Below are 57,671 nucleotides of genomic sequence, written 5' to 3'. Positions count from 1 at the left end.
GATGATGCTCGCTGCCTTTTTCTTTATGATTTCTACCGCGGGTTCGGCATTTGCCTTCGGCATCTGGGATTTTGCGGTATGGCGGTTTCTGGGCGGAATTGGTATTGGACTGGCCATGATATCCTCGCCGATTTATATCGCCGAACTGTCACCGCCCCATTTACGTGGCGTGCTGGTGAATGTCAACCAGCTGTCTAACGTGATTGGCATTAACCTCGCAGTAATTGTAGGCTACCTGTTTTCGTTTGATGGATGGGGCTGGCGATGGATGTTTGGATCACAGGTGGTTCCGGTGGTTATCTTGATGATCGGGCTATACCTTGTTCCCGAGAGCCCGAGGTGGCTGGCAGCGCGCGGCAGATTGGACGAGGCGCTGGATGTGCTGACCAAAATTAATGGTGCATCCCGCGGGAAGCTGGAGCTGCAGGAAATCAGCGACGAGCTGGGCCGGTCAAACGAAAGCAAAGTCGCCTTCGGTGAACTCTGGAAGCCCGGCATCCGCCAGGCGGTGATGATCGGGATCGTGATCATGGTGTTTTCACAGATCAACGGCGTAAACATGATTTTGCTGTATGCGCCCACGATTATGACGGAAGTAGGGATCAGTTTTGGTTCAAACGCTATTTTGAGTGCAATCCCGGTTTACCTGCTCATCCTGGTCACTACGCTACTGGCTTTTCCGCTCATCAATCGATTTTCACGGCGCGGATTACTGCTGGCCGGTGTGGCCTTCATGGTGCTTGGCCACCTTGTCATGGCCATCAACCTGTTTATGGCCTGGCCGCCTTTATTTTCGTTGATACCGATGCTGATCTCGGCAGGTGCTTTTACGGTGGGCTTGGCTCCCCTAAGCTGGATTATTGTTTCGGAAATATTTCCGAACCGTGTACGGGGAAAAGCGCTGGCCGTTGTGTGCTTCTTCTTATACGCGGCCTCGTTCGTAACGGCACAGTTCTTTCCAATGATGACCGATTGGTTTACGAAGCAATTTGATACCGCCGCTGGCGTGTATCTGTTCTTTGCTCTCGTATGTGCCGCCGGCTTCTGGTTCTGCTGGCGTTTTGTGCCCGAAACGAAGGGATTGAGTTTAGAGAAAATCAGTCAGTTTTGGGAGATCAGACGTCGCCGGTAGCGGCGGAGAACGCCAACGCCAACTCGGTCATATAACCACGTGATAACATAAATTATATCTTAAACTAGTTGAATATGAAACGATTGCTAACAATTGTCGTTGCGATGATTTTCGGTTGCACGACCTATGCTCAACCTTCGGTTACAAATCCGGGAAACAAATTGTTGGGTATCTACGTGCACCAGCATTGGTCTTACAACCACCCATATGCGGCACGCACCTGGACGCTGGAAGACTGGACAGGGTATTTGGATGGTGTGAAAAAACTGGGTTACAACAGCGTGTTAATCTGGCCGATGTTGGAGACGATCCCGGATCCGATGACTCCCAGCGACGAAGCGAACCTGGCCAAGATCAGGAAGGTGATTGACCTGGCTAAAAATGAGTATCAGCTAAATGCCTATGTGGTATTCTGCCCCAATGTTTCGCCGAAAAGTGAGGTTGGCCGCAAGTATACCTTTGAAGAGCGCCCGTTTTTCCATACCGACGACCGGGTGGATCCGGCCGACCCGGTGGCGTTCGGCAAGCTCATGGAATGGCGGGAGCGGTTGTTTAAGCCGTTGGCCAATGCCGATGGGCTTTTTATAATCGATAGCGATCCGGGTGGGTATCCTGGGTCGACCAACTTGGAGTTTGCGTATATCCTCACCGCTCACCGACGTATGCTGGATAACCTCAGACCTGGTATCGAAATCTATTATTGGGCACACTTTGGCTGGGAATCGTATAGTAGGTTTTATGAAACAGGCGAATTGATACCGGGTAAGGCGGAAGAGGTGCAGGAAGCGATGAAGCTGATCGAAAAACAGCGGATTGGGCCGTGGGGTGTGGCAAGTAGTGGCTTCGGGACAACTGTTGGTGATGCTATCGGTATGGGCGACAAGGTGCTGGCCTTCAACTATGGCGCTATCGAGGGTGAACCTTCCTTCCCGCTGACCATCTTTGGCGGAGACAGGGCATATAGCGGCGGGCAAAAGCAAGGGCAGCGCGGCGTGTTTGGCAATGTACAAAGCCATTGCCTACAGTTGCCCAATACGTTCGCACTGGCTCGCGGTGCACAGGGGTTACCGGCAGAAAAGGATGACTACATCGCCTTTGCTGACCAATTGATTACAGGACAGGGAGCTACCATCGTAGAGGCCTGGGAGGCATTGCAGGGCAGCGACAGCAAGCGGATGGATAAAGCAGCAGCCGCGCTTGCCAAACTTCGCAAAACGACGTTTCAAACAGGCACGTTGAAAGGCCTGCTTTTTGGTGATGGAACGCGATTTATCGACGACCTGGCCGCCCAGCTGCACGTTAGATCTACGCTTTACACGTTTAAACAGGCCCTGGATAAACACCCAGCCACACACCGCAATGTGAAAAAATCATTTGCAGCGTTCGTAGACCAGATTGAAGCCTGGCAGCAACGGCACGGCTATAGCAACCACTGGTATTGGCCGGAATTGATCGAAGCATTGGCCAAATTGGAATCAAAGCCACTGGACGATACCATGGCAACCCTATCGTGGTTGGGCGAGGGGGATACGCCGTTTGAGCAGGTTAAAAGCGGGTTGGCAAGGCTCGAGGACTATTCTCCCCGATTAATTAATGCCATGAGGCAGACGTTGGAAAACTGGAAATAAGAGGTCGATCCTTAATGTAAATGATATGGCAATGAAAATTTCTGATATACTCCCACCATTCCGTCATCGGCTATGGTCTATCGCCCTGCAGGGTGGTGCCACGCATGCGGTATCCCGGCTGCCATTGGGTGCCGATGGGAAAATATCTTGGGATTATATCGATTTGTTACACCTCCGCGAAAGTTTCCGGGACCATGGCCTCCAATTGGAGGTCATCGAGCCCGGACTGGATGGGCAGATGCACGACATGAAACTGGGTACGGATAAAAGAGACGCGGATATCGAGCGCTGTAAGCAGTTGATCCGCAACATGGGCACGGTCGGAATTCCGGTATTCTGCTACAATTTCATGGCGAAGTTCAACTGGGTGCGTACGTCTACCACAACACCCGCCCGCGGAGGGGCTTTGGTAACCAGCTATGACCACGCCTTGATGAAGGATGCGCCCTTAACCGATGCTGGCGTGGTAACGGCCGATAAGCTGTGGGAGAACCTCAAATATTTCCTGGAAGCGGTTGTACCGGTAGCCGAAGAATATAACGTTAAACTTGCGCTACATCCGGACGATCCGCCGGTAGAAAGCATACAGGGGATTTCAAGGATCATCACCAATGCCGAAGCCATGCAGAAAGTATTGGATTTGGTGCCCAGCGCGTATAGCGGTATCACGCTCTGCCAGGGTACCTTAGCTGCAGCTGGCGAGAACATTCCCGAAGTAATCCGTCAGTTCGGGCGACAGCGCAAAATATTCTTTGTGCACTTCCGCGATATAAAGGGTACGGCTGAACGATTTACCGAAACGTTTCACGACGAGGGCCAGACCAATATGGTTGAAGCGATTAAAACGTATAAGGAAGTGGGATTTGACGGGCCTGTACGGATAGATCATGCGCCTACGCTCGAAGGGGAGGATAATCGCGATCCGGGATATGCTGAAATGGGTAGGCTGTACGCATTGGGTTATTTGCGGGGTCTGCAAGAAAGTGCGGGTTACTAATATTAGTTGCATTATGAATCGCAGGGATTACCTCAGATCATTGGCCGTAGGATCGATTGGCCTTTCAGTATCGCCGTTTGATGTGCACATTAACAATCCGGCGGAGGGTGATATGTCCGCTGTGACGCCGGATGTGCCCAGTGGGCCGATAGCCCCTTCAGGCAATGGGAATACGACTTTCATGGTGGCCGATCGGGGGCTGATTGCGGTGTTGGCACCGCTATTGCCAGCCAGCATGGTAACTATTCCCATCGACGCCGTGGATGCGGACCGATTGGTGCAAAGCCTGGCCAATGGGGATGCGCTGGTTTGGTTGGGTGACCCCGACCATGTGCCGAAGGCGCTGTCTGTGGGGGCGCATGCACTGGCCGACGAGCCGCTCGATATGGCCTGGAAAGGCGATTGCCCACTTGTGTTGAAGGATGTGCCGCTGAAACCGGCACGCGCCATGGGGGCCTATATCGCACCACCGAAAGGGATGCCGTACCACAACGTGGACGAGGAAATTAGGGCAGACTTTTTACCGGTGCTGGAAGCAAAGGACCGTTTTGGAGAGGTGATCGGCTATCCAGCCGTGTACATGAACTATTTTGCGCCGTCGTTGGCATTGGGTAGGTTTGAAGGCTGCGAATGTTTCTTCTTCTTCGTTACCGATCCGCTGCAGCTGATGGATGCCGCTGCGTGGCAATCCGTATTGCAGGGCATCGACCAAAAGCGCAGTAGCTTCCTCCAGGTAACGGATTTCAATACGAACTATTCCGCTTTCCATCACCGCGAACGGGTGCAGCTCCGTGTGCGGTTAAGAAACCGGAACGATCGGGCTGTTTCGGCCATGCTGCGGTTTTCGGTTAAATATTCCGGAACGGATGCATTCAGGCCGCTGGGTGCATTGCGGCGGGTGCCCGAAGGAAAGAGCGCCACCGAAGCGATATTCGATTTTATCCCGGAGTTCCGATTGGGTCTTTGCGAAATCAAGCTGGAGGTGTTGCAAGATGTAGAAAAAGCGGAATTACTGGCCGTAGACGGCGACCTCAAGGTTGTCGAAACCCGCCACCTCGCCTTCCTGCTGGCTAATGACGTGTTGAAGACTCCGGTTAACCATGCAGTGAAAGGGCCTAACCTGGAGATTGACGGTGAGGGAGCGTTTTGGGTAGGGACGCATTATTACCCTTCCAGTTCTTGGTGGGAGTGGGTGTGGCGCGACTACCGGCCGCTGAAGGCAGAAGAGGATTTTGCCGCGATACGGAAGGCGGGGTATCGGATTGCCCGGGTGTGGATTAACCCGGTAATTGACGAACAAGTGCTCCGTTCCATTGACGTGGCAATTGACCAGGCCGCGCGGCATGGCATCGTGGTAATTTTGACCCTCTTCACCCAATGGGTACGGCAGATGGGCTTTCAGCGCGATTCTGGCGAACAGGTGTTGTTCGATTTCAGGCATCCACGCGATTTCAATCTGATTTCTGTGTCCTTACGGAACATAGACCTGCAGCGTGAATTCATTTCGATATTGGCCAAGCGGTGGAAGCACGCTGGCAACTTGATCTTTAACCTCTCTAACGAGGTCTATATTAAAGACCCCGATGCCTCCCAAATGGATCGGGAAGTGCAGGCATGGCCGGAAGTGGCCATGCCTGCTGGTACCCTACGCGACTCGTTGTTGTACAAGCGGTGGGCAAAGGCCATGACTGCCGTGTTGCGTGAGAACGGCGCGCAACAAAGCGTATTGCCAGGTTATCTATTCTCTACACTTGATGGTGGAGATGTATTGGTGGCCAATGAAGATGCACCAATGGTGCCCTGGCACAATTATTATCCCGCCGAGCATGCGGGGCTCAAATTGCAGTATTTCGATCCCATAGCGGCTAATAAACCCGTCTTGCTGGAGGAATTTGGTTATGGCGAATGGAACCCGACCGAGCGTTATGACGGCACGGTACATTATGCATTGGCGGCTGGGGCAACCGGAGCGGTGTCTTATGAATGGGGGCTGAGCTGGCTGGCCAGGGAATCGTGTTACTGGCCGCTTCCGCTCCGCGAAACCTTGGTAGATGATCCCGACCCGCGGTGGTTTTCGCCCTTCGCAGAGATGGCGAAATTGATGTCTGAGCGGGGGGTAGGGATGTGCCCGACTCCCAGTGGTACGGGCTACGGATCCATCTATCATGGGACGCCATTTCCGGCTTCTGCGGCAATCGCATTGGGCAGGCTGGGCTTATTCGGTAAGGGTTTGCAACGCACGAAATATGATGAAAACACCTATGTAGTGGTACCAAAGGCTCGCCTGGAGGCAATCGAAATCCTAGATGAGACGTTTCGGAAATTGTGGGCTGGCCATGTACTCTTCGGGGTATGGCAGGAAGAACAGCTCATGGATTTGCCGAAATCGGCAAAAGTGGTAATCTGCCCGATGGCCTTGGGAAAAGCCGCGACGGCACAGCTGGATCGCTTGAAGAACAACGGCGTATCGGTGTACAAGGGTGACGGTTGGCAGGGCAATGCAGTGATAAACCGCGTTGGTATCGATGCCGATAACGTAAGGCTCTTGGCCCGGCGTACGGCCAATGGGTTACTCCTGACGGCCGCGTCAGAAAAGCCCCTGAACCAGGTGACCTTGCGCTACAAGGGAAATGCCGTGGGCTTTGGATTGGGAGATTTTGGGATGGCGCACCTGACCGATCGCGGGATACCGCAGATCGAAGGGGCCGGGACAATAACCGTGGCAAACGAATTGGTTTGCAGGGTGGCAAACGGCCGGATCATGATGGCTACGGATGCGGTTGATCTGCGGGTGGCGGGTGAAATAAGGCTCATGGTTACCACACCTACCGAAGTGACGTTTGCACGAACGATAACACAGGTGCGAATAACCGACGGCCTGGGCAATCTCCGGCAAATTTCGAACAGCTTCGCAGGTAAGACACTGCTTATAGACGACCAATTGGTGCGATACATCATCGTGGTCTGTTTCCATAATCCGGATCAAGTACATTAAACTTTTTAAACATAAAGCATTCATTTATGCATACTTATAAAAAATCGTCCAAGTTGTTGGATCGGGCGAAGAAGGTTTTGGCTGGAGGGGTATCTTCAGAATTCAGAAAGTATAATCACCCTCATGCCATCTTTTATACCCACGGCCGCGGCAGCCGGATATATGACGTAGATGGGAATGAATACCTGGATTTTACGCTGAGCCAGGGACCACTGATCCTTGGACATTCGCATCCCCAGGTTCTGAAAATGGTGGCTGAATATTCCGAAAGCGGACAATTGTATGCCGGCCAGCACATCCGGGAGATCGAGCTCGCTGAAAAGATGGCCGAACTCATTCCATCCGCCGAATCGATGCGTTTCTGTTTGGATGGATCGGAAGCCGTACAGACCGCGTTCCGGATAGCTCGGGCGAAGACGGGAAGGAAAAAATTTCTGCGGTTTGAGGGGCATTACCACGGATGGCTGGATAATGTGGCTTACGGTATTTCAACGCCTGGTATTGATGCCCTCGGGGATCGGGAAAAACCGAACGTATTCCCTTGGACAGCCGGCCTACCGGACTCATCGGCTCATGACTTTATCATATTACCATGGAATGACATCGATTTGGTGGAGCGTGTACTGCATGAACGACAAGACGAAATTGCTGCTGTCATTACAGAGCCCATTATGTGCAATAATGGTTGTATTGAACCCAAAGCGGGTTTCTTGCAGGGGCTGCGCGATTGTTGCGACCGGTATGGAATCACGCTCATCTTTGATGAAGTGATTACCGGCTTCCGCATGGGACTGGGAGGAGCACAATCGCATTACGGCGTCACGCCGGACTTGTCCATTTTTGCTAAAGCAATGGGCAGCGGGTACCCGATCAGTGCCATTGTGGGTAAAAGCGACTGGATGGACCTTGTGGCGCAGGGTAAGGTGATCCATGCTGGTACGATGAATTCGAGTAACCCGACCATCGCTGCCGCCCTGGCGACCCTAACGGTACTCGAAAATGAGCTCCCGTATGAGCGCATGTTTGCCCTGGGTAGGAAGCTGATGCAGGGGTTGGAATCCGCCGCAAAGGAGACAGGCCATGACATGACTGTGCAGGGGGTGGGGCCGATGTTTGTGACGAGCTTTGGGGTAGGCGGGCAGATGACGGATTACCGCGATACGCTGTTGGCTGATAAAGCGAAGTTGGGACGTTTTGTGGCCGGCCTTCATGATGCGGGCATCCGGGTAATCGGTAGGGGGCTGTGGTATATCAGTGCAGCACATACCGAAGATGATATCGCCCTTGCGCTATCAACAGCGCGGCAAGTTTTGAAATCCATTTAACCATAGGTAATAACGGGACAAATCAGGGTAACACCATGATACCTTAAAGGTGTGTAAACGCCTAATTTTACGCAAGACACTTAATCAATTTTAACGTATGAAACGTATGATTTTTACACCAAAACTGCCGATTCGTTGCTTACTCTTTTGTTTGCTGTGGCTAATCGCCGGTGCCGCCCAGGGGCAACAAACGGTCGATGTGACCGGCACCGTTCGAGACGATGACGACCTAACGCCGCTGTCTGGTGTTTCCATTTCGGTGGTGGGCCAAACGCAGACGGCCACAACGGATAGTGAAGGGAATTTCCGGGTGACGGCGCAGGGTAACGCAACATTACGGTTTACTTATGTGGGCTACGAATCACAGGATGTAGTCTTGGATAACCGGGGCGGGCTTGAGATCAGATTGCGAAAATCGACAACTTCGCTGGACCAGGTGGTGGTGATTGGATACGGCACACAACGGAAGTCGGATCTCACAGGGTCTGTCGGTTCGGTTAGTGAAACTACGTTGAAATCCCGCCCTGCGGCTTCCCTGAACGAGATGTTGGCCGGCCGGGTGTCGGGTGTCCAGGTGAATATCAACTCGGGCAGACCTGGGGGGAAAACGAATGTGCGGGTGAGGGGATTTAGCTCGATCAATAGTGCGAACGATCCACTTTTTGTGATTGACGGGGTGATGGCGGGAAGCATGGATTTCCTGAATCCGGCAGATATTGTATCGGTCGAAGTCCTGAAGGATGCGTCATCCACCGCTATCTACGGTGCCAGGGGTGCTAATGGTGTGGTGCTAGTAACCACAAAAAGGGGGAAAGCGGGCGTACGCGAGGTGAATTACGATGTGGGCCTGACGGTACCAACGATAGGCCCCAATACGCCTGAATACCTCAATGCACGGGAGTATTTGATGGTGGAAGATATCGCATACCGGAATATCGCGAAATATGACCCCGACGGATGGGCCGACGGTAAGTATGAGTTGAGAAATCCGGCACTGAACCGGACCGATCCGCGCTTGTTTGACCAAGCCGGTAACCCGTTGTATGACACGGACTGGATGAAGGAAGCGACACAAAGCCGGGTATCGCAAAACCACCAACTGGGCTTTACGGGCAGCGACGGTGACCGGGCGTATTCGGTGTCACTTGGTCTCCGCGACGATCAGGGCCTGATCAAAACATCCTACATGAAACGGTACAATGGCCGCATAACGTTCGATGACCAGATTCTTGACTGGCTAAGGGTGGGTGGTACACTGACCTATAACTATCAAACCGAAAACCGGGTCGACCAGGATTACCTGCCGATCCGTACGATCGCTGAGGCGCTTCCATTTCTGCCCGTAAAATACCCCGACGGTTCGTGGACCGCAAACCGGGATTACCCCTATGCAGAGACGATTTTGAACCCGCTTCAGTATTTATATGAGCGGAGGTACATCCTGAACACCCAAACTGCACTGGGCAACCTATACTCGAACATCAAATTGTGGGATGGTCTCGAAATGCGGACGGAATTCGGTTCGTCCAATATTACCCAGGAGGTGAATGCTTCTTCAAGCCGTGGTCTATCGTTGATGGGCGAACAGGGAACGGCTTCCGTAAATAACGGCCGGACAAATTTCTGGTCGCTGGATAATTTCTTTACTTACAAAAAGGATTTTTCTGAACGGCATTCACTCGATGCGTTGCTGGGCATGTCTTGGCAGGAGTCTAATGCATTCGGTATAAACGTGAGTGTGCAGAATTTCCCAAGTGACTACTTTGGATTTAATAATATCGGTGCGGGCAGCAACAATCCGGTGTACGGATCTGGTGCTTCCCGGTTTTCGTTTAATTCTTACTTCGGACGGGTTAACTACAGCTTACTCCGCAAATACTTGTTTACCGTGACCGGCAGGATGGATGGATCATCCAAATTTGGCGATAACTATAAGTATGCCTTTTTTCCTTCCGCTGCGGCTGCCTGGCGCGTTTCGGAAGAAGATTTCCTGAAAGCGAGTGAGACAGTTTCTAACTTGAAACTGAGAGCAAGCTTTGGGGTTACCGGCAACTCTGAAATTCCTCCCTACACGTCGTTGTCCTTACTCAACTCGGGATATGTAGCCGTAATCGGCGATCAGCGCGTAGGCGGAACGGGCATTGGCAGGCTAGCCAACCCGGACCTCCGGTGGGAGCGTACAACGCAAAGTGATGTGGGGTTTGAGCTGGGATTGTGGAACAACAGGGTGTCATTGGAAGGGGATCTCTACTATCGGAAGACAACCGACATGCTGTTGGATGCACCGGTGCCAAGGAGCAGTGGCTATGCAACGATCCGACGTAATGTAGGCTCCATGGAAAACAAGGGGCTAGAGCTCACCTTGAATACATCGAACGTGGAAACGCCACAGTTTTCGTGGCGCACGACATTCAATATTTCGATGAACCGTAACAAGGTGCTCACGTTGGCTACACCATCTGATATTATTGGCGTGGGTGGTGTAGTATTTATTAATCCTACAAACATTATCCGCGAAGGTGAGCCTGTGGGCTCATTTTATGGCTTGGTGCGTGAGGGTATCTGGAGTGAAGCCGAACGCTCAGAAGCCGCTAAATTTGCAAGCTATCGGAATGGATTACCGATTATGCCGGGCGACATCAAATACCGGGATGTGAATGGCGACTATGCGATAACAAATGCCGATCGAATGATTCTCGGAAACGGAAGTCCGGACGGGTGGGGTGCACTGGTCAACGAATTCCGTTATAAAAACTGGGGGGTGACACTTGACCTTCAATATTCTTATGGTAACGATGTTTTTGAATTAAGTACGGGGTCTAGTGAGGATCGGGTTTCGCTGGCGAACAGTTACCGGACTGTATTGAATGCCTGGACACCGGAAAACCAGGAATCGGTCATCCCGGAATTGCGGGATACCCGGGCGGGATACGTAATCAATGAAGATACCCATTGGTTAAAAGACGGTTCGTTTATCCGGGGTCGCAATTTGGCATTGAGTTATTCGGTACCTCAAACCCTTACCAATCGCTGGGGAATCAGCCAATTGCGTATCTACTCATCGGTACAGAATTTCTTTCTCGTGGTGAGCGACGAAGTAAACGGTGACCCCGAAACCGTGGGTACAGGATTCGGGGCTGGCGCGTTTTCCCAGGGGTTGACGTACCATGCGTACCCCAAGCCCACTACTTATTTACTTGGAATTAACATCAGTCTCTAAGGAGGCGTTGAATAGTCGTACATGTTTAATGATCGTATTATGAAACCGTACCCAAAAAAATACATAACATCCATTCCGCTGTTTGTTGTATTATGCTTTTCGTTTGTGGGGTGTTCTAGTTTCCTTGAGGAACAGGATCCCACCAACCTGTCTCCGAATAGTTTCTTTTCCATCCCGGAACATGCCGAGTCTGCTATTGCTGCGGTCTATGCCGAAACCCGATTTCTCGGTAATAATGCCGGGTCTTTTTCGGCAAATTGGCAGCTGCTCGAAGCCCTAACCGGAACATCAACAACCGAAAGTGCGGAGAATGCGAGTTTAAATAACTTGTATTCGCTGGTCCATGATGGAAATAATAGACATATCATCAACTGGTGGGACGGACTTTATCGGGTGATCGCACAGGCGAACCTGGTTATAGCCAATGTTCCGAATATCAATCCAATGGACGAAGACGCCCGGGCGAACGTATTGGCCGAGGCGTATTTTCTCCGCGCCTGGGCTTATTTTTATGCCGTTCGGTTGTGGGGTGATATTCCGCTGATCACGCTGCCGCAGAACGCGGCGTCGGAAGATTTTTTCCCGCAGCGGACGCCTGTAGCGGCAGTCTATGACTTGATCGTCAGCGACCTTACTAAGGCAGAAGCAGCTGGACTACCCTGGATGGTTGGCTCCGGAAGGGTCTCACTTGCAGCCATTAAATCGCAGCTTGCTTTTGTATACCTCACCATGGCCGGTTATCCCTTGAATAAAGGGAGTGAATACTATGCGAAAGCGGCGGAAAAGGCCGGGGAAGTGATTGCATTTGCCGCTTCAAATCCGGGGACACTCAACCTATTTCCTGATTATGCGGCATTCCGGGATCCCGCGAAGAAAAACGTCGTGGAGCAGATTTTCATGATCCAGTTCCATGGAAGTGTGGTGCCGAACCTACAGGGTCTCTATACCCGGCCGAACTTCAAACCGGTAGCCGTGACCAATACCGGGGTAGGAACGACGGTTCCGACGCAAAGTTTTTACAACTCGTTTGCCGAAAATGACTTAAGACGGCAAAACCGGGTTGGCTTTTTCTATTCGGATTACTATACCAACGGTTCCGGCCCACTGTTTGACCTAGGGGGCGCGTATATTTTTAAATTCTTTAATCAGGTGGCCAATGGGCGTCCGGGAAGCCCGGGAACCGGTGTAGACGATTTGAATATCCATCAGATAAGGTTTGCTGAAGTGCTCCTGGCCTTTGCCGAGGCAACGAACGAGGTGGGCGGACCAACGGCTCCTGCGTACGATGCGCTGAAACGGGTAACGGACCGCGCTCAACTTGAATTGCCCGTGCAAAGCTCCTTTTCTAAAGAATCCTTCAGGCTGGCCGTTTGGAAAGAACGCTGGCACGAGTTGTGTTACGAAGGCATTACCTGGTTTGATATGGTTCGTCTGCGGAAAGTACTTAATGATCGTACAGGCGCTTTTGATGATTTTATAGGCCACATTAACCTGAGCTCCAATCAGCCGTTGAAGGAACAGCATTTATTGCTTCCGTTACCGACATTGGAAATGCAGGATAATCCGAACCTTACCCCACAGAATCCGGGTTACTAATGGATGCGTGGGGTTAATAAGACGACGATGGACTGGGGCGCTACGCGGCGCCCCAGTCCGTTTGTTATCGTCCTGTGTAATTTTTTAATTTCCCTGCTTTGACAGCGATCATTTTAAGCTGGGACCGGTAACCGTATCAGTTGCTTATAGTAAGCGATTCGATGCGCCGGCAGTTGTATTTTCAAAACTAAATTATTAGTTTTGATGCAATGAATCGGAATTTCTTTTTAGGCTTTGCGGGGTTTGCCATCGTATTTTCAGCTTGCCAATCGACTCGGATTAGCCGTTATTATGCGAATAACAGCTACTTGCCCTTGTATGAAAATGTGGTGTACAACGACTCGCTTTCTTTGTTTGTGCCGTCATTCGGGGACGTGACGTTTGTGCGCGATGTGAAAAAACTGCGCCGCAGGGTGCGGGATCTGCGCTTGGCACCGGGCGATAGCGTGTTGCTGTGGGGCAGTACCGAAGCACCGCCTTTTTATGCTTTTGCGATAACGGTAAACGATACCTGCAACGGCGCAGACCCTACGACCGATGACGCGATCTTTCACGACGATACCTGCGTGAATGGGCGACGGTTTCGCCTAATTGGGCTTTCGGAGGATGCGGAGATGACCTCCGCGGACAAGGATTTGGCTAGCATCTGGAGCCGTATCGGATTTGACACGTTATCGGCTGGGCAATTTATGCCGATATTTTCCGTCACCGGTGTAAACACCAATAAACATTACCACGTGCTGAACAATGTGGCGCAATACCCCACGTGGTCCGATCAGGACCGGTGGAGCAAGCTGCAGCTGGAGCTTACTTATGCATCGTTTTTGGGGGATAATGCGGCGTACCGGCAGGCATTGGCGATGCTGGAGCGCAATATGATGGGCGACTCGGTGGTTCGGCATGTGTTAGCTAGCACGCCATCGGTACACGGGAATGACGCGCTCGATACGATTGTCGCGGAAGCACGGAAACGCCAATTGGTGATGATCAATGAGAATCACTTTTATCCCAACCACCGGTTGCTGGTCTACGAGCTGCTGGATGCGTTGCATATAGCGGGCTACCGCTACCTCGCATTGGAGGCGTTGGATCCGAAGCAGGAGGAAGCCGTGAACAGGACGCGCCGCATTGACCTTGAAACAGGCTTTTATACGCGTGAACAACAGTACGGGCGGTTGTTGAACAGGGCACTCGAATTGGGTTTTGAACTCGTGGCTTACGAAAACACAGACAACACGAAAAATCGGGAGGCGGGGCAGGCCGAAAACCTGTATCAAAAAACCTTTGCGAAGGATCCATCAGCCAGGGTATTCGTTCTTGCGGGTATGGACCATATCCTGGAAACGGCTACGCCCAGTGGAAAGAAATGGATGGCGGCGCTATTCAAGGAACGATACGGCATTGACCCGTTGACCATCAACCAAAATGATTTGAAGCATTTGCGGCACCTAGCGCCGGATGGTTACCAGTTATTGAAAGCGGATGCTTTCGAAAGCGATCGACTGCGGGCCGTGGATTACCACGTGATCAACAGTCGGCCAGTGGCGTTCGTGGGTAATTCGGACGGGATGGTGTATCGCAATCCGCGCAAAGACAGCGTACAGGTACTGTTGTTCCATACCGAAAAGCCGGCTGGCGTTGCTATGGCGACCGAGGTGCCGTATTTTACCACCGTGGTGCCCGGTAAATCAAAAACGCGCATTCCCTGTGTTTCGGGAAAACCGACTCTGGTGGTGGCGTATGATCGCTACGGTAAGGTTGTTGGGGTTAAATGAGGGAACGATTAGGATTGATAAAAAAAAGAAGTAGTTTTACCGTTGCACAAAACAATGAATCATGAAAAATCTAAAAACAGCCTTATTCGGATTGGCAGTTGCATTGGTATTGGTTTCCTGCAAGAAGGATGATGGTACACCCGATCCGGCAGCGGACGCTGAACAATATAAAGTTGTGGTCGTCAATGAAGGGGCAATCCACGATTTTACGCAGGAGATGTACATCAATGTAGCGGGAAAAGAGGTGTTAAGCGCGGAGATTAACGGAACAGTGTGGGATGACATCGCTGTACTCGAAGGCGATGAATCCAGGATGACGACGAGGTACTTCTCCAAAGAATCGGATGTACCCAGCGCCGCCACCTATAAGACCACTAACGAATTATATTACATGAGGTATGGAGCACGGATACAACCCAAAGACGGGACCGAGTCGACCATGCAGACCAAGATAATACTTTACCGTGCTGGCGAACGTATTGGGGAAAAGAACTATGTGATCAGTGGGAAGGGGGGGGAATTCGTGGTCGACTACCACGATAACTATAACTTGTTTGACTGGGATAGTTACCAACCGTTTTAGGCCGCTTAGGAAGCGACGATGAGGTGTTGGTTAATGCCATTGGATTGATGAACGTTAAGCAAGGGCTTCTGAAACGGCATGGCTGTCTTCCAGCAACCGGTACCTGACGATAAAACCGTTTTCGATAGTCATTTCAATAGTAAACAACGATTCGACCTGCTTTCCCGTCGATCGCATTTCCGTAACGAATTCGCCGGTAACCGCTGCCCGGTTTCCATCGATGAAAATATGGTGAACATCAGCAGAAATCGGGTTGGTGTTTGCCCAAAGCAGTTCGAAGAAGGCAATGATCTCCGCTCGGCTACTGCGTTTTCCCAACCAGGGGGCACGGGTTTCATCTCCTGGGATATACCAGTCTATTTCAGGGCCAAATAGCGCGACGATCTCTTCCAGATTTCGTTGCGCAAGGTGTTGGAGGTAGGTGTGTACAATCGATGTGGTGCTTGCCATGATAAAAAGTACTTCGGTGTGTTAGATGCAGCTTATACCAAAAAGTTTCAACGGAAATTAAAATCGCAGCGCGTATAGGGGTGGTTTAAGTTTAGTTGCATGTTAAGCCGATGTTTTTTATCTTGCAAAACAAAGCTAATCAGTACCATCAGTAAAAGCCCACCGACGAAACCATGAGAAGAGTCACTTTCTTTTTGCTACTGCTCGCTGCTACAGTAGCTGCGGCCTGCCAATCCATGGCCCAAAAACCTGACTATAATTTCGATTTTGAACAAGTAGCTGCCGATAGCGCGATAGGGTGGGTGGGCAGCAGCAACAAAGACTACCGGCGATCGCTTGACTCGACCATAGCCAAGAGCGGAAACTATTCGGCGGTGCTCGAATTCATCGGGGAGCAACCGAGCTTCGGCACATGGACTTTCGTCCTTCCGGAGAATTATCCTGGTAAGAAAATCACGCTTTCCGGATACATCAAGACAGAAAACGTGGAAGGGTATGCGGGTTTGTGGATGCGGATCGATCCGCAAATTGCGTTCAATAATATGCAGCAGGAAGGGATTTCGGGTACCACCGATTGGAAACGCTATGAGTTTACGCTAACGATGGCTCCCGAGCGAACGGAGCGGATCATGTTGGGTGCGTTGCTGGCTGGCAAGGGTAAACTATGGGTGGATGGGCTGAAGGTGACCATCGATGGCAAGGATATCGCAACGGTAGTACCGCTGGAAAAACCAGCAGCAAAGCGAGATACGGCATTTGACACGGGGTCTGCGATCACCCTGCCCGATTTGAACATGAAGCAGGTGGAAGACCTGAAGGTGCTGGGCTTGGTATGGGGTTTTGTGAAATACCACCACCCCACGATAGCTAAGGGAGATGTAAACTGGGACTACGAGCTGTTCCGCGTGATGCCAGCCGTGCTGGCTGCCCGCAACGACGCGGAAAGGGACGAAGCACTGGTGGAATGGATACAAAAACTGGGCCCGGTAGAAAAGGGCGGTGACAAGCCGTCCGTGAATGCGAAGCTGCAACCGGACCTGGATTGGATTACAACTTCCGGTTTTTCGGAGGCGCTGACTACCCTGCTAACGGATATCCGGCAGGCCAAACGTACCGATAGCCATTATTACATCGGTTTGATGCCGAATGTTCGGAATCCGGAATTCAAGAATGAGACGGCCTATGAGCGGATGGAACCGGCCGACGACGGTCTGAGGCTGCTGGCCTTATACCGGTATTGGAACATGATCCAATATTTTTTCCCCTATAAAAATCTCATCGAAGAAGATTGGAAGGATGTGCTGGGTGAGTTTGTGCCCAAATTTGCGGACGTCAGCGATATGGAGGGTTATATGTTGGCATTGCTCGAACTGATCGGCCGGGTACACGATACGCACGCGACGATACGGGGCAACCCGGTACTGGATAAGTTCTTCGGCGAGCGGCATGTGCCCGTAGATGTACACTTCGTAGAAGAACAGGCCGTGGTAACTGGATATCGGCATGATGTATGGGGCAAGGCCATGGGGCTGGAGGTGGGCGATGTGATCACGGCTGTTGATGGCAAACGCATCGCCGATCGTACCAAAGAGCTGATGAAGTATGCGCCGGCTTCCAACTACGCGCGGAAGCTGCGCGATATTGGCCCGATGCTACTGCGCAGCAACGACTCGGCCCTCCGCATTGATGGGGTAAGGGATGGCCGGCGGTTCTCCAAGGTGTTGAATACCTATGAACCCGGTGAGCTGAAATTCAACAACCCATTCTATGTGGAGGATATGGATTTCAAGATCATCGGCGACGATATCGCCTACATCAACAACGGTTCGTTTAACGCAAAGGACCTTCCACTGTACTGGGACCGGATGAAAAATCGGAAAGGACTGATCATCGATGCACGTAATTATCCCCGGCATTTCCCCATCCACCAATTGAGTGGGTACCTGATGCCCTATCCGATACCGTTTGTGGCGATTAGTAGGGGAAGCATACAGCAGCCGGGCTTTTTTGTAGTGGATCCGCCGACGAGTGTAGGCGCCGTAAACGGCAAACGATACGACGGCAAGGTGGTCATCTTAGTCAACGAAATGTCGTTGAGCTCGGCGGAATACCACGCCATGGCCTATCGGGTACACCCCAATGCCACCGTGATGGGCTCGGCAACGGCAGGTGCCGACGGCAATATATCGCCGATTATGCTGCCGGGCGGTATCCGGACGGTAATCAGCGGCATCGGTATCTACTATCCGGACGGCGGGGAAACGCAGCGGGTGGGTATTGTGCCGGATATCGAGGTGAAACCTACCATACGGGGGATTAAAGAAGGACGCGACGAGGTGCTTGAAAAGGCCATTAAATTGATCAAGGAAGAATGAAGTCTGAATACGATATTGCAGTTGCAGTATTTTTTATGTTATATTTGTCGGATATATTAAGATGACGTTGTTTATATGATCGACACCGGTTTAAACCCCATCAGCAGCATTACCATGACAGACCAAGCTGAAGAGCAGCTACGGGATTATTTCGTAAATCGAGGGTTCAAGATTGGTGATACGTTACCCAAAGAAGCCGAGTTGGCAGAGGCATTGGGGGTAAGCCGAAGTGTACTCAGAGAGGCATTAAGTAGGCTGCGGATGCTGGGAATGATTGATGTGCGCAAGCGGCGGGGTACGATCCTGACCGAGCCGGATGTACTGAGTGGCATGTCACGCATATTAGAACCGAAGCTGTTAAGCAAGCAAACGCTGAAACGCTTGTTCGAAGTAAGGCTGATGCTGGAGATGGGGCTGGGCGAGTTCCTCTATAGCCGGATAACCGAAAGACATTTCCATAAACTGGAAGACATTTTGGAGGAAGAGGCGCATGCGGGCAGTAAAGCCGAGTTGGTGGAACTGGATATCAAGTTCCATTCCACGCTGTATGAAATTACCGGAAACCCGGTGATCATCCGGTTCCAACGCATGCTGCAACCGATCTTCCAATATGGATTGGACTACCGCGCGGAGATACATAAACCCGGTAAACCACCAAAAGTGACGCATCGCGATCTCGTCAATATCCTGAAGAATGGCGATGCCGCCGCGTTCAGGGAAGCAATGCGCCAGCATTTTGAGCTTCATTTCCAGTTACTTAGTTGATAAGTAAAATAAAAACATAAAAAATTTTGGAAAATTCGTATCGCTGTTTCTATATTTGTTGCGACCTAATATATCAGACATATATGTTTTATATGATAACTAAGTAGGTCTTTATCTAGTCCGTCATCTATATGTAGGACATGAGGATAATAACAAGTGTATAACCAATTTATTAAATCATGAGAGATCGATTACTGTTTAATGTTATGCTATTAGGAATGTTGCCTTTAATGATGGTTATGGCGAGCGCTTGCCATACAACGGTACAAACGAGTGCGACGGACTCGTTGGTTACCATTGACCTATCGGCAGATACGGCGCGGCAGGTTATTGTAGCGCAGGGTACGCCTGAAGTTTATCAGGGGCATCCGACAACCGTTTTATTGCCCGATGGAAAAACAATGTATTGTGTGTGGACTTACAATCACGGTGGGGTATGCGGCCCAATGAAACGCAGTGATGATGGTGGGCTTACCTGGAGTGAACTGCTGGAGGTGCCCGAAAATTGGGCAACCGTTTATAACTGCCCCACCATATACCGGCTACCCGACCCCACAGGTAATGAGCGCTTATTCGTTTTTGCCGGAGAGGGACCGAATGGGAGCATGTACCAATCGTATTCGGACGATGATGGCGAAACATGGTCGCCGATGGTACCTAATGCCACAGGCGCTAGCGTGATGCCCTTTTGTACCATTATGCCGATTGAGGGTGGAAAGCGCCTGATCGGCTTATCCAATATCCGCCGACCAGGCGAGCAGGAGGAGGAACGCTCCAACGTGCTCTCACGCAGTTATTCAGACGACGGCGGCGCTACCTGGACACCTTGGGAAGTGATTCTCGATTTGCCGGGCTTGAAGCCGTGTGAGCCTGAATTGGTACGGTCGCCGGATGGCAAACAACTGCTCTGCCTGATCCGGGAGAATGTAAAGCGTGTGGCATTGTACATGACCAGCGACGACGAGGGCGCTACGTGGTCGGAGCCTAAACCGTTGCCGGCCCCGTTGCATGGCGATCGGCACAAAGCGAAGTATGCAGCGGATGGGCGCCTCGTTGTGGTATTCCGCGATACGGGCCACGACAGCCCAACTAAAACACATTTCGTTGGCTGGGTAGGTACGTATGACGATATCCTGGCTGGAAACGAGGGCCAATATCGCGTAAAGTTATTGCACAGCTACAAGGGGTGGGATTGCGGCTACCCGGGTTTGGAAGTGCTTGGGGATGACACCTTTGTAGCTACCACCTATATCAAATATAAAGATGGGCCCGAGCAAAACTCGGTAGTGAGCACACGCTTTACGCTCGCTGAGCTTGATGCCCAATAATAGCTGTACAACCAATTAATAGTGATTATGATGAAAACAATGATGTACCTCTGGTGCCTGGCAGGACTATGTTTAGCTCCTTATGCGCAGGCCCAACAACCCTCCACGGTTGTAACCGGCCGGGTAACCGATGCGGTTACCGGCGAGCCGCTCGCCGGCGCCACTGTGGCAGTAAAGGGATCGGCCGGCAGCACGCAAACCGATGCAAACGGTGCGTTTCAATTGAGCCAGATAGCGGAAAATGCAATCCTGCTAGCCTCTTTCGTCGGCTACGACCCGGAAGAGGTACCGGTTGCTGGCCGTGCCGAGGTGCCCATCGCCCTCGAGCCGCAGAGCGTCCTTGACGAGGTGGTGGTAGTGGGCTACGGTACGCAGCAACGGAAAGATCTCACCGGCGCGGTTACTTCGGTATCGGCGTCGCAACTGGAAAAGCAACCGGTGGCTAGCATGGACATGCTGTTGCAAGGAAAGGCCGCAGGTGTGCAGATCAGCCAGTCGAGTGGCGCTCCCGGTGGGCGCACAAGCATACGCGTACGGGGGGCCAGCTCCGTGAATGCGGGTAATGAGCCGTTGTTGGTCATCGACGGTATTCCGATGTACAACAGCAGCAAAGACCCCGGGGGCACATCGTACGGCACATTCAGTGCGACCAATGCGCTGGCATCCATCAACCCAAATGATATCCAATCGGTTGAAGTGCTTAAAGATGCTTCAGCTACCGCGATTTACGGGTCGCGTGGATCTAATGGTGTGCTCATCATTACGACCAAGCGTGGCAAAACCGGAAACGCTCAAGTGAATTACAACGGATATTACGGTTGGCAGCAGCCACACAGCAGGTTGGATTTGATGAATGGGCAGGAACATGCAGATTTCCTTAATGACTGGGCGGAAGCGAGCGACTTGCCGAAACCGTTTGACAATCCGCAGTCCATCGGACAGGGTACGGATTGGCAAGATCTGATTTTCCGCCAGGCGGGGATGACGGATCATCAGGTTTCGGTCTCTGGCGGCACGGAAAATACGCGGTACTTTATTTCGGGCAACTATTTCAACCAGGATGGTATCGTAATCAACTCCGGAATGGAGCGCTACGCGCTACGGCTCAATGTGGATCAGCAGATCAATAAACGCTTGAAGTTTATCCAGTCGCTTACCTTCAACCGGACCATCAACCGGTCGGTGCCCATTGCGAATGCAGGGGCAGATAACGTGCGATCGGCGGGTGAGCGGGCTTATACGGCGTCGCCTACCGCGCCGCTTTTTGATGAGAACGGCGACTACACCGTAAACTGGTATGGCATCAGCAAACCGGAAAGCCCGGTGAACTCGTTGCTTACTACCCGCAACCGGCTGGAAGGTGATAATTTGCTGGGTAACCTCGGCTTGGAATACACGATTGCGGAGGGGCTGACGGCGAAATCGACCGTGGGTGTAAACCTGATGAACCGGGCCAATGAGGAGTTCTATCCGGCGGCGACCACCTATATAGGGGGGCTGTTTGATGGCTTGGGGATTTTGGCCAGCCGCCGCATTACCAATGTACTCAATGAAAACGTGGTGACCTACCGGACCGAACTGGCAGACCGGCATCGATTGGAGGCGACGGGCGGATTCACCTGGCAAACGGAAACCAGCCGCAGCTCCTCTACACAGCCCACCGGCTTTCCGAATGACCTGCTTGGCAACAATGCGATCGGCGGTACCACGGGTACGCCGGCTATTGCATCAGATTTGACGGATTGGTCGATTGCGTCGTTCTTGGCACGGGTGAATTACCAGTTTAACGACCGCTTGCTGGCAACTGCCACCATACGCGCCGATGGTTCTTCTAAATTTGCGAAAGGCAACCAATGGGGTTATTTCCCGTCCATGGCCTTGGGCTATCGCCTCTCTGAAGAGGAGTTTATCAAGAATACGGGAATTTGGGACGACTTGAAAATCCGGGGTAGCTATGGCGTAACCGGAAACCAGGAAATAGGGAATTACCAATCACTGGCGCGCCTGGTGACCAATTTGCTGTATATTTTCGATAATCAGCTCGTAAACGGCGCCCGCCAGTCGAGCCTGGCGAATCAAGCCCTTACCTGGGAAAAGTCAGATCAATGGGACGTGGGTGTTGATATGGGGTTCTGGAATAACCGGTTACGTTTCGTATTTGACTATTATAAGAAAAACACGAACGACCTCTTGTTTACCATCAACCTGCCGGCCTATTCGGGCTACAGCACAGCGCTTTATAATACTGGCCAACTCGAGAACCGGGGTGTCGAAGTAGAGTTGAATGCAGACCTTTTCGAAAATGACTTTACGTGGTCGGTGCAGGGAAACTATGCCTATAACCGGGCCAAAATGGTATCACTTGGCCGCTCGGCATCAACGTCGCTCTTCGTGGGGCATGCGCCCGGTGTGAGCCTCAACTATGTATATGATGGTATATTCCGCAACGATGCGGAGATTGCCGCCCAAAGCCATCAGACCGGCGTGAAACCCGGCGATATGAGGTACCGGGACGTAAATGGCGACGGCGTTTTCAATGCAGATGATCGGGAGATTGTGGGCAGTCCGCAACCGAAGCACATCTTCGGACTTAATAACCAATTGGGTTACAAAGGCTGGTCACTGGGCATTTTTCTGCAAGGGGAGTTGGGGCGCGAAGGCAACCGCATTTCGCGCTTGTTCGACCCCTCCGAAGTGGCCAGCAACAAGGCCCACGAATTGATTAACCGGTGGTCGCCGAGTAACCCTGATGGTACCCTGCCGCGTGCAGGTGTAGCTAATTGGCTCGGCTCAACCTACCTGTTGCAGGATATGTCTTACGTGAAGCTTCGCAACGTGCAATTGGCCTATCAGGTGCCGGGGCGCATCGCCGGTGTAAGCAGCTTGCAGGTCTACCTATCCGGTCAGAATCTGGTGACGTTTACCCGCGACGGTTTCTTTGGATATGACCCCGATGGTGGCAACGGTTATCCAACCGCAAGCACGGTGTTATTGGGACTGAATATTGGCTTTTAATCGCATGGTTATGAAAAAGACACGCAATAATATATTAAAAGGACTTGCTTCGTTGGTTTTGGTCCTTGTACTGGCGTCTTGCGAGAAATTCCTCGAAGAGACACCGCATAGCTTTCTAGCGCCTGAGAATTACTACCAGAATGCAGACGATGCGTTCTCGGCCTTGGTGGGGGCCTACGTGGGTTTGGGTGATGGCGCCAATACATTTCTTGCAAGGCGGGTGCATTACCTCACATGGTTTCCATCCGATGAAGCTTACACGCCTACGCTCGCTGCGCAGCGCCAGCTGGATAATTTTTCGTTCAATGCGGACCATGAAGATATCCGCAACGTATGGACGCATATGTACGACGCGATTAACCGCGCCAATATCGTTGTTGGCCGCGTGGCCACCATCAACATGGACGAAGACCTCAAACAGCGTTACATCGCCGAAGCGCGCTTTATCCGGGGGTTGTGTTATTTCTATGGCGTAAGGTTATATGGGGGGATTCCGCTGATTACCGCCGAGGTGACTGCTGTAGATGATGTAGCCGATATCACGCGGGCGACTGCGGCTGAGGTATATGCCCAGGTTGTTGATGACCTCACTTTTGCCAGCGGGGTGCTGCCACCCACGAACCAGCAAGGGCGGGCAACTCAAGGGGCAGCCAAAGGGCTGTTGGCGAAGGTTTTCCTCACCCGCGCCAGCAGCGATGCCGCTGAAAGCAACGACTACCAACGTTGTGCAGACTTAGCGGCCGAGGTCATCGCCATGCCGGAACACCGGCTCATGCCGAATTACCAGGATGCCATTGGTGCTGCTAATAAATTCAATGCCGAATCGCTTTTTGAATGGCAGGCAGACCGTATCCTGACGCCGGTGGGCAAACAAAGCGTGTTTGGCCAGTTTACGCTACCGCGTGACATCGTCGGCCTGGTGCCTGAAGCGGGCCAGACCGGTGAAAGCCAGATCGTCAGTGAAATCGCCTTTTTTAACCGGTACGACGACCGCGACTACCGAAAGGAGTCCACGTTTATCACCGCGGGTACCAACCGCCAGGGGGAGGAGGTCGGCTGGCAGCAGTTTACGTTCCCTTTTCCGGCACCGGCATGGAAGTATGTAGACCGTACGGCCACTACCCGGAATGCGTATGCATTTAATGCCAACTATGTGGTGTTGCGCCTGGCCGATGTGTACCTGATGCGCGCTGAGGCCCTCAATGAAATCGGCGGCCCAACGGAAGCGGCTTACAACATGATCAATGCCATCCGCGAACGGGCGCGGAACCGCGATGGGAATAACCAGAATGGCTATCCCGAAATCCTGTCGGGTTTGACGAAGGAGGGATTCCGTGACGCGGTGCTCGAGGAACGGGCGATCGAGCTGGGTTTTGAGGGCCATCGGTGGTTTGACCTCGTGCGTACCAAACGGCTGGTGGAGACCATCAAAGCCGCACATCCGGATTACCAGGTGGCGGAAAAGCATTACCTCTTCCCGATACCGGCCGATGAATTGATTATTAACCCCAATCTGGAGCAGAACCCGGGATGGAAAGCAAATGAGAATTAGATTTTAATAGAATAGAATGATGGATTACCGATTGGACAAGTTCCAACCCCTGAAGCGTATACTGTGCTTCGATGACTTCGACAATGGCTTATGCGGATGGACAAACCTGATGCCCAACTACACGCTCGATAATTTCGGTGTGCGTGATAGTATCGTGGAAAAAACGCAATGGGGGCCGATCATGCTGAGTTCGGCGACGTTCCGCTTTCCGGGTACGCATGGATCCATGGATGGGATATATTCGCTGAAGTTGGCCACTCGGCCTGTTGCAAATCCATACCAGGGGCCGCCGGCGCCGGGAAGCATCAGCCACGCCATCAAGCGGATGACCATGCACCGCAAACCGAGCCGTATCCAATTCGAAATGTGGTATGCGTATACAACGGAACAAGACCGGTCTGGCCTGAGCGAAAATGATATCCGGGCCTTCGGTGTAAGTTTTGACATGCAAGATGCAAAAGCCCGTAATTTCGTGGGGGTGCGTTACGTCAATTCGGTTAACGGCGAGTTGAAGAAGGAATGGCAAGTGATGCAGGCGAACGACGTATCGGACAAGGATTGGGCCTATGATACCGATGGCGACTGGTGTAAGCGCGGTGTGGACCCCATGTGGTATGGGCGCCGCCATCCGGATGGCCGGGCTGATGGCTACCAATTCGTGCCGGACAGTAGGCAGGAACTTTGTTACAACGAAAGTGACGATAAAATCAATTGGCTGTATCTGCGGCTCACGTACGACCTGGCTGAGCGGCGCTATGTGGAACTGCAGTCGCGCGATCGGGTGTTTGATCTCAGCCAGTTCCAACCCACCGATGTGCCGCCCTACGCGCGCATCGAGGGGTTGCTCAATCCCGTGATATGGATTGAGAATGATAGCGACCGACGGGTATTTTTATTTGTGGATTCCGTAGTGATTTCAGCGGATTAACGAAAATGACTATGAGACAATTTCAAACCAGTACGCTCGAACAGCGCCACGTATTTGATGCCGATTTCGAAACCCATCCGCTTGAGGTGGCTTGGGCTTCCGAAGCGATTTTCTTCGTCGATGCGGAACAGCTCGAAGGGGTAGGGAGCCTGCTGCTGAAGGTACAAATCAGCGTAGATGGGGTAAACTGGCTGGACGAAGGCACGGCCTTCGATCCCATCAGTGGCACCACCCGGGCTTTTCGCCGGGTGAGCCACTTCGGAGGATGGCTGCGTTTGCAGGGGATTTTTGCGGGAGCTGCTTGTGCATATAAATTGACCATTCATTTGGTAATCAAAGAATAATATGCACCTCGTTGATATCATATTGGTGGTGACCTACTTTGCGGCGGTGGTTTTAGTGGCCAGCAGGTTCAGCGGGTCCCAGAAATCGCTCAAGGACTTCTTGATGGGTGGTGGTGAAATCCCATGGTGGGCGGCGGCCATGGCGGGTATCGCCACAGTGACCAGTGCGATTTCGTATATCGGAGCGGTGGGGTTGGGGTTCTCTACCAACTTCTCCTTTCTGCAATACCGGCTGGCGGTTCCCATCGCCGTGGCCATCATCTGCATTGTGGTGATGCCGTTTTTCTTCAGGCTGCGCTTGTATTCGATTTATGAATACCTCGAGAAACGGTTTAATGCCTTGCTGCGCCTGCTGGCTAGTGGCCTGTTCATCGCGTTCAAGTGTGCCTTTCTGGCCGTGGGCATCTACGCTCCAGCGCTTGTGCTGAGCGTGCTCACCGGCGTGGACCCGTTGCTTATTGTGTTGGTAACGGGCGTGGTGACTACCCTGTATACCTTGATGGGTGGATTGAAAGCGGTGATTTGGACGGACGTACCGCAGCTGCTGATCATGTTGGGCGGTATCTTTGTCGTCATTTTTTTTGCTGCGTCAAAGGTGGATGGCGGCTTCGTACAGGTGTTTGACGTGGCCCAGCAGCATGGCAAGTTTGACTATTTCAACTTTTCCACGGATCCGACAGACACCTATACGATATGGGGCGGCATCATCGGGGGTACCTTCCTGATTATTTCCCAGTTTGGTACCGATCAATCTGAAATGCAGCGTTTCTTATCCGTCAATTCCTTGCGGAAAGCCAATTACGCGGTCATCACGGCCTTGCTGGTGGCATCGGTGATCGGATTTCTTATCTTCTTTGAAGGGGCAGTGCTCTTTGCGTTCTACGATCAGGAGAATAATGTGGATATTCCAACGAATGAAGTATTCATCCATTTTGTGATCCACGAATTACCCATTGGCCTCAAGGGGCTCATCGTCTCGGCGCTTTTCGCGGCATCGATGTCTACGATCAGCTCGGTGCTCAATTCGATGACCACGGTTTTTATGGCGGATTTTTACCGGCGCTTCAAAAAAGCAGACGGTTCCGTAAAGGTGGCGCGCGTGGTGACGCTGGTGTTTGGGCTTGCCGCCACGGCATTGGCGTCGATGGGCGGGTTGCTGGGTAACCTGCTGGAGGCTTCTACATCCATCATCAACTTCTTCGGTGGGGCGCTTGTGGGCGTATTTTTATTGGGAATGCTGAGCAAACGGGCGGAAAGCTTCGGCGCTGCCTTTGGGTTCCTTGCTGGTTTCGTGGCGGTGCTGGTCACTGCCCTGGCCACCGAAATATCGTTCATGTGGTATAGTGCCATTGGCGGCGTCATGACCTTGATTGTGGGCGAGCTGGTGAGCCGCATCTCCGGACGAAGACCGGATGATAGCCAACGAAAGCTGGTATTCAGCCGGAAGCGGAAAACCGAAGCGCAAAACTTACCGGGATGATGATGATGTTGGCGATGCTTCTGGCAGGTAGCTGTTCGGCTGCTCCGCAGACCGAGGTGATGCAATATCCTGATTTTCCGGATAGCCTAGGCGTAGCCGGAGCGTTTATGGGAGTGAGCAACGGAGTGGTCATTGTGGCCGGGGGCTCCCACTTCGATAAGCCACAGTGGGCCGGTGGGACCAAGGGACTGCGCAACGACATTTGGATACTCCGTAAGGAGCCGAAAGGGCATGGGGAGTGGGCACATGGTGGGGAGTTGCCTTTCCGTGTATCAAACGGCGCTTCGGTAACCACTCCGCAGGGGGTGGTGTGCATCGGTGGCACTAAGGAAACAGGCGAGACGGATAAGGTATTCCAACTGCAGTGGAACGTGGATAAGCAACAGGTCGAACTAACCCACTTGCCTGCATTGCCACAGGCTTGTGCCTATATGAGCGCTACGATTTTTGAAAACCGGATTCTGGTGGCCGGCGGCAAGCACGCCGATAGCCCCGATGGGATGGATAATGGCTGGGAACTGGATATGCAGCAGCATCCTTTGGTGGGCTGGCAATCACTAGGTGAATTGCCCACACCGCGTTTCGGTGCCGTTTTCGCTGCCCTGGAAGACAACGGAAAACCGTATTTGCTATTGGCGTCGGGCAAGTACGGGATGGATTACCTGACTGATGGTTATCGCCGCGCATTGGACGAGCCGGGCTGTGATTGGGAGCCGCTGGGCGCGATGCCCCGTGCGGCATTGGTGGCACCTACGGTAATCGCGGGGGGTGTTAAGCTGCTGGTCTTCGGGGGCTCAGACGGTGTAAATATAGCAAACCGACTGGCCCTGCGCGATAATTATCACCTGAACGATACGATTCTCTGTTACGACATGCGCACACAGGTATGGACGGCTATTGGCCGGATGCCGGTGGGCGTAGTCGCCACGCAAGCACTCCCTTGGGAAGGCGGTGTGTTGCTGGTGGGAGGTGAGCTGGGGAATGCCATGCGCAGCCGGAAGTCGTGGTGGTACAACGCACTGAACGACTAGGGGTAGCGCGCACGACTGCGACGAACAGCAGATTAAATGGATTACGCATTCAAAATTTTAACTAAATGAATAAAATACAGGGATTAATCGCAGCTACATTTTCTACCTTCCATGAAGACGGTTCTTTGAATCTAGCACAAATACCTGCCATTGTCGACCGATTGGTCGAAGATGGGTTGAAAGGCATTTTCATCTGTGGTACGAATGGCGAGGGCCCGAACCTCACGGTTGCGGAACGGATGGCGGTTGCTGAGGCATACATGGCATCGGCCAAAGGAAGACTATTGGTATTTGTACATGTTGGGCACACGTCCATTGCTGAATGCCGAGCATTGGCGGCGCATGCCGAGCAGATCGGCGCAGATGCCGTATCCGCTGTGGCGGCGTTCTATTTCAAACCGGCCAACGTGGCCAACCTGGTAGCGAGTATGGCACAGATCGCCGCTGCTGCGCCAAACACGCCGTTTTACTACTACCACATTCCCGCCCTGACCGGCGTAGGCATGGATATGCTGGAATTCTTGCAGCTGGGGGAGCAACAGATACCGAGTTTAGCGGGGATCAAATACACAGCGGCGACGATACATGAGTACCAAGCGTGCCTGAACTACAAAGGTGGTAAGTTTGATGTGCTGTATGGCTATGATGAATTGCTGCTTCCGGCGCTGGCCGTGGGTGCACGGGGCGCAGTGGGTAGCACGTATAATTTCGCCGCGCCGATGTACCTGCGGGTGATGGCGCTTTTCGGCAGCGGGCAGTTGGATGAAGCGCGGCAATTGCAATTGCTGTTGGTGAACATGATCCGCGAAATGGTGAAGTTTTCCCCGATTCCGGCCCAGAAGGCCATCATGGAGATGCTGGGTTTCGACCTTGGGCCGACTCGCTTGCCTTTGGTGCCGCTAACCGCGCAAGACAAGGTACAATTGCGGCAGCAGTTGGAGGTAATTGGCTTTTTTGAAGCGCTGAAAGGCATCAGGTTCGCGGGCTCGTTTCCATCCGTTTCCGGATGAGTTGGCTATCTAATGGATTCTGGGCAAGGGATAGGGCTTCCTCGTAAGCAGTATGGGCCTGCGCGGTGTATCCGGCACGCTGGTAAACATGCCCTTTCGTGGCGGCAAGAAGGAATGCGGCACCGGGGCTTCCGTTGACGGTGAAGGTGGCCAGCTCGGTGATGACCGGCAGTGGCCCCAAGGCATAGCTTTTGGCGATGAGCCGGTTTAGCCGGATAAGTGTGGAGGCGGGTTCGATGTTTTCCAACAGTTGGTATAAGTCATGGATGGTCTTCCAATCGGTCGCTGTGAAATGGGATGCGGCACAATGGTGGGACGCAATCAGCGCTTCCAGGTAATACCGGCCTGCATAGCCACTGCGCTGTGCCTGGTCGAGGTAATGAAATCCTTCGGTGATCAATGACGTATTCCACAGCGACCGGTCTTGTTCTTCCAAGGGAATCCAATCACCATAGGCAGCCAAGCGGGCAGGGAAGCGGGCGACACCGAAGAACATCAAGGCGAGCAACGCATCTACTTCGGCTTCGGGAGTCGCCACGGGGCGCAGCAGCTTCGTAAGGCGCAGGGCTTCATAGCAGAGGTCGAAGTCGATGCCCCTGCTGTTGCGGGTGGCTTTGTACCCTTCGTTGAAGAGGAGGTAAAGGATGGTACAAACGGTGGGCAATTGCGGGGCGACGGCTGCAATAGCATGCTGGCCCAGTTTGAGCGACTTCTGCCGGAGGATGGCCTTGCTCCGCTGCAAAGCCTTCTTTACCGCCTCCCGGTTTAGTTGAAGGGCATTGGCCAGCTCGGGTATCCCAAAGCCGCTAAGGATGTGCAGGGTGATGAGGATGCGATCGCGCTCGCTTAGCGCCGGATGGCAGCAGGCCACGAGCAATTGGATCTGGCCGTCTGTCGGGGCCTCGTCTGCCAACACGGGATCCGGGTCGGTGGTTGATAGGGCGTGTAACGGGAATTCGGCTTCGGTTGCATGACCGTGCCGCGCGTTGTGCTTCAGGGCGTTGATGAGCTTGTTGCGAGCCACTTGCGAAAGCCATGCGCGCGGATGGTCGGGCGGGCCGTGGTAACGCCAATGTATCAGCGCCGTCTCGAACGTGTCCTGTACGGCATCGAGAATGGTGTCCAAGTGTGCCATGCCATACACCCGGGTAAGGGATGCGACCATCCTGCCCGAGTGTTCACGGAAAAAGTGCGCCGCAAGTTGTCCGCTGGTGTCCATGGGTCAATCTTCCATCGGCATGATTTCGCGGACTTCCACCGCGCGGTCCCAATCCAGATCGGGGTTCCCCTTGGCGATCTCGATGGCTTCCTCCAGCGATTCAGCCAGCAGGATGTAATACCCGCTGACGCATTCCTTGCCCTCTAGGAACGGGCCGTCGGATACGATCCGCTGCTTGCCGCGGATATGGGCACCGCCGGCTTCCAGCGGTTGCGCTTCCTTGAATTGGCCTTTTTCCCGGAGCGTTTCGACCCAACGGTAGTGCTTCTCGATACAGGCTTGCATTTCTTCCGCCGATAATTCGCCGTAATTGGCGTCTTCGCGGATCAACATCAAAAACTCTTTCATTGCTACTGAATTTTTTGTTTTAAATTTTGTTTATACCAGAGACAACCGGCACCTGCTTTTGGGGACAATTATTTTCAATCCTCCCGGCTGCCATCGTCGGCCATGCGCACCAAGCGGGGCGTGAAGGTAGCCAGTACATCTACTAAGTCGGCCTGTGCGGCCATCACGGTGTGGATGTCCTTATAGGCCATGGCGCTTCATCCAGCCCGGCACCCACCAGCGTAACGCCGTGCTGCCGGAGTGTAGCCTTCATGGCTTCGCGGCTAATGGTCTTGATGGCTTGGGTACGGCTCATCTGCCGCCCAGCGCCGTGGGAGGCGGAGTTGATGGATGCAGCCTCGCCCTTGCCGCGAACGAGGAAGCCCGGCGCGGTCATGGAGCCGGGGATAATGCCCAGCACGTCCTTGCCCGCAGGCGTAGCAAAAAGCATCGCGCAGATGCAGGCGCTGTATGACTGTCCGGCATCTTTGTGATAATTCTCGCGATTGCGATGTCTATGGGGCGTATTAATCCTTCCTGCGCTTTTCGGCCTGTTTTACCTTTTTTTCCGCGCGTTTTTCCTTCAAGTTCTTCGTTGGAGCTTTCTTGTCGTTCTCCTTTTTCGCACCTTTGTCTTTTGCCATGATCGTCGAATTAATTCCTGTTAAGGTACAACATTTTAATTGATAAATCGTATGGCCACAAAAACATTTTATTGGCTATAGTAAGATGCGTCAAGATGGCGTGCTGACATCCTTGTTAATCCATTTGAATAGTTAGCTAACTTTCCTGAATCTTTGTTAAACTATTTAATAGTTATTTGCCATTAGCTGCAGACCAATTAGCGACCACACGTTGCTGCGTTATTAAATCATCGCAACTAATATCGTGCAAAATCCATTGTATCAATAAGCAAATGAACTCGATGAATAGACATATTAATTTCACCGATGCGATTACGTGGCTCCGGCATGTGCTGTTGGGATGTGGCGTGTGGGCCCTGGCTTCATGCGGCCCGGACGTGACCACTTACTATGTGGCACCCATGGGTGCCGACTCGGCTGCTGGCACGAAAGACCGTCCATTTGGCTCGCTGGCAGCGGCCAAGCGGATGGTGACGGAAAAAAAAGCAGCAGGGAGTACCGGTCGGTTTGATGTGGTATTGCTGCCGGGCACGTATTTCGTTTCGGAACCGCTGATTTTCGGGCCAGCGGAGTCTGGAACCACCGATGCACCTTATACGATCCGGGCGGAGGCAGGTGGAGACGTGGTGTTGAGCGCTGGCGTGCCGCTGCAGGTCGACTGGCAGCAACACGACGGCCGCATATGGAAAACGCACCTAGCGGGCGTGGATTCCATCGAGGGCTTGTATGCCGGGGGGAAGGCACTGACACGCGCACGCTATCCCAATGCCGTGGAAGGGGTATATCCCTTCGGTGGTTTTGCTGCAGACGCGCTGGCGCCAGCGCGCATAGTACGCTGGACCAACCCGGTAGGGGGATACATCCACGCCATGCACAGCGGTAGGTGGGGCGGTATGCATTACCGCATCACAGGCAAAGATGCCGGGGGAATGCTGACCTATGAGGGCGGGTGGCAGAACAACCGGCCCAGTGCCATGCACGGCACACAACGCTTTGTGGAAAACATCTTTGAGGAGCTGGATGCACCGGGTGAGTGGTATTTCGACCGGATGGAGCGAATGCTGTATTACTTTCCCGAAGAAGACCAGGAGATCGAGCGCATGGATTTCATCGCGGCACAGCTGGAATCCATCATCCAGCTAAAAGGGAGCGAAGACCATCCGGTAACCGATATCTACATCGAGGGGATCACCTTCCAGCATACGGTACCAACGTTTATGAAAACACGGGAACAGCTCATGCGGAGCGACTGGAGCATCTACCGCAGCGGCGCGGTGCTGTTGGATGGTACCGAGCGATGCGGGGTACGCAATTCGACATTCAGCCTGCTGGGAGGGAACGCGGTGTTTGTGAGCAATTACAACAGGCAATCCGAAATCTCGGGTAACCTCATCGAATACATTGGAGGAAGCGCTATCGCGTTTGTGGGGAGCGCGGATGCCGTCCGCTCGCCGTCATTCCGTTATGAGGAGTTTGTTCCGGCAGGGGAGTTGGATACCATCCCTGGTCCGAAAAGCAATGCATACCCGGCAGACGGGGTGGCTGAAAATAATCTTATCCGATACATCGGTATGATTGAAAAACAGGTGGCGGGTGTGCAGATCCAGTTGGCTGCCGGAATCGGTGTACGTCATAACACGATTTATCATGTGCCCCGATCGGGAATCAATATCGGTGATGGCGCTTGGGGCGGCCATGTGATTGAATATAACGACGTCTTCCAGACGGTGCTGGAAACGGGCGACCATGGGGCGTTCAACTCGTGGGGGCGTGATCGCTTCTGGCACCCAAACAGGGCGGTAATGGACAGCTTGGCGAAGGTGCATCCTAACTGGATTTTATTGGACGCGGTGGAAACAACAATCATACGCAACAATCGTTTCCGGTGTGACCATGGATGGGACATTGATCTGGATGACGGTTCGAGCAACTACGCGATCTACAACAATGTATGCCTGGCCGGCGGACTGAAACTCCGGGAGGGTTTTTATCGGAAAGTATATAATAACATCTTGGTGAACAACGGTTTCCATCCACACGTGTGGTTTGAGAGCAGCCACGATGTCTTTACCCGCAATATCGTGATGACGGCACACCAGCAGATCCAGATAAAGCATTGGGGGGATACCGTAGATCACAACTTTTTCGTAGACAGCGCAGACTTGGAGGTGACCCGTAAGTATGGCATCGAACGCAATGGCGTGGTGGGTGATCCGCGGTTTGTGATTGCTTCTGCCGGTGATTTCACGTTACGGGAAGGGGCTGATTTTTTGAAGGATGGCTTTGTGAATATTTCAATGGATGATTTTGGCGTAGTCACCGAACGGTTGAAAGCGATGGCCGATATGCCGGAAATAACCCCATTGACGGTAGGTGGTAACTTTGCAATAGGGGATGTGGTGCAGTGGCATGGTGGTACGTTGAAAAATATGGAGACGCTGGGTGAGCAATCCGCTGCGGGTTTGAGTGAAATCCGGGGTGCATTGGTATTGGAGATTCCCGATGGGTCGCCGTTGGCGCGTGCGGGAATACGTGCGGGTGATGTGATCCTATCTTGCGATGAGACCGCTACGGATGATGTAATCGCCCTTCGGAAAGCCGAGGCATCACATAAATGGAAAGGCCGTCTGGTATTGGATGTTTGGCGGAATCAGCAACTTACTCAAATAGAGTTGAGGTTAGAGTAATTTTCTTTAACTTATGTAAAGTTTATTTGTCTTTTTGAAAAGAGTACTATACTTTTGTATAAGTATTAAAGACATATTTAAAGATGAAAATGAAGAACAACGTATTGAAGGGCGCGGTGAAAGTATTTGGTCTTGCAGCGGTGCTGATCGGGATACTAGTATTAACAAACGACGGCTCGCGCGGGTCAGAAATGCTGTTACTTGCCGGGTTGTTTATCCTTTTCATCAGTCACGAGACGAGGGAAGACGAGCGGTCCGCAACGCTGAAGGCGTCTTCTACCCAGATGGCGCTGATTATCGGTTACGCAATCTCGTTGCTAAGCACCAATCTTTACGATCACCAAGTGATCAACGTGCAACTGGTGGCCATCAACCATTTCTTGATCCTGGTATTTGCCTTGGCATTGATCATCTATAACATCCGGTTGCACATCGCATAGCAAAACGGATAGCGATGAAAAATACAATCAAGGTAGAGCGCGCCAAACTCAATATCACACAGGCTGAGTTGGCAGACCGGGTGAACGTGTCCAGACAAACCATCAATTCCATCGAAATCGGAAAATTCGTGCCATCTACGTTGCTGGCCCTGAAAATTGCCAAGATATTTGATACTACAGTAGACGAAGTATTCGTGTTGGAAGCCGAGGATTGGCGGTAGCGAACATGGCTCGTGAACAGCAGCAACAGTGGAAAGGGGGGCAAAGAGGAAGTGGATTCAGAAAAGCGTGGTTAGCACCCCAAGCGCTTTCCGTAGCTTCGTGACACAAAGATTTAGCTGGTTTTGCACGGTCTTGCGCGATATACCCAGTCGGCTGGCAATTTCTTTGGTTGTCAGATCCTCGTTAAACCGCATCAGATAGATTTCCTGTTGGGCGGGCGTGAATCGGTCGACCAACTGGTCGTGCAGCGCAAGCAGCTCCCGGTACAACACCGTATGGTCACTTTCGGTACCTGCTTCCTGGAGTGCTGTTAAGGTTTCGGCCAACGGATATTTCCGCTGCTCAGCCTTGAGCCAGTTGAGGACGCCATTCCTTACTGCAATGAAGAGGTAGCTTTGGATATTGGCGATATCCAGCGACTGCCGCTTTTCCCAAAGTCGGAGAAAAAGCCCTTGGGTGATGTCTTCCGCCAAATCCAGGTCTTTCGTACGGGCAAAGGCGAGTGCTAAGACATACTCCCAGTACTTTTCGTAAAGGCGATCAAAAGCGGTATGGCAACTTGCTGTCTGGATCAGTTGCCACAGCCGCCTGTCTTCATCGTCCGTTGATCTATTAAAAGCCATCTTTGCAAAACTGTCCATTGCGCTTATACTTGCTGTTAACAAAATGTTAAAAAACCGAACTCAGTTTCCTCTTCGTATAACGCTAAATCGGGCCAGCGTACCGCGGCGGATTACAATTGGGTATGGTACAATGATAAACGTTAATTCAATAGCATGCAAATTTTTGTTACTAGGAAAAAATTAAAAAAATCGATGGGACTTTTCTGGACGGCGTTGTCTTTAAAGAAAAAGGAGATTCCTGCATGCGCGATAATAAGCGATTCATACGCATCCTGAAGCAGTTTCTTGGCGATTACCGCTTGGATGAAGAAGCATTTCGCCATAAGCACGATGCGCGTGAAGATCAGCATGTCTTGCCGTTTTCGGATGCCAATAAGCAACAGCGGAAAAAACGGATGAAAGCGCTCATCGATAGGGGCATACGGCCAAACCCGGGTCGCCTGTATTCACTTCGCTCTTGGCACTACGTAGCGGCTTCGCTAGCGTTGGTATGCTGCTTAGCCGGCGCATGGTGGTGGGTAGATCGCGCCGGGCCGACCATGGTGACGGCTCCGGTGATGGCCGACTTGGAACCGGGCAGCGATCGGGCACAGCTGATCTTGGCCGATGGGAGGGCGATCCTGTTGGATGAACAACAGGAGGGGTTGCTGGCCACACAGGATGGGGTAACAATTCGTAAAGAGGAAGATGGCTCGGTTGTCTACTCAGGGCAACAGCCTTCTGCTGAAAGCCCTCCCAATCAACTGGTCGTGCCCCGTGGAGGTCGCTACGCACTCACACTGCCAGATGGTACGCGCGTTTGGCTCAACGCGGACTCCCGCTTGACGTATCCGGTCAGTTTTCATGGCGCCCAACGCCGAGTGGAACTCGTTGGCGAGGCTTACTTCGAGGTGGCGCATGATGCTAACCATCCATTCGTAGTGCATGTACGCGATGCTGAGGTGAATGTACTCGGTACGCGTTTCAATGTCCGCGCATATGATAACCAGCCGCTGGAAACAGCGCTGCTGGAAGGTGCGGTGGCATTCAATCATAGCGCATCCAGTCGCGTATTGAAGCCAGGCGAACAGGCCGTTGTAGGTACCGACGGATCATTCACCGTGGTGCAGGCAAACATCGAAAAGGTGATGGCTTGGCAAAACGGGTATTTTTATTTCGAAGAGACGCCCGTCCGTGATATTATGGATGAACTGGCACGATGGTACGATGCGGATATCGACTATGTGGGCGACTTCAGCGACCTTACCTTTGGCGGCATGGTCTCTAAAGCCGAGCGCATATCCACTATTTTAAATATTATGGAACGGACGGATCAATTGACGTTCCGAATCGAACAATCAGCAGAAAAAGGAAGGAGGGTCACCGTGATGAGAAAATAGTGACATACAGGGAAAGAAACCAAAAACCCGGAAGCGTTGGCGCGCCCCCGGGGCAAATGCTTGGAAGTTTCCTTAAATCGATTGCGAACAATTTATTTCACTTCAAACATCCAAAGATATGAATTTATATTCATTCGGTACGCGACGCGATACCCTACCGCTGTACCGAAAATGCTTGCTAATCATGAAAGCTACGTTGATTTTTGTTCTGATTGCCATACTGCAGGTCGCTGCCCGTACGCATGCGCAGCCCCTGACGCTGAATGAGCAGCATATTCCACTGCGCCAGCTGATCGAAAAGATACGGCAGCAATCGGGGTACGATTTTTTCTATGACGCTAAACTGATAAAGACGGTGCCACCGGTGACCATCCGCGTAAAGGATGCACCGCTACCCGAAGTACTGACTACCGTCCTTAAAGGACAACCGCTCACGTTTTCGATCGCCGACAATGCCGTCGTCATTAAAGAAGCACCCCGGGAAAGCCGGGCTGACGCCGAGCCGGTGCAACAACCCGTGAGTGGCGTAGTACGCGATGCGGAAGGGCAACCCTTGGTGGGTGCCACCGTACGCCACAAAGGAGGCGAACGCAATGTGATTACGGATGCCGACGGCCAATTTCAATTCGTGGGGTTGCCGCAGGATGCGGTGCTAGTGGTTTCTTATACGGGATACCTTTCGCAGGAAATACACATATCGGGTAAGGAAACTGTAGCTGTGATCCTGCAGCAGCAGGTCATCAGTATGGACGACGTGGTGGTGGTGGGCTATGGTACCCAGCGAAAAGCGGATGTGACCGGTGCCATCGCCTCGGTAGGGGGGACGGAGCTAGCGCGTGCGCCAGTGGCCAACGTGAGCAGCTCGCTGGCTGGCCGTGTATCCGGCGTGCTCGCCCGCAATAACTCAGGGGCACCCGGCGATGACGAAGCGACCATCCAAATAAGGGGCATAAACACGACGGGAAGCGCCGCGCCGCTGGTATTGGTAGATGGCGTGCCCATGGATTATAACCTGCTCAATGTAGACGACATCGAAACGGTGACTGTGCTCAAGGATGCGGCGGCGGTAGCGCCTTATGGCCTGGCGGGGGCAAACGGGGTGGTGCTCGTTACCACCAAACGGGGCAAGGCGGGCAATTTTTCCTTCGCCTACAACGGGTACTATGGTTATCAGACACCTACGGCGATTCCTACCTACCTCAACGCCTTCGATTATGCATCCACGCTCAACTTGGCGAACGCCAACGTAGGCAATCCGGAGCCTTTTGATGCCGAGGCACTGGAATTTTACCGGAACGGCTCGGACCCCGATCGCTTTCCGAATACCGACTGGGTAGGCCAGCTGGTACGCAAGCATACGCCGATGACGAAGCACTCACTGTCATTCACCGGGGGAAGCGAGCGCATCCGGTTTTTTGGTAGCGGCGGCTATCTGGAGCAGGAAGGGGTGGTCAACACCATTGATTATAAGCGTTATAATGTAACGGCCAATGTAGATGCCGATGTGACCAAAACAACGAAATTTCTGATTGACGTGAACCTGGTGGCCGGCGCGAGCGATGCACCTGCCGGAGTTGAACCGGCGTCGCTCTTTTCAACGGCGAAGGAAACGCCATCCATATTTCCGATCCAATACGGCAACGGCCTTCCGGCACATGCAGTGCTTCCATCGATTTACGACAGCGGATACGACCGCGAACGCAACAACGTGACCAACCTGCGCGCGGAAATCGAACAACGAATACCTTTTGCCGATGGGCTCACCCTGCGTGGTGTCTACGCTTACCGGAAAGTATTTGACACAAACAAAACCTGGAGCTTGCCGCTTACCTTCTATGGGCTCGACGGCAACAACGATTTCGTGCCGCTACAGACCGGCCCCAACCTGCCTACACTGGAGCAGGGGGTAGACGAGCGCTACGCGCAGACCATTCAACTGTACGCCACGTATAAGAAAACCGTAGGCCGTCACAACATCGATGGGCTCGTGGTTTATGAGAACCGGAAAGGTACCGATGGCGGACTGAGCGCATCGCGTATCAACTATACGGTGCCGCTCGATGAAATTGGACAGGGCAGTAGCGACCGCGCCGATTTCGACAACGGCGGCTGGTCTGCACAATGGGCACAGGAAGGCTGGGTATACCGGCTCAACTACGCGTTTAACGACCGCTATCTGCTCGGCGTTTCAGGTCGTTACGATGGACATTACTATTTTGCTCCCGGCAAGCGCTATGCGTTTTTTCCGGCGTTTTCCGCTGGATGGCGGATATCCGAGGAAAACTTCCTGAAGGATCGGGTAGATTGGCTCAGTGAGCTGAAGCTACGGGCATCGCATGGTAAATCAGGTAATCTGGCAGGTTCCGCTTTCCAGTACCTCACGGCGTATGGCATCCGGAGTGGATACGTGTTTGGCGGTACCAACCCGACACAGGTGCAGGGTATCTTCGAACGGGCGCAGGCCAACCCCAATATCACGTGGGAAACCGCACTCAAGACCGATGTAGGATTGGATGCTCACTTTTTCCGAAATAAACTTTCGGCCACCTTTGACGTGTTCTTTGAGCGCCGCTCGGGTATGCTAATCCCGCCCGCCACCACGGTGCCGTCTGAGTATGGCATCGGTATTTCGGAAATCAACGCGGGCGAAATGGAAGGCCGTGGATTGGAATTTAGCGTAGACTACAAGCACAACACGAGCGGCGGGTTGGCATTCCAGGTGGGCGGCAACTTCTCATACGCCAGCAACGAGGTCGTCCAGACCTTTGAAAACCAGGCAACCTACGAAAATCCGAACCGCCGCCGCACCGGTAAGCCGTGGAATACCCGCTTCGGGCTGCAAGATGATGGACTGTACCAGGAGGCGGATTTCGATGGCGAAGGCAACTTGCAGGAAGGATTGCCCGTGCCTACCTACGGACGGGTATACCCCGGGGATATCAAGTATAGCGACCTGAATGGTGATGGTCGCATCGATATCCATGATGAAACAGCCATCGGTAAGCCACAGTTCCCGGAAATTGTCTACGGCATCAACACCATGCTGGCTTGGAAAGGGTTCGACCTACACGCGCTGTTCCAAGGAGCGGGCAATGCCAGCCTGTACTTGGCGGGCGACCTGGCCTATCCGTTTTTCAACGGGGCGACCATGGCACACTACCAGCTCGATTATTGGTCGCCAGAAAATACGGATGCGGCTTTTCCACGCCTTACGCCTGCGCCGGTGACTAACAACGAGCAGATATCCTCCTTCTGGATACGGAGTGGTTCATACCTGCGACTGAAAACACTGGAGCTGGGCTATTCCATCCCGCAGTCGGTACTTGCGCGGCTGGCCGTAAAACAGGCCCGCTTATCACTGTCGGGCCAGAATTTGCTGACGTTTTCGTCATTTAAACACATCGATCCGGAAATGAGCCAAAACCGCGCACGCTACTACTTCCAGCAGAAGGTATATACGCTCGGTTTATCGCTTAATTTTTAATTGGACAATGACTTTCACCATAACGAAGATGAAACCAACACATTATATATTCGCTGCTGCGCTGCTGTGCACTGGCGCTTGCAGTGAGAACGCACTCGAAATTTTGCCCAGCGACCGCCTGAGCGATGCCATTGTTTGGGAATCGCCAACCACGGCGAGCTTTGTATTGAACGATATCTACGATGCACTCAATGCTGGGCCCATCGTTGGCACGTGGCTGCACCTGCCCAGCCAGATCAGTAATGATCCGCTTGACAATTTTACGGATAATGCTGTGTCCGGCCCGGTAGCCGGTATCCCTTCGCGCCAATTGTTCGATAACAATAGCTATGGACCGGCAAATCCGATATTTGACCAGACTTGGGAGCGGATGTATGCCAACATTCGCAAATGTAACCTGTTTATCGAAAAGGTAGGGCAAGCGTCTTTTGACGAAAGTCAGAAAAAGGTACTGGTGGCCCAGGCCATTTTCCTCCGGGCACATTTCTACAAGACGCTGGTCGACCTCTATGGGGGTGTACCGCTCATCGTAGATGTGCTGGACAATACCACCCAGGGTGACGAAATTTTCCGGCCGCGGAATACGTATGAAGAATGCGTCGCCTTCTTGGTGGAGCAGATCGATCTGGCTGCGGTGGATTTGCCGGAGTCCTGGAGCGGTGCCGATGTCGGCCGCGCCACCTGGGGTGCGGCAATGACGCTGAAAGGGGCTACGCAGTTGTATGCAGGCCAATGGCAGGAAGCTGCGGAGACCAACAAGGCCATCATGGAATCGGAGTTATATCGCCTATTCCCTGACTTCGGCAGAATATTTCTACCGGAAAATGAAAACAACGAGGAAATCATTTTCGATGTACAGTACGCACCGGTAATCCGACACCTACGCACTCACCAGTTTTGGGGGGTGCTGTGGGCGGAAAAAGGATCGGGCTGGTCGGCCATGTCGCCTTCGCAAAACCTCGTGGACCAGTTTGAGTTTACAGACGGCAAAACCGAAGCTGAGGGTTCATCGGCGTTTGATTCGGAAAAGCCGTACGATAACCGCGATGAGCGGTTTTATGCCACCATTCTGCACGATGGGGTGCAATGGCAGGGCCGTACGTATTATACGCGACTGGGCATACCCAACAATTACAACGAATTCACGCCTACCGTTTCCGGAAACGGCAACCCGACAGGCTACGGGCTCCGCAAATTGCTTGACCCGACGTTGATGCCGTTGAATAACAACCTGAATGGTTCGAACGCGGTGATCTACCGGTATGCGGAGGTACTACTCAATTACGCCGAGGCGCAAAACGAGGCAAATGGGCCAGACCAAAGCATTTACGATGCCATCAATGCGCTGCGTAAACGGGGCAACCTGCCCGATTTGCCTGAAGGACTATCCCAGTCGGAAATGCGCAATCGTATCCGCCGGGAGCGTCGGGTTGAGCTGGCCTTCGAAGGCAAGTACTTCTATGATCTGCTGCGCTGGCGTACGGCAGAGGAAGTTTTCAGTCAGCCGGTAAGGGGCATGAAAATCACGGGCAGCGGTGATAACCTCACCTATGAAAAAGTCAATGTACGGACCATCACTTTCAATCCGGCCAAGAACTACCTGATGCCGATACCGCAGGATGCCATTGACCAGAACCCGAAACTGGAACAGAATAACTATTGACGCCATGCAAAAACATGATATGAACTACAGATTTGGTCCTGGCTTGCTGGCGGTGCTCCTCCTCTTGATGGGCGGAGCACTGCAGGTTGACGCGCAGCAGCCGGCTAAGCCCAATATCGTTTTTATCCTAGCGGACGACCTGGGCTATGGTAGCATCGGTGCGTTCGGACAGCAGCTCATCCAGACGCCGAACCTCGACAAGTTGGCACGCAATGGGATGATGCTGACGGATTTTTATGCCAATTCGGTTTGCGCACCGACCCGCGGCAGTTTGATGACCGGCATGCATACCGGCGATGGACTGATACGGGGTAACCTGGAACTGGGCAGTTTCGAGAACTGGGAGGAATTCGGACAACTTCCACTGCAGGCTAATACCCTGACGATGGGAACGGCGCTCCAAGCTGTAGGCTATACCACGGCGCTGATCGGCAAGTGGGGGCTGGGTGGACCAGGTTCAACCGGCGAACCCCATAACCAGGGGGTTGACTTTTTTTACGGGTACCTTGATCAAAAACAGGCGCACAACTACTATCCCGAACATCTGTGGCGTAATGGGGTACGCGAGGCACTTCCCGGTGCGGTGCCCAGTGCACACCAGCGGCTGCCGGAGGGTGCCGACCCGAACGACCCGGCAAGCTACGCGGACTACCGCGGTACGGTGTACGCTTGCGATACCATGACGGCAGAGGCATTGCGTTTTATCCGCAACCACCGCGACCGCCCGTTTTTTCTGGAGATGGCGTATACGTTGCCACACATGGCACTGCAGGTGCCGGAACGTGCACTCGTACCCTACCGGGGAAAGTTTGACGACAAGCCTTATACCGGGCCGGGATACCTGCCCAATGCGACTCCACGCGAGACCTACGCGGCGATGATTACATTGCTCGACACGTACGTGGGGCAATTGGTTCAGGCGCTGGAAGAAAATGGATTGCTTGACAAGACGTTGATTGTGTTCACGTCGGATAATGGAGCGGCTACCGGTGGTGGCGCCGATCCCGATTTCTTCGATGCGAGCGGCGGACTACGCGGCCGCAAAGGGTCGCTCCACGAGGGTGGTATCCGCGTGCCGTTTATCGCGGCCTGGCCGGGGAAAATCCCCGCCGGAAGCCGGTCTGACCACCCCCTGGCCGTCTGGGACTTGCTGCCCACATTCCTTGAAGCCGGCGGAGCCTCTACTCCTGCGGGCATCAACGGTATCTCATTCTGGCCGGTGCTGCGTGGTGACTACACCAAGCAGCAGGGACGTACATTTCTCTACTGGGAATTTATGGAGCGCCGTGGTGAACAGGCCGTCCGATTTGGGCGTTGGAAAGCCATCCGCAAGGATACACGGGCGCATAAAGGGCAAAGTCTCATTGAATTGTATGACCTCTATGCCGACAGATCCGAACAGCACAACCTCGCCATGCAACACCCCGAATTGGTGAGCCGGGCGGAGCAATACTTTGCCACGCGGAAGCGGGCGGCATGGCCAGCCTGGAATCCAGACACGCCTCAAAGTAATCCAAATCCTTGATCATGAAACGACACGATTCAATTTTTAACTATATTTTCTGGCCGATCGTAATTACGATGCTGCTGGCCGGTGCATCGCCAGGCAATGCGCAGGAACCGATGCATACCATGGACTTCCAACACCCCAATGCGCTGAAGGCCTTTCTGAGGTATCAGGCCGATCGGCCGGTACTGATCAGCGCCCACCGTGGTGGTGCGGCACCCGGTTACCCCGAAAACAGCATCCATACGTTCGCCCGGACGCTTTCGTATACCCCAGCGTTTATGGAGGTGGACCCACGCTATACCAAAGATGGGCAGGTGGTACTATTGCACGACGATACGCTGTCGCGCATGACGACCGGCCGGGGTAAGGTTATTGATTACACCCTTGCCGAACTGCGCCAGCTCTACCTGAAAGATGTAGACGGCCGGACCACCCCTTTCGCCGTAAATACCTTGGCCGAAGCACTCCAATGGGCCAAGGGAAAGACGGTATTGATACTTGACCAGAAAGGGATACCGGCGCTTGAACGGGCCAGGCTGCTCGTAATGCAAAATGCGAAGGCGCACGCGATGTTGATTGTGTATAGTGTAGAAGATGCAGCCGCGGTATACCGTTATGATCCGGAGATCATGATGGAAGTGATGGTACCTTCATTGGAGGCACTGGCGGCGTTTCAGGCAGCGGGCGTGCCGATGGAAAACATTGTGGCTTTTGTGGGGCACAAGCCGCCGAAAGATCCGGCAGTGGTTGTTGGTATCCAGGAAGTTGGCGTAACGCCTGCCCGCGGTACGTCGTTTGAGCTAGACCGGGCGTATACCAGCGGTCGGATTTCGCGGGGTGAGCTGCATGCGGGATACCTTGCTTTGGTGGCCAGTGGCGTGGCCATGCTCGAATCTGATTTGGCGACGGAGGCGGGGATGGCTGTGCAGGCCGCGTGGGATGCGGACTCGCAACGTGAACCTCCTAAGCTGACCGCTGATGAATAGGCGATTAATGGCGAAACTGCTGCTCACGGGGAGTGCCCAGCTGATGTTGGGGCGATCGCTATGGGGAGCGGTACTGGGGGTGGCCGGTTGGAATACCGGCCACCCCATTATCGGATTGCAGACCTATAGCCTGCGGGATCGCCCGTTGCGCGAGGCAGTGACCGCGATGAGCCAATTAGGCATCGCCCACTGTGAGTTGTGGGAAGGCCATGTTGAGCCTTGGGAATGCCGCTGGCAGCGCGGCCTTTCGCCCGAGCAGCAGGCCGAAAACCGAAAGGGGCTCGCGAATTGGCGTAATACCGTCGAGATGGGCGAAATGCGTGAAATCGGCGAAAGGCTTGGGCAGGCCGGTATCCGGATTATGGCGTACAACGCCACGTTCAAAGATGGGATAAGCGAACACGACCTGGAACTGGCTTTCCGAATAGCCAAGGCCTTGGGTGCGGATACGATTAACAGCTCGGCTACCGTGAAGGTGATGCCCAGGGTCGACAATTATGCCCAGCGATACGGCATCCGGGTAGGCCTGCACAACCATGCGAATGTACGTGACCCCAATGAGTTTGCAACACCGGAGAGCTTTTTTAGCGGACTATCGGAGCGCTCCGACTACATCGGTATCAACCTCGATACGGGCCATTTCACAGCGGCTGGATATGATCCGTTGGCATTCATCGCGGAGCATCATGCGCGTATTTTCAGCATTCACCTGAAGGATCGCTTGAAGGATCAGGGAGCTCGTGTGCCTTTCGGTACCGGCAATACACCGCTGGCGGCAATCCTGCAGTTGATTCAGCGCAAGCAGTGGCCGATACCTGCGTTTGTCGAATATGAGTATGAAGGTAGCGATACCTTGGCGGCGATCAGGAAGTGCTTGGATTATTGTCACAAATCCCTTGATCAACCGATCATGAAATAAACCTTGATCAGCCCCGGGGGGCACTTAGGAATCTCCGGGATTCCAAGTAAAAATGCGCGCCAACTTCGGGTTTTCTTTCAATTTGCGGACGCCTGCGGCGGTTACCTGGGTGGCATTGAGGTTGAGCGCTTCTAAATGCGGCATGTTTTTGAGATGGTCTGCAATGCCGTCTGTTATCGGATTATTTTCTAACCGGAGCTTTTCAAGATTAGGGAGCTCTTTTAAGAATGCCAGATCGTCATCAGTGAGATCATTATCGGAAAGATTTAGCCAAACAACGTGGAGGCCTACGCCCATTAATTCCTTCTGGAAGTCTGCCGCTTTCAATCCAGCGTGGTCTGGCAAGGTAACGTCTAGCACAACGGGTTGGTGGAGGTTAATGCGGACATTCAACCCCTTGTTGCGTAGCGCTTCTACCAGTGCCATATCCAAGGAAGGGGGGATGTGGTTATAGTCGCCATTGCCGGATGAAGAGGACGGTATTAATCTGCTTTCCAGACCCAGTACGCTTGCTACTTGCACGAGCAGCGTGTCGTTTGCCTGGAGTACCCCCATCGACTTACTGGTTGCTGCGCCAGCTTGCTCGATCCAATACGCGATCAGCGCGGTTTCGTCTTCGGTAAGTGGCGGTTTGCCATCAGTAGGCATGAATTCTTCATGTGCCGGGTCGAGGGTAATTCGGCGGTACAGTTCGCTTTCGGCCAGTTTGCCCGGTACAATGGCTGGTCCACTCTTGCCCCCTGCTATGAGTTCGGTATGGCTGGATAACGAGAATTCACCCTTCCTTTTTCCAGATCGGTGGCATTGCCCACATTTTTGCTGGAGTACGGGATGCACCACGTCTTCATAGAGGAGAGCTACCGATGGTGAGACGGGTTTCTCCCGCTCCTCTTCAAGCAGTGTTTGCATGCTTAGGTAATCGCTGCCATGGGTAAGGTTACCGCCTTGGTGGCCACTGTAGCTGATGAGCACCAGCATCCCAACGAGTAAGCCCGAAAACAGCCGCGGGGAAAAGCTGGTTATCTGCAAGCGAATCACGAGCAGGATGCCGGCACACACCGCCAGCGCGATACCAGAAAGTTTGTGCCGCTCTAGCAGCACAGCGTCGTAATCGCCCGACAGTGAAAGAAGGTACCCCAACAGACACGCGACAACAGCCGAGATGAAACCGACGAACAGTACAAACGGTACGGCCTGCCGTAGGTACTGGAAACGCACCTTCCACGCAGCTACGTCTAGCAAAACGGCTAATATCAAAAATCCGATCGGAAGGTGAACGACAACCGGGTGCAGTCTACCCGAAAAAATAAGGAAATCTAACATGCACTATAATAGTCAGGTAAGGATGTCTTTGAGTACATTGCCATGCGTATCCGTGAGCCTAAACCTTCGTCCCTGGAATTTGTAGGTGAGCCGCTCGTGATCCACGCCCATTAGGTGTAGCAATGTCGCTTGAAAATCGTGTACGTGTACGGCATCTTTGACAATGTTGTAACTGAAATCGTCTGTCTCTCCATAGGAAATGCCTGCTTTGACACCCGCTCCAGCCATCCACATGGTAAAGCATCGTGGATGGTGGTCGCGCCCATAATTAGTCGGGGCGAGTTGCCCCTGTGAATATACGGTACGGCCAAATTCGCCGCCCCAGATGACCAGGGTGTCTTCAAGCAATCCCCGTCGTTTGAGGTCGGTAATCAGCGCAGCGGTAGGCTGATCGGTTTGCCGGCATTGATTTTCGATGCCGGCGGGGAGCCCGCCATGATGATCCCACCCCTGATGATACAGCTGAACAAACTTCACATCTTTCTCCAATAGCTTCCGCGCTAGGAGGCAATTGGCAGCATAGGTGCCAGCGTCGCGGCTTTCGGGACCGTAAAGCTCAAACACCTCGTTGGGTTCATCAGTCACACTCATTACATCCGGCACGGAGGTCTGCATACGGTAGGCCATTTCGTATTGGGCAATCCGTGCGTCTACTTCTGGGTCGCCATAGGCACTGTTTTGTAGCTTATTGAGGCGGTTGAGGTAGTTGAGCATTTCATGCCGATCCGATCCATCGTAACCTTCGGGGTTATTGAGGTAAAGAACGGGGTCTTTGCCTGCTCTGAATTCGACACCTTGATACTCAGATGGAAGAAAACCATTGCCCCACAATCGGGTGTACAAGGGCTGGTCTTTTGGTGCATTTTTGGACACCAGCACGATGAATGCGGGCAGGTTTTGGTTATCGGTACCTAATCCATAACTAAGCCAGGAGCCGATCGACGGTCTTCCCGGAAGCTGATTTCCGGTTTGGAAAAACGTAATGGCAGGATCGTGGTTGATGTGCTCGGTATGCAATGATTTAATGACACAAAGGTCATCGACCACCTTGGCCGTATGGGGAAGCAGCTCGCTGACCCACGTGCCATTCTTGCCGTGCTGGTTGAATTTGTAGAGCGACGGAACCATTGGGAATTTGCTCTGGTTTGCGCTCATGGCGGTAAGGCGCTGTCCCTGGCGAACGGATGCGGGAAGGTCTTGGCCGTATAGATCGACGAGTGCCGGCTTGTAATCAAATGTTTCGATCTGGGAAGGCCCACCGCTCATAAACAGGTAGATGATCCGCTTTGCCTTTGGTGCAAAATGCGGTAAAGCGTTGATGACCTCATCCATGGCAGTGTTTGAAGCAGCAGCAGGTGCTGCTCCAGTGCCGGAGGCCCAGCTCTTTCCAATTAAGGATCCCAGCGCCAGCGCCCCGATCCCAAGGGACGTTTTCGTTAGGAAATTACGCCGGTCCAGCTGCTTATTCAGCTTATCAAACGCTGGCGTGTGCAAGCGGAAATTATTTTGATCGTCGTGGTGGTGTGACATAATCTCAACTGTTTTATGCGGTATTTATCGTCTGGTCAATGCTGCATCCGAATTTAAAATGGTACTGGCCACTACCGTATTTGCTGCGAGGAGCGAGGTGTCTAGCCCCTCGGCGGGCCGGTATTGACCCATGGTCAACCAGCCGCGCGATTTACTCGGATCGGCCTCAAACTTCTTACGTTCGCTTGCTTGTAGTTCTATCAATAAAGCGAGTTCTTTATGACCAGGGTATCTGCTGGTGAGGCGCCTATAGGCTTGTGTGATGGCTTGTTTGGTGTCACCAATTTTGGTCATTTGTTCGCCCATGGCGCGGGAGGCTTCTACAAATGCGGGGTCATTAAGTGTAACCAGGGCCTGAAGCGGTGTATTTGTTTTCTGCCGAAGGATGACACAGTAGCTCCGGGAAGTTGCGTCAAAGGTGCTCAATGTGGGATGCGGAACAGAACGTTTGATGATGACATATAGGCTACGCCGATAGATGGCATCTCCCGTATCGGGCTGATAGGAGGTGTTGTTGATTTCCCAAAGACCTGGCGGCTGATACGGCTTTATACTTTTGCCGCCGATGCGGTTGTTGAGCAGGCCGCTGGCCAATAGGGCGTTATCCCGTATCATTTCGGCCGGTAACCGGTAGGATGGGCCGCGTGCTAGTAAGCGGTTTTCCGGATCACGTTCCCGAAGCGCAGGCGAGGTATTGGACTGTTGCCGGTAGGTAGCCGACATGACCATCATTTTCATTAATTTTTTGACATCCCAGCCCGATTCCTGGAAGGTTACCGATAGCCAGTCTAGCAATTCCGGATGGCTCGGCATTTCACCCTGATTGCCAAAATCGGCAGACGTCTTTACCAGGCCGATGCCAAACACGTTTTGCCACATCCGGTTTACCGCTACCCTTGCCGTGAGGGGATTGTCTTTGTGAGTAAGCCATTGGGCCAGGCCATAGCGGTTTTTGGGAAGGTCTTCCGGAAGGGGCAGAATGGCAGCGGGCGTATTGGGATATACCTTTTCTGTAGGCGCATCATACACGCCACGGTCTAGCAAATAGGCCTGCTGGGGTGTCTCCATTTCCTTCATAACCATTAATTCTTGCACGGCTTCCGTAGCTGCTGCCGCTTCAGTGCGCCAATGTACAAGTTGTTCGTTGGCTGCCCGTACATTGGGATCTGTAGTGGAGAGGTAATAAGCTTGGAGCGCGCTTACGTCTGCCTTCGTAAGACTGCGCTGGTCTTTCGTTGCAATGGTTTTCCACGCTGCTTTTCCGGCCAGTATGCGCACTTCATACGGAGTTAATGCACGGTCGTATACGATAATGTTATCAGCTTGCCCCCCTTTAAAGCCGAGCCCTCTGGCCCATCCACCGATCTGCAACCCATGTTGTGGGTGACCCCCAGTGAAGATGATGTCTTTATACAGGTTGTCTATGCGTGTATCCATTTCAGCTGCCTCGCCATTGAGGAAAAAATGGAAACCTGCAGCACTCGAGGAGCCATCATACGTCATGGTCATTTGTACCCATTGGTTGCGTGGGATGGTATCGCGGCTGATTTTGATGATTGCATTACCGGGGGCGGCGTGGGCCATGTTCATTTCGATTTTGCCATTTTTGAGGTACAAATGATACCCCTTGAAATTAAAGTGCCGCTCTCCGTAGCCCTTATGCAGAATGACACCTTCTTGCATCCCGGAGGGGATGTACACCGCTATCCCCACACTAAACGGCTGCGATCTGCGGAAGACACCGACCTGGTGGAAATCCAGCCAGGCATCCCCATCAAAAGACAGTGCATGTCCCTCGCCATGTTGTACAAATACCGGCGGTTCTTTTACATCACCGGCTTCTACCTTCAACACGCCACCGCCGAGGCTTTTCTGATCGAATGTATAGTGCGCCTGGAGGCCTTCTTTGGGTATGACTTCTTCTTTCAGCTTTTTGTACTTGCCGGAAGCCAACCAGTGTTCGAAGGCGGTATCGGCATGTGCAATCACCTGCTTTACCTTCTTTTCGGATTGTGCAATCTGCTTTTCGATGGAGTGCAGTATTGCTTCCTGTTCTTTGGTAGGCAATAATAAGGTAGGTGCGGGAGGTGTGTCATCCCAAGCGATTTGCCCGGCCTCGGGGATGTTATTGAAGAAGCTGTAGAGTTCGAAATAATTTTTTTGGGTAACAGGATCGAATTTGTGGTCGTGGCAGCGTGCGCAACTGATGGTTATGCCAAGGAATGCATCGCCTAAGGTATTGGTGCGGTCCATGACGTATTCTGCCTTGAACTCTTCTTCGATAATACCGCCTTCCATGTTTTGCTGGTGATTGCGATTAAATGCGGTAGCGATGATCATGTCGTTGGTCGCGTTGGGCATCATATCGCCAGCTAGCTGCCAGTGTACAAACTGATCATAGGGTAGGTTTTGGTTAAAGGCCTTGATTACCCAATCGCGGTAAGGCGACATATCGCGGATGCGGTCAACCGTATAGCCATGTGAATCTGCAAAGCGCGCAACATCCAGCCAGTCCATAGCCATCCGCTCTCCATAATGCGAAGATCGTAATAGCCGGTCTACCTGCTTTTCGTAGGCATCTGTTGACTGATCGTTTAGAAACGTTTCGATTTCTTTAAGCGTAGGTGGTAAGCCCGTAAGATCGAGACTGAGTCGACGTAACAATACGTCTTTATCAGCTCCGCCGGAGGGCTGCAAATCCTCTTGTACCAGCCGATTGAGGATAAATTGATCGATCTCATTATAGACATTCCACCCCTTTTTGCGTACGTTGGGTGGGGTAGCCTTTTGAGGTTTCTCAAATGCCCAGTGGGGCTTGTATTTAGCCCCATCTTTAATCCATTTGATCAGCGTAGCCTTTTCTTCAGGGCTGAGGGTAAGGTGTGATTGGGGCGGTGGCATCATGTAAGTAGGGTCGTTTGCCAGAATGCGGTGAAACAACTCGCTTGCATGGAGGTCTCCGGGTTTGATGGCTACTTTGCCTGGTGTTTCGGGAAGCGGCGCATAGGCTGCATCAGCCACGTCTAACCGAAGCCCTGCCTCTTGGGTAGCCATATCGGGACCGTGACAGGAAAAGCACTTATCGGATAAGATAGGCTTGACATGCACATTGTAGTCCAGTTTGTCGGGCAATGTGTCGTAGGCTGTCGACACCTCTTCCGGAAGTGGCGTTGAACAACTGGCAACGACTACCAGTAGTACTATTGTAAAATAATAATAGGTGATTGTTTCTTTACTGATCATGGCGACATGGGATGAAAGGGTGCAGAATCAGCATAATTCGATTTTCATAACCAGCAAATTTAGTTTATAACGAATAGTGGATATAAATGTAGGGCTTTATTCTGAAAATCGGGAGTGCGGTGCACAATTTGGACGAATTGGCGAAAGCTCATACGAATTGGCAGGTGGTACCATAAACCCGTATTGTCATTGAGGTAAGTGTTGAAATTCGTGTAGGTCAGCATCACGTTAAAATAGGTGCCCCAGAGCTTTAAAACTGCCTAATGCCGGATGTTCGGTGTGGCGATGATGGGCCATGACGATTTCGGTATAAATCGGAATGTCTATCAGTGCTGTAAACGTTAAGTTTAAATAGGGGTATTGATGCTTAATGGAGGCGGGGACCAAGGCGACCCCAAGCCCACTTTCAACCAAGCTGAGTATCGAATGCATGTTATTACACTCATGCATGACCTGTGGGGTAAAACCGATGCGGTGACAACAGGCCATAAATTGCTGTTGATAGTAGGGAGCGTAGCCGCTGTTATACGAAATGAACGGCGTCCCGGCGAGGTTTGTTGCGTCCAGCGAATAAGAATTGCCCGTTCTGCAGACCAAGGCGAATGGGTCCTGCCGTAGGGACGTGATTTCCAATTGCGTGGAAGTAACCGGTGCACGAAGAATCCCGATATCCAATTTGCCTGCTTCGAGAGCCTTGACCTGCTTGGCCGTGGAAAGTTCGTATAAACGCGTTTTGAGTAAGGGATATTGATGGTTTAATTGTTGCAGAATCTTAGCTAAGGAGGTCAGCGGTGTTGAACTGATATAGCCAATTTGGAACTCGCCACTCACCGATTCATGGATCTGCCTGACCACTTGTTTGCTGCGCTCCAGCTGCTGGATGAGCGATTCGCATTCCCGCAGAAAAAAATGCCCTGCATCGGTAAGCGCGACGCGCTTGTTGTTCCGGTGAAACAGCACGGCGCCTAATTCGTTTTCCAGTTCTTTGATTTGCCGCGTTAGCGGCGGTTGGGAAATATGCAACTGCTCCGCAGCCTTACTGAAGTGTAACAATTCGGCCACGGTTTTGAAATAAATCAGGTGTCGTAGTTCCATTATACCTCAAAGGTATTAATAATTGCAAATAATGGTATTTTTAAAGTATTATATAGAAAGATAGATTTGTGGCAAACAATGATCGCAATGGAAAATTATTTAGAGAAATCTACAGTACAGGAAATAAAGGCGAGGTTTGACAAGGATGTAGACCGCTTTTCGAATCTGGAAACCGGGCAGCAGACCACCATCGATGCGGCTTTTAGTATGGAACTCATCGTTGACAGTATCATGGCGCATTCTCCCGGTTTGAAAACAGTGTTGGATGTGGGCTGCGGTGCCGGAAATTATACCCTAAAGCTGTTATCAAAAAAAGCACCACTGGATTGCACGTTGCTGGATCTCAGCCAGCCCATGCTTAGTCGGGCAAAGGACCGTATTGCTGCGGTAAACAGCGGAACCATTACCTTGGTGCAGGAGGATATCCGTAAGGCCGATTTGCCGGAGAATCATTACTGTACGATTATGGCTTCAGCGGTATTGCATCACCTGCGCGACGACAGCGATTGGGAAGCGGTGTTCGCCAAACTATACCGCTTGCTGAAGCCCGGTGGCAGTTTATGGATTGCGGATTTGGTTGTCCAGGAAACACCGGCGCTCCAACGATTGCTCTACCAAGAACGTTATGGCCGCTACTTGGCTGACCTGAAAGGCACGGCTTATCGGGACAATGTTTTTGCGTACATTGCTAAGGAGGATAGCCCGCGCTCCGTCAACTTCCAACTAAAACTGCTACAGGACGTAGGGTTCCGCAACGTCGAACTGCTTCATAAGCATCTGTGTTTTGCAGCATTTGGAGCTATTAAGTGACGAATTAAACTGCATCAGTTTTCCGCTGGGGTCTCCTTGCTTACGGTTCCTTTTTCCAATTGGTATTCAACCAAAAGCGCGTATTCGGCGGCGAACGTAAAAGCAAACATGCCTTCCACGTTGCGGTTACCGTTATCCCACCCTTGGAGCAGGTTATGCGGGAGGATGCCATTATGCCGGAAGTTGGTAAATCCGTAATCAAGATTTTGCTGGAACGTGTTGATGTACCGATCTACCTGGTTATAAATCGGATAAGTCTCAACATACGCACGCATGAGCACACCGTTAAACCAATTATTGAAGCCATTCACAGCGTATTCATAGTGGCCGGGCAATTGATCACTGATTTTGGCGAAATACTGAAAGCTGTTGTCCGAAAGTTGCTTCAGATCGTCTAGGTAGGCGGCATTTCCGGTTACCCGGTACAGATCGGCCGCCCCGGATAGCGTTGCACCGGAATTGTAGGAATAGGGTGGGCCTACGCGGTCATTGAGCGGCGTGTTGGCGCGGTAGCGCACGCCATCGATCGTTTCGTAGCGGATCTTGCAATCCCCGCAACCACCCATGAAGTCGTCGTACACACCGTCCGACCGGAGGAGATGTTCTTTCTGCCAATTGTATACCGACTCGGCAAATTGCAGGTAGTAATCGCGCTTTTTCATCACGCTGGTTTCGCGCTTGCCGCCTGGAATGATGTACCGGTGGTTAATTTCCTCGTTACTTTCCGCATAGTGCTCGTGGAGCCATACCAGTGAGCTGATGAACGGACCATTGCTGCACGTGTGTTTGGTGGTATATCCTGGCCCCCAAGGAATGCCGCCGTTTTCTTTGCCGGAGGCGTCGAGCGTGCAGTCCCATCCATCAAGCACATATTCGGCGAGGTATTCCGCTTCCGCAAGGTATCGCGGTTCGCCAGTCAGTTTGTAGGAATGCAGCAGCTCCCGAACGAGCCATTGCTGATCGTCATACACGTTCTCAATGCCAGCTACATTGGCGTTACCCTTGCTGGAGGCCCGGTGCACGCCGTAAACTGTCCACTCACGGGTCTGCGTATAGGAGGTGAGCTCAAACGTGCCTTGATAATAAGCCAAATTGTCGTAAAGCTGTGCGAGTAGATCGCGGTAGCGCTCGGAATGGGTATCGTGCAATGTGGGCTGCCCGTAGGCATCGTATGTTTTTAACGCTTGCATGATCGCGTTGACAGCCTCAATAGCCGCGGTGTACATCCATACACTGCCCTTTTCGTCCGAGCGTACGTCGGCATAGGGGTCGTAGAACCGAGCCATAGCCATGCCTTCACCTGTGAAATAGTGAGCTATTGCGTCATCGGCTAGTTCCATGGCACGTAACAGGTTTTGCTCTGCGAGCTCCGTAGCGGGTGGGGTATCGCCGTCGTGGCCCTGAGGACCCTGTCCGCCCTTGTTGCCTAGTATATTGCTGCAGGCCCCCGTGGCCAGCGTAAGTGAGAAGGATAACAGGATAAACGTCTTCATAGTCTCCGTTGAGGTTTTAAACAAAAAAACAGCGAAAAGCCGCTAATTCCGGCGCCAAACTTAGGGAAATTTTGCGGGATACAGCTTCAGAGGTGCCCAAAGCTACCAGACAATCCTATTCATCTGCCATGAATATGCTGATGGCTTCGGCATTATTACCTTCCGTCGCCTTGTCACAGCTGGTGGCGATAGCCAGCAGTTCTTTTTCTTTCGGTGTCATCGATGTGTGTTCGTTGATGTTTGCTCAACCAATTCCAGCAGCGTGATCTCGGGCGGCATCCCGAGCCTGCCGAGATAACCCAGAAAGCCAAATCCGCGGTTGACATAAAGGTATTGGTGCCCAAGCTGGTAAAGCCCGGCCCACTCTTTGTAGAAATATTGCACAGGACTCCATTTGAACCATCGCGATTCAATACCGAACTGCATACCATGCGTATGACCGCTTAATGTCAAAACAATTTGCGGATAATTGCCGACGACTTCGGCCCCCCAATGGGAGGGATCATGACTGATGAGAATGGCTTGCCGATTTGCTGGTGTATTGGAAAGAGCCTTTTGGAGGTTGCCATACCGGGAAAAATTCGCGCGGCCACTCCAGTTTTCTACTCCGATAAGGGTGAGTGCATCACCACCTTTATGGATGGTTACGGATTCATTCAGCAGCAGGCGCCATCCAGCCTGACGCTGATACTGCATTAAGGTATGAAGATTGGCTTGCTTGGCATCGGGCGATCGCCAGCGTACATAGTCGCCATAATCGTGATTGCCCAGTACGGAATAGACACCCAGCGGCGCGTCGAGCCTGGCAAAAATATCGAGATAGGGTTTAAATTCATCAGCCCTGTTGTTGACGAGGTCGCCCGTGAAGAGGATCAGATCGGGGTTGAGGCCCATTGCCATGTCGACACCTTTGCTCACAGCCTGCGGATTGTCGAAACTCCCCGAATGGATATCCGAAAGCTGGACAATACGTAGCCCGTGGAATGCTTTTGGTAATCCACTGATGGGGAGCTGTACCGATCGTACTTGGTAGCGGTAGCGTCGGAATACGCCGTAAAGTAGGCCGAGGATGAGCACACCACCTGAAAGCATGGCCAGTTGACCGACAGCTGGGTTGCGCGAAAAAGCGAAGGTGCTATGGCTGGTAGGGGTGGACCAAGCGGTTTGCAGGCCTATTGATACAGCCCGGATACCCGTAAACAGGTCGCCAACAAACATAACACCCGCCATGAGGATTTGCCCCAAAAGCACAGCAATCAACGTATGCACGCTATGTTTTACGACGGCATTGGGCCAGCCCACGGAAGACCAGCGGCTGTATAGAATAGGGCTGGCTAACGCGCCTAAGCTGACTAGCCCATAGGTGACCATCAGCAATTGCCGGGCAGGCTCATCGACATCCCGCAACCCGGTGTGCACGGCTGTGAACGCATAGTAGGCTATCCCAGCAAGCGGCAATAGGAAAAAGAACAATGTCCGCATAAGTATCGATCCGAAGGTGGTAAATATCGGAAATAGAATCGGTAACGCCTGAGCTGACTCAATTACGATGTCTAACGGAGGCGATTGAAATACTTTTAGTACGTTTGCCGTGCTATGAAAGGGCATTTCGCAATCGCACGTACTGCATTTCCGATTATTCTGGCCAACGCTACTGTGCCGTTATTGGGATTGGCAGATACGGCTGCCATTGGACATACAGGCGGCGCTCAGGACTTGGGTGCCATTGCCTTAGGGGCACTGGTGTTCAGTTTTCTTTACTGGGGTTTTGGATTTCTCCGCATGAGTACAACGGGCTTTGTGGCACAGGCGGCTGGTGCGGGCGACTACACCGAGGTACGCGACGTGGCCCTGCGTGCTGGCTTGATGGGTATTGCTATTGGTGTGATGCTGGTCGCTTTACAATACGTAATCGGTGTCGTGGCGCTGTATTTGCTCGATGCTAGTGACGCGGTGAAGCATGGTGTTAGGACGTACTTTGACGTGCGGATATGGGGGGCGCCTGCTACGCTTACGACCTTTGCTGTACTCGGTGTACTCATCGGATTGGGTAAAACTAGGCATTTGCTTTGGCTGCAATTGGTATTGAATGGACTCAATATTGCGTTAAACGTGTTTTTCGTAATCGGTTTGGACTGGGGTGTGAAGGGCATCGCAATGGGAACGGCAATTGCCGAATGGTCGTCACTCTTATTGGGCATCTGGATGGTACATCGCATCTTAAATACGCTTTGCCCGGACGGTGATAAATCGTGGCCTTGGTTTGCCGACCGCGGTAAGTTATGGCAGATGATTACCACGAATGGTAACATCATGGTTCGTACACTGGCCTTACTGGTGGGTTTCGCATGGTTTGCCAACCAAGGTGCGCGGTTTGGCGATGCAACACTTGCGGCCAACCACGTGCTGCTTCAGTTTGTTTCGTTTTCTGCATTTTTCCTAGACGGCTATGCCTACGTGGTAGAAATGATGGTGGGCAGAGCTATCGGTGCACACCGTGAGCAAACGTTTCGGAAGGTACTGAAGCAAGCAAACCAGCTTGCAG

The 57,671-nt window shown here is 52.6% G+C and carries 42 protein-coding genes (2 of these 42 cut by a window edge); 30 read left to right on the top strand and 12 right to left on the bottom strand.

The genetic code is table 11. The annotated features are described in order from the left end of the window. The 9 genes from IEV98_RS12570 to IEV98_RS12530 form a co-directional block, all read left to right on the top strand. Positions 1 to 1,132, top strand: the 3' portion of a protein-coding gene (locus IEV98_RS12570; protein ID WP_188506356.1) for a sugar porter family MFS transporter. Its footprint begins 248 nt before the window's first position; 1,132 of the gene's 1,380 nt are visible here — the last part of the coding sequence; its start codon lies off the left edge, out of view; its stop codon occupies positions 1,130 to 1,132. Between the two features lie 74 nt (positions 1,133 to 1,206). Next, positions 1,207 to 2,760 carry a hypothetical protein gene (locus tag IEV98_RS12565; protein ID WP_188506355.1) on the top strand — a complete coding sequence of 518 codons (1,554 nt, stop codon included), beginning with the start codon at positions 1,207 to 1,209 and terminating at the stop codon, positions 2,758 to 2,760. Positions 2,761 to 2,785: 25 nt separating this feature from the next. Beyond that, a complete protein-coding gene (locus IEV98_RS12560; RefSeq protein ID WP_229738728.1) occupies positions 2,786 to 3,757 on the top strand; it encodes a mannonate dehydratase in 972 nt (323 codons plus the stop codon). Between the two features lie 13 nt (positions 3,758 to 3,770). Beyond that, positions 3,771 to 6,752, top strand: a complete 2,982-nt coding sequence (locus IEV98_RS12555; protein WP_188506354.1) for a cellulase family glycosylhydrolase — start codon at positions 3,771 to 3,773, stop codon at positions 6,750 to 6,752. Between the two features lie 26 nt (positions 6,753 to 6,778). Continuing rightward, positions 6,779 to 8,077 carry an aspartate aminotransferase family protein gene (locus IEV98_RS12550; protein ID WP_188506353.1) on the top strand — a complete coding sequence of 433 codons (1,299 nt, stop codon included), beginning with the start codon at positions 6,779 to 6,781 and terminating at the stop codon, positions 8,075 to 8,077. 97 nt (positions 8,078 to 8,174) lie between these two features. Further along, the gene (locus tag IEV98_RS12545; RefSeq protein ID WP_188506352.1) at positions 8,175 to 11,297 is read left to right on the top strand and encodes a SusC/RagA family TonB-linked outer membrane protein; all 3,123 of its coding nucleotides are present in this window, start codon (positions 8,175 to 8,177) and stop codon (positions 11,295 to 11,297) included. A 39-nt stretch (positions 11,298 to 11,336) separates the two neighbouring features. After that, positions 11,337 to 12,893, top strand: a complete 1,557-nt coding sequence (locus IEV98_RS12540) for a RagB/SusD family nutrient uptake outer membrane protein (RefSeq protein ID WP_188506351.1) — start codon at positions 11,337 to 11,339, stop codon at positions 12,891 to 12,893. A gap of 209 nt (positions 12,894 to 13,102) precedes the next feature. Next, positions 13,103 to 14,668 (top strand): hypothetical protein, encoded by a 1,566-nt coding sequence (locus IEV98_RS12535; protein WP_188506350.1) that lies wholly within the window; start codon positions 13,103 to 13,105, stop codon positions 14,666 to 14,668. A 61-nt stretch (positions 14,669 to 14,729) separates the two neighbouring features. Further along, a complete protein-coding gene (locus tag IEV98_RS12530) occupies positions 14,730 to 15,251 on the top strand; it encodes a beta-barrel fold lipoprotein (RefSeq protein WP_188506349.1) in 522 nt (173 codons plus the stop codon). Between the two features lie 54 nt (positions 15,252 to 15,305). Here IEV98_RS12530 and IEV98_RS12525 read toward each other — a convergent pair whose 3' ends face one another. Further along, positions 15,306 to 15,701, bottom strand: a complete 396-nt coding sequence (locus tag IEV98_RS12525; RefSeq protein ID WP_188506348.1) for a nuclear transport factor 2 family protein — start codon at positions 15,699 to 15,701, stop codon at positions 15,306 to 15,308. 173 nt (positions 15,702 to 15,874) lie between these two features. Between IEV98_RS12525 and IEV98_RS12520 the strand changes: the two genes are divergently transcribed. The 10 genes from IEV98_RS12520 (at position 15,875) to IEV98_RS12475 (ending at position 29,529) form a co-directional block, all read left to right on the top strand. Continuing rightward, on the top strand, positions 15,875 to 18,076 hold the full coding sequence (locus IEV98_RS12520) for a S41 family peptidase (protein ID WP_188506347.1): 2,202 nt from the start codon (positions 15,875 to 15,877) through the stop codon (positions 18,074 to 18,076). 114 nt (positions 18,077 to 18,190) lie between these two features. Beyond that, on the top strand, positions 18,191 to 18,841 hold the full coding sequence (locus IEV98_RS12515; RefSeq protein WP_188506346.1) for a FadR/GntR family transcriptional regulator: 651 nt from the start codon (positions 18,191 to 18,193) through the stop codon (positions 18,839 to 18,841). A gap of 179 nt (positions 18,842 to 19,020) precedes the next feature. Then, positions 19,021 to 20,169, top strand: a complete 1,149-nt coding sequence (locus tag IEV98_RS12510) for a sialidase family protein (protein ID WP_229738727.1) — start codon at positions 19,021 to 19,023, stop codon at positions 20,167 to 20,169. A gap of 27 nt (positions 20,170 to 20,196) precedes the next feature. Beyond that, the gene (locus tag IEV98_RS12505; RefSeq protein ID WP_188506345.1) at positions 20,197 to 23,184 is read left to right on the top strand and encodes a SusC/RagA family TonB-linked outer membrane protein; all 2,988 of its coding nucleotides are present in this window, start codon (positions 20,197 to 20,199) and stop codon (positions 23,182 to 23,184) included. A gap of 10 nt (positions 23,185 to 23,194) precedes the next feature. Continuing rightward, complete coding sequence (locus IEV98_RS12500; protein WP_188506344.1) at positions 23,195 to 24,736, top strand: RagB/SusD family nutrient uptake outer membrane protein; 1,542 nt, start codon at positions 23,195 to 23,197, stop codon at positions 24,734 to 24,736. Between the two features lie 16 nt (positions 24,737 to 24,752). After that, positions 24,753 to 25,664: a DUF6772 family protein gene (locus IEV98_RS12495; RefSeq protein WP_188506343.1), complete on the top strand. Its 912-nt coding sequence runs from the start codon at positions 24,753 to 24,755 to the stop codon at positions 25,662 to 25,664. An 11-nt stretch (positions 25,665 to 25,675) separates the two neighbouring features. After that, positions 25,676 to 26,008: a hypothetical protein gene (locus IEV98_RS12490; RefSeq protein WP_188506342.1), complete on the top strand. Its 333-nt coding sequence runs from the start codon at positions 25,676 to 25,678 to the stop codon at positions 26,006 to 26,008. A 1-nt stretch (position 26,009) separates the two neighbouring features. Continuing rightward, positions 26,010 to 27,488: a sodium:solute symporter family transporter gene (locus IEV98_RS12485; RefSeq protein WP_188506341.1), complete on the top strand. Its 1,479-nt coding sequence runs from the start codon at positions 26,010 to 26,012 to the stop codon at positions 27,486 to 27,488. Continuing rightward, complete coding sequence (locus IEV98_RS12480; RefSeq protein ID WP_188506340.1) at positions 27,485 to 28,519, top strand: Kelch repeat-containing protein; 1,035 nt, start codon at positions 27,485 to 27,487, stop codon at positions 28,517 to 28,519. The genes IEV98_RS12485 and IEV98_RS12480 overlap by 4 nt, the downstream gene beginning before the upstream one ends. A 65-nt stretch (positions 28,520 to 28,584) precedes the next feature. Further along, positions 28,585 to 29,529, top strand: coding sequence for a dihydrodipicolinate synthase family protein (locus IEV98_RS12475; protein ID WP_188506339.1), 945 nt, complete (start codon positions 28,585 to 28,587; stop codon positions 29,527 to 29,529). Here the strand turns inward: IEV98_RS12475 and IEV98_RS12470 are convergent. From IEV98_RS12470 to IEV98_RS24480, 4 genes are all read right to left on the bottom strand, one after another. Further along, positions 29,492 to 30,748, bottom strand: a complete 1,257-nt coding sequence (locus IEV98_RS12470) for an RNA polymerase sigma factor (RefSeq protein WP_188506338.1) — start codon at positions 30,746 to 30,748, stop codon at positions 29,492 to 29,494. The genes IEV98_RS12475 and IEV98_RS12470 overlap by 38 nt on opposite strands. Positions 30,749 to 30,751: 3 nt before the next feature. After that, the gene (locus IEV98_RS12465; RefSeq protein ID WP_188506337.1) at positions 30,752 to 31,096 is read right to left on the bottom strand and encodes a YciI family protein; all 345 of its coding nucleotides are present in this window, start codon (positions 31,094 to 31,096) and stop codon (positions 30,752 to 30,754) included. Between the two features lie 74 nt (positions 31,097 to 31,170). Continuing rightward, on the bottom strand, positions 31,171 to 31,287 hold the full coding sequence (locus tag IEV98_RS24485) for an RtcB family protein (RefSeq protein ID WP_229738726.1): 117 nt from the start codon (positions 31,285 to 31,287) through the stop codon (positions 31,171 to 31,173). Next, positions 31,260 to 31,472, bottom strand: a complete 213-nt coding sequence (locus tag IEV98_RS24480; protein WP_229738777.1) for an RtcB family protein — start codon at positions 31,470 to 31,472, stop codon at positions 31,260 to 31,262. The genes IEV98_RS24485 and IEV98_RS24480 overlap by 28 nt, the downstream gene beginning before the upstream one ends. Before the next feature lie 528 nt (positions 31,473 to 32,000). Between IEV98_RS24480 and IEV98_RS12455 the strand changes: the two genes are divergently transcribed. The 3 genes from IEV98_RS12455 to IEV98_RS12445 all read left to right on the top strand — a co-directional run bounded on the left by IEV98_RS12455 (position 32,001) and on the right by IEV98_RS12445 (position 35,067). Next, complete coding sequence (locus IEV98_RS12455; RefSeq protein ID WP_229738725.1) at positions 32,001 to 34,406, top strand: PDZ domain-containing protein; 2,406 nt, start codon at positions 32,001 to 32,003, stop codon at positions 34,404 to 34,406. Between the two features lie 89 nt (positions 34,407 to 34,495). Next, complete coding sequence (locus IEV98_RS12450) at positions 34,496 to 34,846, top strand: hypothetical protein (RefSeq protein WP_229738724.1); 351 nt, start codon at positions 34,496 to 34,498, stop codon at positions 34,844 to 34,846. A 14-nt stretch (positions 34,847 to 34,860) separates the two neighbouring features. Continuing rightward, a complete protein-coding gene (locus tag IEV98_RS12445) occupies positions 34,861 to 35,067 on the top strand; it encodes a helix-turn-helix transcriptional regulator (protein ID WP_188506335.1) in 207 nt (68 codons plus the stop codon). Positions 35,068 to 35,124: 57 nt separating this feature from the next. Here the strand turns inward: IEV98_RS12445 and IEV98_RS12440 are convergent, their stop codons facing one another. After that, positions 35,125 to 35,691: a sigma-70 family RNA polymerase sigma factor gene (locus IEV98_RS12440; RefSeq protein ID WP_188506334.1), complete on the bottom strand. Its 567-nt coding sequence runs from the start codon at positions 35,689 to 35,691 to the stop codon at positions 35,125 to 35,127. A 242-nt stretch (positions 35,692 to 35,933) separates the two neighbouring features. On the opposite strand from IEV98_RS12440, the gene IEV98_RS12435 reads away from it, so the two are divergent. The 6 genes from IEV98_RS12435 (at position 35,934) to IEV98_RS12410 (ending at position 45,632) form a co-directional block, all read left to right on the top strand. Next, positions 35,934 to 37,070 carry a FecR family protein gene (locus IEV98_RS12435; protein WP_188506333.1) on the top strand — a complete coding sequence of 379 codons (1,137 nt, stop codon included), beginning with the start codon at positions 35,934 to 35,936 and terminating at the stop codon, positions 37,068 to 37,070. 118 nt (positions 37,071 to 37,188) lie between these two features. After that, the gene (locus IEV98_RS12430; protein WP_188506332.1) at positions 37,189 to 40,554 is read left to right on the top strand and encodes a TonB-dependent receptor; all 3,366 of its coding nucleotides are present in this window, start codon (positions 37,189 to 37,191) and stop codon (positions 40,552 to 40,554) included. Positions 40,555 to 40,582: 28 nt separating this feature from the next. Beyond that, positions 40,583 to 42,217, top strand: a complete 1,635-nt coding sequence (locus IEV98_RS12425; RefSeq protein ID WP_188506331.1) for a RagB/SusD family nutrient uptake outer membrane protein — start codon at positions 40,583 to 40,585, stop codon at positions 42,215 to 42,217. 19 nt (positions 42,218 to 42,236) lie between these two features. Then, entirely contained in the window at positions 42,237 to 43,742 is a 1,506-nt protein-coding gene (locus IEV98_RS12420) for an arylsulfatase (RefSeq protein ID WP_188506330.1), read from the top strand. Positions 43,743 to 43,744: 2 nt separating this feature from the next. Further along, positions 43,745 to 44,713 (top strand): glycerophosphodiester phosphodiesterase family protein, encoded by a 969-nt coding sequence (locus tag IEV98_RS12415; RefSeq protein ID WP_188506329.1) that lies wholly within the window; start codon positions 43,745 to 43,747, stop codon positions 44,711 to 44,713. Next, positions 44,706 to 45,632 (top strand): sugar phosphate isomerase/epimerase family protein, encoded by a 927-nt coding sequence (locus IEV98_RS12410; protein ID WP_188506328.1) that lies wholly within the window; start codon positions 44,706 to 44,708, stop codon positions 45,630 to 45,632. Before IEV98_RS12415 ends, IEV98_RS12410 begins: the two co-directional genes overlap by 8 nt. Before the next feature lie 24 nt (positions 45,633 to 45,656). Here IEV98_RS12410 and IEV98_RS12405 read toward each other — a convergent pair whose 3' ends face one another. From IEV98_RS12405 to IEV98_RS12390, 4 genes are all read right to left on the bottom strand, one after another. Beyond that, complete coding sequence (locus tag IEV98_RS12405; RefSeq protein ID WP_188506327.1) at positions 45,657 to 46,955, bottom strand: c-type cytochrome domain-containing protein; 1,299 nt, start codon at positions 46,953 to 46,955, stop codon at positions 45,657 to 45,659. A gap of 12 nt (positions 46,956 to 46,967) precedes the next feature. After that, a complete protein-coding gene (locus IEV98_RS12400; RefSeq protein ID WP_188506326.1) occupies positions 46,968 to 48,485 on the bottom strand; it encodes a DUF1501 domain-containing protein in 1,518 nt (505 codons plus the stop codon). A 24-nt stretch (positions 48,486 to 48,509) separates the two neighbouring features. Further along, positions 48,510 to 51,728 carry a DUF1553 domain-containing protein gene (locus IEV98_RS12395; protein ID WP_188506325.1) on the bottom strand — a complete coding sequence of 1,073 codons (3,219 nt, stop codon included), beginning with the start codon at positions 51,726 to 51,728 and terminating at the stop codon, positions 48,510 to 48,512. 228 nt (positions 51,729 to 51,956) lie between these two features. Next, entirely contained in the window at positions 51,957 to 52,823 is an 867-nt protein-coding gene (locus tag IEV98_RS12390) for a LysR family transcriptional regulator (protein WP_188506324.1), read from the bottom strand. An 87-nt stretch (positions 52,824 to 52,910) separates the two neighbouring features. Between IEV98_RS12390 and IEV98_RS12385 the strand changes: the two genes are divergently transcribed. Continuing rightward, a complete protein-coding gene (locus tag IEV98_RS12385; protein ID WP_188506323.1) occupies positions 52,911 to 53,633 on the top strand; it encodes a class I SAM-dependent methyltransferase in 723 nt (240 codons plus the stop codon). Between the two features lie 14 nt (positions 53,634 to 53,647). Here the strand turns inward: IEV98_RS12385 and IEV98_RS12380 are convergent, their stop codons facing one another. Together IEV98_RS12380 and IEV98_RS12375 are read right to left on the bottom strand one after the other, a co-directional pair. Further along, the gene (locus tag IEV98_RS12380; RefSeq protein WP_188506322.1) at positions 53,648 to 55,126 is read right to left on the bottom strand and encodes a glycoside hydrolase family 76 protein; all 1,479 of its coding nucleotides are present in this window, start codon (positions 55,124 to 55,126) and stop codon (positions 53,648 to 53,650) included. Positions 55,127 to 55,342: 216 nt separating this feature from the next. Further along, entirely contained in the window at positions 55,343 to 56,608 is a 1,266-nt protein-coding gene (locus IEV98_RS12375; RefSeq protein WP_188506321.1) for a metallophosphoesterase, read from the bottom strand. Positions 56,609 to 56,722: 114 nt separating this feature from the next. Here IEV98_RS12375 and IEV98_RS12370 point away from each other — a divergent pair, with 114 nt between their 5' ends. Next, a protein-coding gene (locus tag IEV98_RS12370; RefSeq protein ID WP_188506320.1) for an MATE family efflux transporter crosses the window boundary here: on the top strand, positions 56,723 to 57,671 show its 5' portion. It continues 377 nt past the right edge of the window; only the first 949 of its 1,326 coding nucleotides appear in the window; it begins with the start codon at positions 56,723 to 56,725; the stop codon falls past the right edge of the window.

The organism is Parapedobacter pyrenivorans (assembly GCF_014636865.1).
Classification (GTDB): Bacteria; Bacteroidota; Bacteroidia; order Sphingobacteriales; family Sphingobacteriaceae; genus Parapedobacter; species Parapedobacter pyrenivorans.
The sequence above is the reverse complement of the archived record's forward strand: the minus strand, read 5'-3'. Positions and strand labels throughout refer to the sequence as shown.

Coding starts and splice junctions, on each gene's coding strand:
- IEV98_RS12565 (WP_188506355.1), top strand. CDS start 1,207: ATGAAACGATTGCTAACAATTGTCGTTGCGATGATTTTCGGTTGCACG.
- IEV98_RS12560 (WP_229738728.1), top strand. CDS start 2,786: ATGGCAATGAAAATTTCTGATATACTCCCACCATTCCGTCATCGGCTA.
- IEV98_RS12555 (WP_188506354.1), top strand. CDS start 3,771: ATGAATCGCAGGGATTACCTCAGATCATTGGCCGTAGGATCGATTGGC.
- IEV98_RS12550 (WP_188506353.1), top strand. CDS start 6,779: ATGCATACTTATAAAAAATCGTCCAAGTTGTTGGATCGGGCGAAGAAG.
- IEV98_RS12545 (WP_188506352.1), top strand. CDS start 8,175: ATGAAACGTATGATTTTTACACCAAAACTGCCGATTCGTTGCTTACTC.
- IEV98_RS12540 (WP_188506351.1), top strand. CDS start 11,337: ATGAAACCGTACCCAAAAAAATACATAACATCCATTCCGCTGTTTGTT.
- IEV98_RS12535 (WP_188506350.1), top strand. CDS start 13,103: ATGAATCGGAATTTCTTTTTAGGCTTTGCGGGGTTTGCCATCGTATTT.
- IEV98_RS12530 (WP_188506349.1), top strand. CDS start 14,730: ATGAAAAATCTAAAAACAGCCTTATTCGGATTGGCAGTTGCATTGGTA.
- IEV98_RS12525 (WP_188506348.1), bottom strand. CDS start 15,701: ATGGCAAGCACCACATCGATTGTACACACCTACCTCCAACACCTTGCG.
- IEV98_RS12520 (WP_188506347.1), top strand. CDS start 15,875: ATGAGAAGAGTCACTTTCTTTTTGCTACTGCTCGCTGCTACAGTAGCT.
- IEV98_RS12515 (WP_188506346.1), top strand. CDS start 18,191: ATGACAGACCAAGCTGAAGAGCAGCTACGGGATTATTTCGTAAATCGA.
- IEV98_RS12510 (WP_229738727.1), top strand. CDS start 19,021: ATGAGAGATCGATTACTGTTTAATGTTATGCTATTAGGAATGTTGCCT.
- IEV98_RS12505 (WP_188506345.1), top strand. CDS start 20,197: ATGATGAAAACAATGATGTACCTCTGGTGCCTGGCAGGACTATGTTTA.
- IEV98_RS12500 (WP_188506344.1), top strand. CDS start 23,195: ATGAAAAAGACACGCAATAATATATTAAAAGGACTTGCTTCGTTGGTT.
- IEV98_RS12495 (WP_188506343.1), top strand. CDS start 24,753: ATGATGGATTACCGATTGGACAAGTTCCAACCCCTGAAGCGTATACTG.
- IEV98_RS12490 (WP_188506342.1), top strand. CDS start 25,676: ATGAGACAATTTCAAACCAGTACGCTCGAACAGCGCCACGTATTTGAT.
- IEV98_RS12485 (WP_188506341.1), top strand. CDS start 26,010: ATGCACCTCGTTGATATCATATTGGTGGTGACCTACTTTGCGGCGGTG.
- IEV98_RS12480 (WP_188506340.1), top strand. CDS start 27,485: ATGATGATGATGTTGGCGATGCTTCTGGCAGGTAGCTGTTCGGCTGCT.
- IEV98_RS12475 (WP_188506339.1), top strand. CDS start 28,585: ATGAATAAAATACAGGGATTAATCGCAGCTACATTTTCTACCTTCCAT.
- IEV98_RS12470 (WP_188506338.1), bottom strand. CDS start 30,748: ATGGACACCAGCGGACAACTTGCGGCGCACTTTTTCCGTGAACACTCG.
- IEV98_RS12465 (WP_188506337.1), bottom strand. CDS start 31,096: ATGAAAGAGTTTTTGATGTTGATCCGCGAAGACGCCAATTACGGCGAA.
- IEV98_RS24485 (WP_229738726.1), bottom strand. CDS start 31,287: ATGGCCTATAAGGACATCCACACCGTGATGGCCGCACAGGCCGACTTA.
- IEV98_RS24480 (WP_229738777.1), bottom strand. CDS start 31,472: ATGACCGCGCCGGGCTTCCTCGTTCGCGGCAAGGGCGAGGCTGCATCC.
- IEV98_RS12455 (WP_229738725.1), top strand. CDS start 32,001: ATGAATAGACATATTAATTTCACCGATGCGATTACGTGGCTCCGGCAT.
- IEV98_RS12450 (WP_229738724.1), top strand. CDS start 34,496: ATGAAGAACAACGTATTGAAGGGCGCGGTGAAAGTATTTGGTCTTGCA.
- IEV98_RS12445 (WP_188506335.1), top strand. CDS start 34,861: ATGAAAAATACAATCAAGGTAGAGCGCGCCAAACTCAATATCACACAG.
- IEV98_RS12440 (WP_188506334.1), bottom strand. CDS start 35,691: ATGGCTTTTAATAGATCAACGGACGATGAAGACAGGCGGCTGTGGCAA.
- IEV98_RS12435 (WP_188506333.1), top strand. CDS start 35,934: ATGCGCGATAATAAGCGATTCATACGCATCCTGAAGCAGTTTCTTGGC.
- IEV98_RS12430 (WP_188506332.1), top strand. CDS start 37,189: ATGAATTTATATTCATTCGGTACGCGACGCGATACCCTACCGCTGTAC.
- IEV98_RS12425 (WP_188506331.1), top strand. CDS start 40,583: ATGAAACCAACACATTATATATTCGCTGCTGCGCTGCTGTGCACTGGC.
- IEV98_RS12420 (WP_188506330.1), top strand. CDS start 42,237: ATGAACTACAGATTTGGTCCTGGCTTGCTGGCGGTGCTCCTCCTCTTG.
- IEV98_RS12415 (WP_188506329.1), top strand. CDS start 43,745: ATGAAACGACACGATTCAATTTTTAACTATATTTTCTGGCCGATCGTA.
- IEV98_RS12410 (WP_188506328.1), top strand. CDS start 44,706: ATGAATAGGCGATTAATGGCGAAACTGCTGCTCACGGGGAGTGCCCAG.
- IEV98_RS12405 (WP_188506327.1), bottom strand. CDS start 46,955: ATGTTAGATTTCCTTATTTTTTCGGGTAGACTGCACCCGGTTGTCGTT.
- IEV98_RS12400 (WP_188506326.1), bottom strand. CDS start 48,485: ATGTCACACCACCACGACGATCAAAATAATTTCCGCTTGCACACGCCA.
- IEV98_RS12395 (WP_188506325.1), bottom strand. CDS start 51,728: ATGATCAGTAAAGAAACAATCACCTATTATTATTTTACAATAGTACTA.
- IEV98_RS12390 (WP_188506324.1), bottom strand. CDS start 52,823: ATGGAACTACGACACCTGATTTATTTCAAAACCGTGGCCGAATTGTTA.
- IEV98_RS12385 (WP_188506323.1), top strand. CDS start 52,911: ATGGAAAATTATTTAGAGAAATCTACAGTACAGGAAATAAAGGCGAGG.
- IEV98_RS12380 (WP_188506322.1), bottom strand. CDS start 55,126: ATGAAGACGTTTATCCTGTTATCCTTCTCACTTACGCTGGCCACGGGG.
- IEV98_RS12375 (WP_188506321.1), bottom strand. CDS start 56,608: ATGCGGACATTGTTCTTTTTCCTATTGCCGCTTGCTGGGATAGCCTAC.